Origin of the sequence: Roseovarius salinarum (assembly GCF_002834145.1) — a bacterium.
Taxonomy (GTDB): domain Bacteria; phylum Pseudomonadota; class Alphaproteobacteria; order Rhodobacterales; family Rhodobacteraceae; genus Roseovarius; species Roseovarius salinarum.
In genome coordinates this window covers 1-54,337 of the sequence record NZ_PHNT01000014.1, presented here as the reverse complement: position 1 = coordinate 54,337, position 54,337 = coordinate 1, and the positions used below count along the sequence as shown (strand labels likewise).

General features: G+C 68.7%; 58 protein-coding genes and 1 tRNA gene. 22 read left to right on the top strand and 37 right to left on the bottom strand.

The window, feature by feature from the left end; genetic code table 11:
- The first annotated feature begins 54 nt into the window (after positions 1–54).
- Both CEF10_RS12760 and CEF10_RS12755 read left to right on the top strand, forming a co-directional pair.
- Entirely contained in the window at positions 55–345 is a 291-nt protein-coding gene (locus CEF10_RS12760; protein ID WP_101068553.1) for an SCP2 sterol-binding domain-containing protein, read from the top strand.
- A gap of 3 nt (positions 346–348) precedes the next feature.
- Positions 349–1,332, top strand: coding sequence for an alpha/beta fold hydrolase (locus tag CEF10_RS12755; protein ID WP_101068552.1), 984 nt, complete (start codon positions 349–351; stop codon positions 1,330–1,332).
- A gap of 98 nt (positions 1,333–1,430) precedes the next feature.
- On the opposite strand, the gene CEF10_RS12750 is transcribed toward CEF10_RS12755, so the two are convergent.
- On the bottom strand, positions 1,431–2,261 hold the full coding sequence (locus CEF10_RS12750; protein ID WP_101068551.1) for a fumarylacetoacetate hydrolase family protein: 831 nt from the start codon (positions 2,259–2,261) through the stop codon (positions 1,431–1,433).
- Positions 2,262–2,363: 102 nt separating this feature from the next.
- On the opposite strand from CEF10_RS12750, the gene CEF10_RS12745 reads away from it, so the two are divergent.
- From CEF10_RS12745 to CEF10_RS12720, 6 genes are all read left to right on the top strand, one after another.
- Complete coding sequence (locus tag CEF10_RS12745) at positions 2,364–3,383, top strand: ligase-associated DNA damage response exonuclease (RefSeq protein ID WP_101068550.1); 1,020 nt, start codon at positions 2,364–2,366, stop codon at positions 3,381–3,383.
- A gap of 70 nt (positions 3,384–3,453) precedes the next feature.
- Entirely contained in the window at positions 3,454–4,458 is a 1,005-nt protein-coding gene (locus CEF10_RS12740) for a hypothetical protein (protein WP_101068549.1), read from the top strand.
- 64 nt (positions 4,459–4,522) lie between these two features.
- Positions 4,523–6,118: an ATP-dependent DNA ligase gene (locus CEF10_RS12735; RefSeq protein WP_101068548.1), complete on the top strand. Its 1,596-nt coding sequence runs from the start codon at positions 4,523–4,525 to the stop codon at positions 6,116–6,118.
- 42 nt (positions 6,119–6,160) lie between these two features.
- Positions 6,161–7,063 (top strand): DMT family transporter, encoded by a 903-nt coding sequence (locus tag CEF10_RS12730; RefSeq protein ID WP_101068547.1) that lies wholly within the window; start codon positions 6,161–6,163, stop codon positions 7,061–7,063.
- Positions 7,064–7,216: 153 nt separating this feature from the next.
- Complete coding sequence (locus CEF10_RS12725; protein ID WP_101068546.1) at positions 7,217–9,037, top strand: M3 family oligoendopeptidase; 1,821 nt, start codon at positions 7,217–7,219, stop codon at positions 9,035–9,037.
- A 150-nt stretch (positions 9,038–9,187) separates the two neighbouring features.
- Positions 9,188–9,463 carry an amphi-Trp domain-containing protein gene (locus CEF10_RS12720; RefSeq protein WP_101068609.1) on the top strand — a complete coding sequence of 92 codons (276 nt, stop codon included), beginning with the start codon at positions 9,188–9,190 and terminating at the stop codon, positions 9,461–9,463.
- A 6-nt stretch (positions 9,464–9,469) separates the two neighbouring features.
- On the opposite strand, the gene CEF10_RS12715 is transcribed toward CEF10_RS12720, so the two are convergent.
- The 4 genes from CEF10_RS12715 to CEF10_RS12700 all read right to left on the bottom strand — a co-directional run bounded on the left by CEF10_RS12715 (position 9,470) and on the right by CEF10_RS12700 (position 13,195).
- A complete protein-coding gene (locus tag CEF10_RS12715; RefSeq protein WP_101068545.1) occupies positions 9,470–9,739 on the bottom strand; it encodes a DksA/TraR family C4-type zinc finger protein in 270 nt (89 codons plus the stop codon).
- A 59-nt stretch (positions 9,740–9,798) separates the two neighbouring features.
- Entirely contained in the window at positions 9,799–10,815 is a 1,017-nt protein-coding gene (locus tag CEF10_RS12710; RefSeq protein WP_232796502.1) for an alpha/beta hydrolase, read from the bottom strand.
- A 165-nt stretch (positions 10,816–10,980) separates the two neighbouring features.
- On the bottom strand, positions 10,981–11,877 hold the full coding sequence (gene rpoH / locus CEF10_RS12705) for an RNA polymerase sigma factor RpoH (protein ID WP_101068544.1): 897 nt from the start codon (positions 11,875–11,877) through the stop codon (positions 10,981–10,983).
- Between the two features lie 292 nt (positions 11,878–12,169).
- Positions 12,170–13,195, bottom strand: a complete 1,026-nt coding sequence (locus tag CEF10_RS12700) for an RluA family pseudouridine synthase (RefSeq protein ID WP_101068543.1) — start codon at positions 13,193–13,195, stop codon at positions 12,170–12,172.
- Here CEF10_RS12700 and CEF10_RS12695 point away from each other — a divergent pair.
- Both CEF10_RS12695 and CEF10_RS12690 read left to right on the top strand, forming a co-directional pair.
- Complete coding sequence (locus tag CEF10_RS12695; RefSeq protein WP_101068542.1) at positions 13,194–13,487, top strand: DUF6476 family protein; 294 nt, start codon at positions 13,194–13,196, stop codon at positions 13,485–13,487. The two genes, CEF10_RS12700 and CEF10_RS12695, sit on opposite strands and share 2 nt — an antisense overlap.
- Before the next feature lie 288 nt (positions 13,488–13,775).
- Positions 13,776–14,588: a Crp/Fnr family transcriptional regulator gene (locus tag CEF10_RS12690; protein ID WP_198586197.1), complete on the top strand. Its 813-nt coding sequence runs from the start codon at positions 13,776–13,778 to the stop codon at positions 14,586–14,588.
- Between the two features lie 17 nt (positions 14,589–14,605).
- Here the strand turns inward: CEF10_RS12690 and CEF10_RS12685 are convergent, their stop codons facing one another.
- Complete coding sequence (locus CEF10_RS12685) at positions 14,606–15,022, bottom strand: CBS domain-containing protein (protein WP_157933026.1); 417 nt, start codon at positions 15,020–15,022, stop codon at positions 14,606–14,608.
- A gap of 225 nt (positions 15,023–15,247) precedes the next feature.
- Here CEF10_RS12685 and CEF10_RS12680 point away from each other — a divergent pair, with 225 nt between their 5' ends.
- Complete coding sequence (locus CEF10_RS12680; protein ID WP_101068539.1) at positions 15,248–15,469, top strand: hypothetical protein; 222 nt, start codon at positions 15,248–15,250, stop codon at positions 15,467–15,469.
- A 42-nt stretch (positions 15,470–15,511) separates the two neighbouring features.
- Here the strand turns inward: CEF10_RS12680 and CEF10_RS12675 are convergent.
- Positions 15,512–15,588 (bottom strand) — tRNA-His (locus CEF10_RS12675).
- Positions 15,589–15,632: 44 nt separating this feature from the next.
- Positions 15,633–16,115, bottom strand: coding sequence for a GNAT family N-acetyltransferase (locus CEF10_RS12670; protein ID WP_101068538.1), 483 nt, complete (start codon positions 16,113–16,115; stop codon positions 15,633–15,635).
- Between the two features lie 78 nt (positions 16,116–16,193).
- Here CEF10_RS12670 and CEF10_RS12665 point away from each other — a divergent pair, with 78 nt between their 5' ends.
- The gene (locus CEF10_RS12665; RefSeq protein ID WP_101068537.1) at positions 16,194–16,382 is read left to right on the top strand and encodes a DUF6324 family protein; all 189 of its coding nucleotides are present in this window, start codon (positions 16,194–16,196) and stop codon (positions 16,380–16,382) included.
- Here CEF10_RS12665 and CEF10_RS12660 read toward each other — a convergent pair.
- The 10 genes from CEF10_RS12660 to CEF10_RS12615 form a co-directional block, all read right to left on the bottom strand.
- The gene (locus tag CEF10_RS12660; RefSeq protein WP_232796501.1) at positions 16,377–16,820 is read right to left on the bottom strand and encodes an MmcB family DNA repair protein; all 444 of its coding nucleotides are present in this window, start codon (positions 16,818–16,820) and stop codon (positions 16,377–16,379) included. The genes CEF10_RS12665 and CEF10_RS12660 overlap by 6 nt on opposite strands.
- Before the next feature lie 494 nt (positions 16,821–17,314).
- Entirely contained in the window at positions 17,315–18,013 is a 699-nt protein-coding gene (locus CEF10_RS12655) for an RES family NAD+ phosphorylase (RefSeq protein WP_101068536.1), read from the bottom strand.
- The gene (locus CEF10_RS12650; protein ID WP_198586196.1) at positions 18,007–18,420 is read right to left on the bottom strand and encodes an MbcA/ParS/Xre antitoxin family protein; all 414 of its coding nucleotides are present in this window, start codon (positions 18,418–18,420) and stop codon (positions 18,007–18,009) included. Before CEF10_RS12650 ends, CEF10_RS12655 begins: the two co-directional genes overlap by 7 nt.
- Positions 18,421–18,716: 296 nt before the next feature.
- Positions 18,717–19,052, bottom strand: coding sequence for a hypothetical protein (locus CEF10_RS12645; RefSeq protein ID WP_101068535.1), 336 nt, complete (start codon positions 19,050–19,052; stop codon positions 18,717–18,719).
- Between the two features lie 132 nt (positions 19,053–19,184).
- Positions 19,185–19,670: a transcription antitermination factor NusB gene (gene nusB, locus CEF10_RS12640; RefSeq protein ID WP_101068534.1), complete on the bottom strand. Its 486-nt coding sequence runs from the start codon at positions 19,668–19,670 to the stop codon at positions 19,185–19,187.
- The gene (locus tag CEF10_RS12635) at positions 19,667–20,212 is read right to left on the bottom strand and encodes a 6,7-dimethyl-8-ribityllumazine synthase (RefSeq protein ID WP_101068533.1); all 546 of its coding nucleotides are present in this window, start codon (positions 20,210–20,212) and stop codon (positions 19,667–19,669) included. Before CEF10_RS12635 ends, nusB begins: the two co-directional genes overlap by 4 nt.
- Before the next feature lie 3 nt (positions 20,213–20,215).
- Positions 20,216–21,355 (bottom strand): 3,4-dihydroxy-2-butanone-4-phosphate synthase, encoded by a 1,140-nt coding sequence (ribB, locus tag CEF10_RS12630; RefSeq protein ID WP_101068532.1) that lies wholly within the window; start codon positions 21,353–21,355, stop codon positions 20,216–20,218.
- A gap of 88 nt (positions 21,356–21,443) precedes the next feature.
- Positions 21,444–22,487: a fatty acid desaturase gene (locus CEF10_RS12625; protein WP_101068531.1), complete on the bottom strand. Its 1,044-nt coding sequence runs from the start codon at positions 22,485–22,487 to the stop codon at positions 21,444–21,446.
- Positions 22,488–22,682: 195 nt separating this feature from the next.
- Positions 22,683–22,904, bottom strand: coding sequence for a hypothetical protein (locus CEF10_RS12620; protein ID WP_101068530.1), 222 nt, complete (start codon positions 22,902–22,904; stop codon positions 22,683–22,685).
- Positions 22,905–23,098: 194 nt separating this feature from the next.
- Positions 23,099–24,070, bottom strand: coding sequence for an MBL fold metallo-hydrolase (locus CEF10_RS12615; protein ID WP_101068529.1), 972 nt, complete (start codon positions 24,068–24,070; stop codon positions 23,099–23,101).
- 183 nt (positions 24,071–24,253) lie between these two features.
- On the opposite strand from CEF10_RS12615, the gene CEF10_RS12610 reads away from it, so the two are divergent.
- Positions 24,254–25,333 (top strand): phosphatase PAP2 family protein, encoded by a 1,080-nt coding sequence (locus tag CEF10_RS12610; protein WP_232796500.1) that lies wholly within the window; start codon positions 24,254–24,256, stop codon positions 25,331–25,333.
- A 16-nt stretch (positions 25,334–25,349) separates the two neighbouring features.
- On the opposite strand, the gene CEF10_RS12605 is transcribed toward CEF10_RS12610, so the two are convergent.
- Positions 25,350–25,937, bottom strand: coding sequence for a riboflavin synthase (locus CEF10_RS12605; RefSeq protein WP_101068528.1), 588 nt, complete (start codon positions 25,935–25,937; stop codon positions 25,350–25,352).
- 149 nt (positions 25,938–26,086) lie between these two features.
- Between CEF10_RS12605 and CEF10_RS12600 the strand changes: the two genes are divergently transcribed.
- From CEF10_RS12600 to CEF10_RS12590, 3 genes are all read left to right on the top strand, one after another.
- On the top strand, positions 26,087–27,382 hold the full coding sequence (locus CEF10_RS12600) for a capsule biosynthesis protein (protein ID WP_101068527.1): 1,296 nt from the start codon (positions 26,087–26,089) through the stop codon (positions 27,380–27,382).
- A gap of 101 nt (positions 27,383–27,483) precedes the next feature.
- Positions 27,484–28,620: a polysaccharide biosynthesis/export family protein gene (locus CEF10_RS12595; RefSeq protein ID WP_101068526.1), complete on the top strand. Its 1,137-nt coding sequence runs from the start codon at positions 27,484–27,486 to the stop codon at positions 28,618–28,620.
- Positions 28,620–30,644: a capsular polysaccharide biosynthesis protein gene (locus tag CEF10_RS12590; protein WP_232796499.1), complete on the top strand. Its 2,025-nt coding sequence runs from the start codon at positions 28,620–28,622 to the stop codon at positions 30,642–30,644. The genes CEF10_RS12595 and CEF10_RS12590 overlap by 1 nt, the downstream gene beginning before the upstream one ends.
- Positions 30,645–30,657: 13 nt before the next feature.
- Here the strand turns inward: CEF10_RS12590 and ribD are convergent, their stop codons facing one another.
- The 3 genes from ribD to CEF10_RS12575 all read right to left on the bottom strand — a co-directional run bounded on the left by ribD (position 30,658) and on the right by CEF10_RS12575 (position 32,868).
- A complete protein-coding gene (ribD, locus tag CEF10_RS12585; protein WP_101068525.1) occupies positions 30,658–31,749 on the bottom strand; it encodes a bifunctional diaminohydroxyphosphoribosylaminopyrimidine deaminase/5-amino-6-(5-phosphoribosylamino)uracil reductase RibD in 1,092 nt (363 codons plus the stop codon).
- Positions 31,746–32,246, bottom strand: coding sequence for a transcriptional regulator NrdR (gene nrdR / locus CEF10_RS12580; protein ID WP_101068524.1), 501 nt, complete (start codon positions 32,244–32,246; stop codon positions 31,746–31,748). Before nrdR ends, ribD begins: the two co-directional genes overlap by 4 nt.
- A gap of 208 nt (positions 32,247–32,454) precedes the next feature.
- Positions 32,455–32,868: a secondary thiamine-phosphate synthase enzyme YjbQ gene (locus tag CEF10_RS12575; protein WP_101068523.1), complete on the bottom strand. Its 414-nt coding sequence runs from the start codon at positions 32,866–32,868 to the stop codon at positions 32,455–32,457.
- A gap of 157 nt (positions 32,869–33,025) precedes the next feature.
- Between CEF10_RS12575 and CEF10_RS12570 the strand changes: the two genes are divergently transcribed.
- Complete coding sequence (locus CEF10_RS12570) at positions 33,026–33,235, top strand: dodecin family protein (RefSeq protein WP_101068522.1); 210 nt, start codon at positions 33,026–33,028, stop codon at positions 33,233–33,235.
- Between the two features lie 19 nt (positions 33,236–33,254).
- Here the strand turns inward: CEF10_RS12570 and ubiV are convergent, their stop codons facing one another.
- The 12 genes from ubiV to CEF10_RS12510 form a co-directional block, all read right to left on the bottom strand.
- Positions 33,255–34,163: a ubiquinone anaerobic biosynthesis protein UbiV gene (ubiV, locus tag CEF10_RS12565; protein ID WP_232796498.1), complete on the bottom strand. Its 909-nt coding sequence runs from the start codon at positions 34,161–34,163 to the stop codon at positions 33,255–33,257.
- Positions 34,164–34,168: 5 nt separating this feature from the next.
- A complete protein-coding gene (locus CEF10_RS12560; protein WP_101068520.1) occupies positions 34,169–35,167 on the bottom strand; it encodes a peptidase U32 family protein in 999 nt (332 codons plus the stop codon).
- On the bottom strand, positions 35,164–35,691 hold the full coding sequence (gene ubiT / locus CEF10_RS12555) for a ubiquinone anaerobic biosynthesis accessory factor UbiT (RefSeq protein ID WP_101068519.1): 528 nt from the start codon (positions 35,689–35,691) through the stop codon (positions 35,164–35,166). The genes CEF10_RS12560 and ubiT overlap by 4 nt, the downstream gene beginning before the upstream one ends.
- A gap of 69 nt (positions 35,692–35,760) precedes the next feature.
- A complete protein-coding gene (gene rpoD / locus CEF10_RS12550) occupies positions 35,761–37,761 on the bottom strand; it encodes an RNA polymerase sigma factor RpoD (RefSeq protein ID WP_101068518.1) in 2,001 nt (666 codons plus the stop codon).
- 118 nt (positions 37,762–37,879) lie between these two features.
- Positions 37,880–39,832, bottom strand: coding sequence for a DNA primase (gene dnaG / locus CEF10_RS12545; RefSeq protein WP_101068603.1), 1,953 nt, complete (start codon positions 39,830–39,832; stop codon positions 37,880–37,882).
- A gap of 105 nt (positions 39,833–39,937) precedes the next feature.
- The gene (locus CEF10_RS12540; RefSeq protein WP_232796497.1) at positions 39,938–40,246 is read right to left on the bottom strand and encodes a hypothetical protein; all 309 of its coding nucleotides are present in this window, start codon (positions 40,244–40,246) and stop codon (positions 39,938–39,940) included.
- A gap of 61 nt (positions 40,247–40,307) precedes the next feature.
- Positions 40,308–40,859, bottom strand: coding sequence for a sarcosine oxidase subunit gamma (locus CEF10_RS12535; protein WP_101068602.1), 552 nt, complete (start codon positions 40,857–40,859; stop codon positions 40,308–40,310).
- Complete coding sequence (locus CEF10_RS12530) at positions 40,852–43,782, bottom strand: sarcosine oxidase subunit alpha family protein (protein ID WP_101068516.1); 2,931 nt, start codon at positions 43,780–43,782, stop codon at positions 40,852–40,854. The genes CEF10_RS12535 and CEF10_RS12530 overlap by 8 nt, the downstream gene beginning before the upstream one ends.
- Positions 43,779–44,051: a sarcosine oxidase subunit delta gene (locus CEF10_RS12525; protein ID WP_101068515.1), complete on the bottom strand. Its 273-nt coding sequence runs from the start codon at positions 44,049–44,051 to the stop codon at positions 43,779–43,781. Before CEF10_RS12525 ends, CEF10_RS12530 begins: the two co-directional genes overlap by 4 nt.
- A gap of 75 nt (positions 44,052–44,126) precedes the next feature.
- Positions 44,127–45,380, bottom strand: a complete 1,254-nt coding sequence (locus CEF10_RS12520) for a sarcosine oxidase subunit beta family protein (protein WP_101068514.1) — start codon at positions 45,378–45,380, stop codon at positions 44,127–44,129.
- 121 nt (positions 45,381–45,501) lie between these two features.
- Positions 45,502–46,122 carry a DUF6151 family protein gene (locus CEF10_RS12515; RefSeq protein WP_101068513.1) on the bottom strand — a complete coding sequence of 207 codons (621 nt, stop codon included), beginning with the start codon at positions 46,120–46,122 and terminating at the stop codon, positions 45,502–45,504.
- 5 nt (positions 46,123–46,127) lie between these two features.
- Positions 46,128–47,558, bottom strand: a complete 1,431-nt coding sequence (locus tag CEF10_RS12510) for a Glu/Leu/Phe/Val family dehydrogenase (RefSeq protein ID WP_101068601.1) — start codon at positions 47,556–47,558, stop codon at positions 46,128–46,130.
- A gap of 333 nt (positions 47,559–47,891) precedes the next feature.
- On the opposite strand from CEF10_RS12510, the gene CEF10_RS12505 reads away from it, so the two are divergent.
- The 3 genes from CEF10_RS12505 to CEF10_RS12495 are packed head-to-tail and all read left to right on the top strand — an operon-like array spanning position 47,892 to position 50,747.
- A complete protein-coding gene (locus CEF10_RS12505) occupies positions 47,892–49,652 on the top strand; it encodes a pilus assembly protein TadG-related protein (RefSeq protein ID WP_101068512.1) in 1,761 nt (586 codons plus the stop codon).
- Complete coding sequence (locus CEF10_RS12500; RefSeq protein ID WP_101068511.1) at positions 49,652–50,185, top strand: TadE/TadG family type IV pilus assembly protein; 534 nt, start codon at positions 49,652–49,654, stop codon at positions 50,183–50,185. The genes CEF10_RS12505 and CEF10_RS12500 overlap by 1 nt, the downstream gene beginning before the upstream one ends.
- Position 50,186: 1 nt before the next feature.
- Entirely contained in the window at positions 50,187–50,747 is a 561-nt protein-coding gene (locus CEF10_RS12495) for a TadE/TadG family type IV pilus assembly protein (RefSeq protein WP_101068510.1), read from the top strand.
- A 24-nt stretch (positions 50,748–50,771) separates the two neighbouring features.
- Here CEF10_RS12495 and CEF10_RS12490 read toward each other — a convergent pair whose 3' ends face one another.
- Complete coding sequence (locus CEF10_RS12490; RefSeq protein ID WP_101068509.1) at positions 50,772–51,242, bottom strand: hypothetical protein; 471 nt, start codon at positions 51,240–51,242, stop codon at positions 50,772–50,774.
- Positions 51,243–51,301: 59 nt separating this feature from the next.
- The gene (locus tag CEF10_RS12485; RefSeq protein ID WP_101068508.1) at positions 51,302–52,246 is read right to left on the bottom strand and encodes an NAD(P)-dependent oxidoreductase; all 945 of its coding nucleotides are present in this window, start codon (positions 52,244–52,246) and stop codon (positions 51,302–51,304) included.
- 168 nt (positions 52,247–52,414) lie between these two features.
- Here CEF10_RS12485 and CEF10_RS12480 point away from each other — a divergent pair, with 168 nt between their 5' ends.
- Complete coding sequence (locus CEF10_RS12480; RefSeq protein WP_101068507.1) at positions 52,415–53,326, top strand: pirin family protein; 912 nt, start codon at positions 52,415–52,417, stop codon at positions 53,324–53,326.
- A gap of 74 nt (positions 53,327–53,400) precedes the next feature.
- On the opposite strand, the gene CEF10_RS12475 is transcribed toward CEF10_RS12480, so the two are convergent.
- The gene (locus CEF10_RS12475; RefSeq protein WP_101068506.1) at positions 53,401–53,988 is read right to left on the bottom strand and encodes a TetR/AcrR family transcriptional regulator; all 588 of its coding nucleotides are present in this window, start codon (positions 53,986–53,988) and stop codon (positions 53,401–53,403) included.
- Between the two features lie 113 nt (positions 53,989–54,101).
- Here CEF10_RS12475 and CEF10_RS17215 point away from each other — a divergent pair.
- On the top strand, positions 54,102–54,337 hold a 236-nt coding region (locus CEF10_RS17215), incomplete at its 3' end, for a hypothetical protein (RefSeq protein ID WP_232796496.1).

Below are 54,337 nucleotides of genomic sequence, written 5' to 3'. Positions count from 1 at the left end.
GGAATGAAAGCCCCCGGCGCGGCCGATTCGAACACGAACGCAAAGGAGTGACAGATGAGCGATGTAGTGACGGCCGCGGTCAAGGCCCTCAACGAGAAGATGGGCGAAGAGGGTTTCGACGGCTCCGCCAAGTTCGTGATCGAGGGCGAGGGCGCGATCATGCTCGACGGCGACGGCGCGCGGGCGGAGGACGGCGAGGCCGACGTCACGCTGACCGCCGACGCCGAAACCTTCGAGGCGATCCTCGGCGGCGACATGGACCCCACCGCGGCCTTCATGTCCGGCAAGCTGGTCGTGGACGGCGACATGGGCCTTGCCATGAAACTCGGCAACGTGCTGGCCTGACCGGTGACCGAGGCGCTCGATCCCGCCCCGCTGTTCGACGAGGTGGCTTGCGCGCCCGCGGGCGGGCGCGCCTGGTGGGTGCGCGCCGCCGACGGCGTGCGCCTGCGCGTCGGCGCATGGGTGCCCGAACGGCCGCGCGGCACTGTCCTGCTGTTTCCCGGCAGGACCGAATACATCGAGAAATACGGGCCCACCGCGGGCGACCTCGGCGCCCGGGGCTACGCGGTGATGGCGATCGATTGGCGCGGCCAGGGCCTCGCCGACCGTCTGGTCGAGGACGCGATGTCGGGGCACGTGCATCGCTTCGCCGACTACCAGAAAGACGTCGCCGAGATGGTCGCCGCGGCCGGGGCGGCCGGCATGCCGAGGCCGTGGCACCTGCTGGCCCATTCGATGGGCGGCGCGATCGGGCTGCGCGCGGCGATGTCCGGGCTCGACGTGGCCTCGGCTTCCTTCACCGGGCCGATGTGGGGCATCCGCATGGCCCAGGCCCTCCGCCCGGTGGCGTGGTCGCTGGCCTGGGGCACGCGCCAGCTGGGCGTCGATCACCTTTACGCCCCCGGCACCGATTCGGAAAGCTACGTGCTGTCGGAACCCTTCGAGACCAACAAGCTGACGACCGACCGCGGGATGTACGACTTCATGATCGACCAGCTCCGCGCGCACCCCGAGCTGGCACTGGGCGGCCCAAGCCTGCGATGGCTGCACGAGGCGCTGATCGAAACCCGCGACCTCGCCCGCCGCCCGTCGCCCGCCCTGCCCTGCCTGACGCTCGCCGGCGACGGCGAGGAGATCGTCGACCTGGACCGCATCCGCGCACGCATGGACGCATGGCCTGGCGGCCGGCTGGAGATCCTCGACGGCGCGCTGCACGAGGTCCTGATGGAAGGCCCGGATACCCGGGCGGCCGCCGCCGAGATGCTGGCGGCGCATTACGGCGACGCCGCGCAGCCGCAAACCGGCACCCCGGCCGCAGAGGGCGCCTGACACGTTTCATCTTGCCCGAAATACTCCGGGGGGGGTTCGGGGGGCCGGCCCCCCCGTTCGACGGATCGTGCGCGCCGCCAGGCGCTCCGCACGGCCGCTCAGGGTTCGCGGCCGACCCTCTGGCACTGCTCGCCCAGACCCGAGATGCTCAGCCGCATCTCGTCACCCTCCTTCAGGAAACGCCGTGGCCTGCGGCCCATGCCCACGCCAGGCGGCGTGCCGGTCGCGATCACGTCGCCGGGGTGCAGGCTCATCATCCTGCTCAGGTAGGCAACGATCCGCGCCACGGAAAAGATCATCGCGGCGCTGTTGCCGGTCTGCATCCGTTCGCCGTTGAGATCGAGCGCGAGGTCCAGCGCCTGCGGGTCGCCGACCTGATCGGGCGTGACCAGCCACGGCCCCGTCGGCCCGAATGTGTCGCAGCTCTTGCCCTTGGTCCACTGCCCGGTGCCCTCGCCCTGCAGCGCGCGCTCGGAGACGTCGTTGACGATGCAGTACCCCGCCACGTGATCCAGCGCACGCTCTTGCGGCACGTGCTTGGCGTGGCGGCCGATCACCACGCCAAGCTCGACCTCCCAGTCGGATTTCTCCGACCCGCGCGGCAGCAGCACGTCGTCGTCCGGCCCCACGATCGACGAGGTCGCCTTCATGAAGACGATCGGCTCGGCGGGCGGTTCCAGCCCCGCTTCGGCCGCGTGGTCGGAATAGTTCAACCCGATGCCGATGAACTTGCCCACGCCGGCCACCGGCGGGCCGAGGCGCGGCGTGCCGGCCACCTCGGGCAGCGTTTCGGGGTCGATGCGCGGCAGGTCGCCCAGCACCGGGCCGGCAAGGTCGTCCACAACGCCCGACAGGTCGCGCAGCCGGCCTGCCGTGTCCAGCACCGCCGGCGTCTCCTGCCCCGGCATCCCGTATCTCGCAAATCTCATCGCCCGTCCCCTTTGTCCTGACCTGCGGCTGCGCAGCATAGCCGCGCGGGGCCGGCCCGCAAGGGGCTGGCGGGCGGGCCGCGGCGGGCTATCGTGGCACGCATGGTACTGGAGTTCACGCAGCGCGGCATCTACTGCCCGGCGGGCGACTTCTTCGTCGACCCCTGGCAGCCGGTGGACCGCGCCGTCATCACTCACGGGCATGCCGACCACGCCCGCCCGGGGCACGCGCGTTACCTGGCGACCGATGATGCCGCGCCGGTGATGCGCCACCGGCTGGGCGAGATAACGCTCGACACTGTGGCCTACGGCGAGGTCCGCCGGATCGGCGGGGCGCGCGTGTCGCTGCACCCCGCCGGGCACGTGCCCGGCTCGGCGCAGGTGCGGGTTGAGGTCGGTGGCGAGGTCTGGGTCGTCTCCGGCGACTACAAGCTCGAGGCCGACGCGCTGTCTGCGCCGTTCGAGCCGCTGCGCTGCCACCACTTCGTGAGCGAATGCACCTTCGGCCTGCCCGTCTTCGACTGGCCGCCGCAGGCCGGGGTCGCGGCCGAGATCAACGCGTGGTGGGCCGCCAACGCCGCCGCGGGCCGGTTCAGCCTTCTGGGTGCCTACGCGCTGGGCAAGGCGCAGCGGGTGTTGTCGCTGCTGGACACGTCGATCGGCCCCGTCCTGACCCACGGCGCGGTCGAGAATACCAACGCCGTGCTTCGCGCGCAGGGCCTGGCCCTGCCCGACACCGTGCCCGTCACCCCCGGCACGCGGCGCCAGGACCATCCCGGCGCGCTGGTCCTGGCGCCGCCCGGCGCCTTCTCGACCGGCTGGGCGCGCCGGTTCCGCCCCGCCTCGACCGGGGTCGCCAGCGGCTGGATGTGCCTGCGCGGGGTCCGGCGCCGCCGCGGGGTCGACCGAGGATTCGTGATCTCGGACCATGCCGACTGGGCCGGCCTGAACCGCGCCATCGCCGAAACCGGCGCGCAATCGGTGCATGTCACGCACGGCTATACCGAGATCTTCGCGCGCTGGCTGACGAGCCGGGGATACGACGCCCGCATCGTGCCCACCGAGTTCACCGGCGAGACGCTCGATGAAGGCGCGCCGCCGGCCGGGTCAGCCCCCCCTTGATCCGACGCCCCTTTCCGGCGAGGCTCCGCGGCGACGGGCCGCAGGGGCCGACAGGAAGAAAGGGACAGCGATGACACGTTTCCGCAAGCCGGGCCTGAGCGAGCGATTCTCGCAGATGGGCTATCTGCTCAAGCACACGGTCACCATCGTGGGCCGCGATTTCGACATCGTCGCCCCCGTGATCCGCACGGTCGTCTTCTCGGTGATCCTGGTGACGCTCTTCTTCGCCATGATCGCGGCCTACGTCGTCGAGGCGAACGGCACCGGCACCATCCTGCTGCTGCTCTGGGCGGGCGTGGGCATCTACCACTTCTTCTATTTCAACAGGCAGGAACTGGCGCTGAGCTGGCTGGTGTTCGAGACCGCCTCGGGCCGCGACCGCAGCTTTCCCGAGGCAACCGCGCGCGCCGGTGAGCTGGGCGGGCAGATCCGCATCCTGGCGCTTCTGGACATGGCGGCGGCCTGGATCGCCTGGCGGCGCAGCAACTCGGAAAACAACGGGTTCCTGACCAACCTGATCCTCGGCGCGATGACCGAGGGCTGGGACCTGGTCAACCATTTCCTGCTGCCCGCCTTCGCGGTGGACGGCGTGGGGTTCCGCGACGGCATGGGCAAGCTGCGCGCCGCGCGCGAGAACGTGCCCGAGACGCTGGTGGGCGTCTTCGGCATCGACGTCATGGGCCGCGTGGTGGCCACAATCATGGCGCCGCTCTATTTCCTGCTGATCCTCGCCGGCGTGGCGCTGGGCACATGGGCCAGCGGGATCATGCCCGCCGCCTTCGAAGGCGGCGAACTGGGCGAGCTGCTGCCGCCGGAGGCCTTCGGCTACCTGCCCTGGTCGGCGGACACGGTGTTCAACTGGCTGCCGATCTTCGTGTGCATCTTCCTCGGCAAGCTGGTGTCGTCGGCGTTCAAGCGCGTCGTCACGGCGGTCAAGGTGATCTATTTCACGCTGTTCTACGCACGCGTCCTGCATTCCGACGAACTCGCCCCCGAGATCCGGCAGGAGCTGCAAGCCTACCTGACCTTCGGCAGCGACGACGCGGCCGGCGAACCGGGCCCCGCGCCCGCTTGACCGCGCGGCGCGGCGCGCCATCCTTTGCCGCGTCGCCGCGCAGGGCGGCGCAGCGGGTGGCGCGATGCGGCAACTGGCACGGCTCTTCACCGCGGTCGACCAGACGACGCGGACAAACGCCAAGGTCGAGGCGCTGGCGGAATACTTCCGCGCGGCCCCGCCCGAGGACCGGGTCTGGACCGTCGCGCTGTTCTCGGGCCGCCGGCCGCGCCGGGCGATCACCACCTCCCGCCTGCGCGAATGGGCGGCCGAGCGGGCGGGCATTCCACTATGGCTGTTCGAGGAAAGCTATCCGATCGTGGGCGACCTGGCCGAGACCATCGCGCTGGTGCTGCCCGCGCCGACACGGTCGCACGACGACGGGCTGAGCACCTGGATCGGGCGGCTGCGCGCGCTCGACGACGCCGACGAGGCCGCGCGCAAGGCGGCGGTACTCGATGCCTGGGACCGGATGCCGCCCGTGGAGCGGCTGGTGTTCAACAAGCTGATCACGGGCGGCTTCCGCGTGGGCGTCAGCCGCAAGCTGATGACCCGCGCGCTGGCGCAGGCCACCGGCCGCGAAGAGGCGGAGCTGGCCCACCGCCTGATGGGCGACTGGACACCGGACAGCACGACCTGGCACACGCTGATCGAGGCCGACGACCCTGTCGCCGACACCGCGCGCCCCTACCCGTTCTGCCTGGCCCACGGGCTGGACGAGACGGGCCCGGAGGCCCTCGGCGCCCCGCACGACTGGCGCGCGGAGTGGAAGTGGGACGGCATCCGCGGCCAACTCATCGCCCGCGCCGGCGCGCACCACCTGTGGTCGCGCGGCGAGGAGCTGATGACCGACCGCTTCCCCGAGTTCGCCGGCGCCGCGGACTGGCTGCCCGATGGCACGGTCATCGACGGCGAGGTGCTGGCGTGGTCCGGCGACGGGCCGCTGCCGTTCGCCGCGTTGCAAAAGCGCATCGGGCGCAAGCATGTGCCCCGTTCGCTGCTGGCCGAGGCGCCGGCGGTCCTGCTGGCCTACGACCTGCTGGAACTCGGGGGGCGCGACATCCGCGCGCGGCCCCTAGCCGAACGCCGGGCCGCGCTGGACGAGGTGCTGGCGCGGGTGCCTGAAAACGCGGCCCTGCGGCCCTCGCCGTTGGTACCCTTCGACAGCTGGGCGGATCTGGCCGCGCTGCGCGGCACGGCCCGCGCGCGCCGGGCCGAGGGGCTGATGCTCAAGCGCGCCGACAGCCCCTACCACGCCGGGCGCAGGAAAGGCGACTGGTGGAAATGGAAGCTCGACCCGCTGACGATCGACGCGGTGCTGATCTATGCCCAGCAGGGCCACGGGCGCCGCGCCAACCTGTTCACCGATTTCACCTTCGCGGTGCGCGCGGGCGATGACCTCGTGCCCTTCACCAAGGCCTATTCCGGGCTGACCGACGCCGAGTTCCGCGAGATCACGCAGTGGGTGCGGCGCAACACCGTGCAGCGCTTCGGCCCCGTGCGACAGGTGCGCCCCGCGCATGTCTTCGAGATCGCCTTCGAGGGTATCCAGGAAAGCCGCCGCCACAAGTCGGGCGTGGCCCTGCGCTTTCCCCGGATGAGCCGCTGGCGCCACGACAAGGGCGCGGCCGAGGCCGACACGCTGGAGCACCTGCACGAGATGCTGGCCGCCTACGGCTGAGCGGGCTTTGCCAAGCCGCACGAAGGCGGGTATCCGGGCCCCATGCAGACGAACCGCACGAGCCTTGCCGCCTCGCTCGTCGTGCTGGGCACCGGCGCGCTCTGGGGGCTCTACTGGATCCCGGTGCGCCGGCTGGCGGAAACCGCGCTGCCGGGCGCCTGGGGCACGCTGGCCATCGTCGCCGCCGCGGCGTTGCTGCTGGCGCCCGTGGCCGCGGCGCGGCGCCGGCAACTTGCCGCGGCCGACCGGATGGCCGTGGCCGCGGTCGCCCTCGGCGGGGCGGCCTTCGTGCTTTACTCGGTCGCCTTCGTCCACGGGCGGGTGGCGATCGTGATCCTGCTGTTCTTTCTCACGCCCGTCTGGAGCACGCTGATCGGCCGGGTCGTGATGGGCTGGCCGGCCGCACCGCTGCGGCTGGCGGCGATCGCGGTGGGGATGGCCGGACTGGCGGTGATGCTGGGTGCGGATGGTGGCGTGCCGTTGCCCCGCGGCGCCGGCGAATGGCTGGCGCTGCTGTCGGGGTTGCTGTGGTCGGTCGCCACGACGGGCATCCGCACCAAGGCCCCGCTGGGGCCGGGCGAAGCCGCCTTCGTCTTCGCGGCAGGCGCCTGCGTGGGCGCGGCCGCGCTGGTGCCGCTGTTCGCGCCGCTGCCGGCCGGGCCGGACCCGGCCGGGCTGTGGGCTGGCGCCGGATGGGCGCTGGCCGCCGGCGGGCTGTGGTGGGGGCTGTCGATGGCCGGGTTGATGTGGGCCACCGCGCGGCTGGAACCCGCGCGCGTGGGCATCCTGCTGATGACCGAGGTTCTCGTCGGCGCGGCCTCGGCGGCATGGCTGGCGGACGAGCAGATGGGGCGGGCCGAGATCGCCGGCGGCGCGCTGGTGCTGGTGGCCGCGCTTCTCGAGGTCTGGCCGCTGCCCCGGCGCCGCCGCGGAACGCCACGCTAGCGCGGCGGCCGGCCCGCCGGCGTCGACACCTGTCCGGCTGTCCGCCCGTGCCGGCCCGTGTCCGCGAATCCCGGGCGGTCGACACGTTCCGGGCTTGATCCCGCACCCGCGCCGGACCTATCTGTGGCAGACCCGAATGCGAGAGAGGACCCCATGTTGCACACGCCCCGCCCCGTCCATGACGCCAACGCCACCGCCGGCCAAGAGGAGCTGGGCAACCTGCCCGAATGGGACCTGAGCGATCTTTACAAGGGCGAGGACGCGCCGGAGCTTCAGCGCGACCTCGACTGGCTCAAACAGGCCTGCGCGGATTTCGCCGCCGATTACGAGGGCAAGCTGGACGACCTCGGCGCCGACGGCCTGCTGGAATGCATCCGCCGCGACGAGAGGATCAGCACCGTCGCGGGGCGGATCATGTCGTTCGCCGGGCTGCGCTATCACCAGTGCACCACCGATGGCGGCCGCGCCAAGTTCCTGTCCGACTGCCAGGAGAAGATCACCGAATACACCACGCCGCTGGTGTTCTTCACGCTCGAGCTCAACCGCCTCGACGAGGCGCGGCTGAAGGCCATGTACGACGAGAACGCGGAACTGGCCCGCTACGCGCCGGTCATCCGCCGCATCCGCGCGATGAAGCCCTATCAGCTGTCCGACGAGCTGGAGAAGTTCCTGCACGACATGGGCGTCGTCGGTGACGCCTGGGAGCGGCTGTTCGACGAAACGATCGCCGGGCTGACCTTCACCATCGACGGCGAGGAGATGGGCATTGAATCCACCCTCAACCTGCTGACCGACCCGGACCGCGGCCGGCGCGAGGCCGCGGCGCGCGAACTGGCGCGGGTCTTCGGCGCCAACATCCGCACCTTCTCGCGCGTGCACAACACCTCTGCCAAGGAAAAGGAGGTGATCGACCGCTGGCGCGGCATGCCCACCCCGCAGACCGGGCGGCACCTGGCAAACGATGTCGAGCCCGAGGTCGTCGAGGCGCTGCGCGACGCGGTCGTCTCCGCCTACCCGCGGCTGAGCCACCGTTATTACGAGCTCAAGCGCAAGTGGCTGGGCGTCGACAAGATGCAGGTCTGGGACCGCAACGCGCCCCTGCCCATCGAGGATCCAAAGACCGTCGACTGGGACACGGCCCGCGAAACCGTGAGCGCGGCCTATCGCGCCTTCGATCCGCGCATGGCCGACCTGGCCGAGCCCTTCTTCGACAAGGGCTGGATCGACGCGGGTGTGAAACCGGGCAAGTCGCCCGGCGCCTTCGCGCATCCCACCGTGACCGACGTGCACCCCTACGTGATGCTCAACTACCTCGGCAAGCCGCGCGACGTGATGACGCTCGCCCACGAGCTGGGCCACGGGGTGCACCAGCGGCTGGCGGCCGATCAGGGCGAACTCCTGGCGAGCACGCCGCTGACGCTGGCCGAGACCGCCAGCGTCTTCGGCGAGATGCTGACCTTCCGCCGCATGCTCGACAATGCCGAGACGGCAACCGAACGCAAGGTGCTGCTGGCCGGCAAGGTCGAGGACATGATCAACACGGTCGTCCGCCAGATCGCCTTCTACGATTTCGAGTGCAAGCTTCACGCCGCCCGCCGCGAGGGCGAGCTGACGCCCGACGACATCAACGCGCTGTGGATGTCGGTGCAGGCCGAAAGCCTCGGGCCGGCGTTCGAGTTCATGGACGGCTACGAAACCTTCTGGGCCTACATCCCGCATTTCGTCCACTCGCCGTTCTACGTCTATGCCTACGCCTTCGGTGACGGGCTGGTGAACGCGCTCTACGCTGTCTACGAGGAAGGCACGGACGGGTTCGAGGACAAGTATTTCGAGATGCTCAAGGCCGGCGGCTCCAAGCACCACACCGAGCTGCTCGCGCCCTTCGGCCTCGATGCGACGGACCCGGCCTTCTGGGACAAGGGGCTGTCGATGATCTCGCGGATGATCGACGAGCTGGAGGCGATGGAAGGCTGACACGTGCCGCATCTTGCCGCATGACCTTGAACGCGGCGCCCGCCTTCCCACGTCCAGATCGGAAGACGAGCGCACTGCCGGGCGGGTTGCGACATCGCCGCCCGGTTTCCTGCACCGTCTTTCGGGGCGTTCGTGGAAGAGGAGGGCAAGATGGGCCGCGAGACCGTTCTGTTCAGCAGCAAGGAAACCAGATCCCGGCAGGAGGTCGGCGCGTTCCTGCGCGATCTCGCGGACAGGCTGGACTCCGGCCGGGTCACCCTTCGCCGGGGCGAAGAGGAAATGGCGCTGGATCTGCCCGGGCAGATGGTGCTCGAGATCAAGGTCGAGGATGAGGAAAAGCGCCGGCGGGGCACTCAGCACAGCCTCGAGGTCGAAATGAAATGGTTTGACGGCACGACGCCTGCCAGCTCGTTGGAACTGGGATAGGCGCGCCTATTTCAGCTGGCTGTCCTTGGACCCGCGCCGGTTGATGCCGCCGCGCGCGCCGCGGGCGCCGTCGCGCTCCTGCTGGCACTCGATGCACAGTTTCACGCCGGGCAGCGCCTGCCGCCGCGCCTCGGGGATCGGCTCCTCGCACTCGGCGCAATGCGTCAGGCTTTCGCCCCGTGGCCCGGACCGCGCCTTCAGGCGCTTGAGCTCGTCCTCCACCGACGCCTCGATCTGCTCGTGCACGGCACCGTCTCGTGCCCATCCGCCGGCCATGGTCGTCTCCTTTCGCGGGTCAGACTATCGCGCCGCGCAGCTTGGCGTCAAAGGGCGCGTCAGGGCTGGGCGGGCAGCAGCATGTACTCCTCGAAGCCCGTGGCGTTTCGCGCGGCCTGCTCGATCATGCCCCGCAGCACCGAGATCGCCGCGGGCGATGTCACGGGCACCGCGTGGTTGGCCGCGTTATCCTCCGACAGCGCGGTGAAATCGACCACCTGCACATCCAGCCCCGCGACCTCCGCCGGGTCGGTGATGCCGCCAAGCCGAGGTTTGCGGCCGGTGATCAGCGCGGCAAGGTTGAGAACCCGGTCGCGCTCGGAAATGAAGATCAGGAACGGCTGGGGCAGGTCACCGATCGCTTCGGCCTGCCGGCGGAACAGGTCGGGATCGATGTCGGGCGACATCAGCACCACGCCCGAGATCCGGTTCAGCAGCCGACGGTCACCGGCGATCGCAGCCTGGCGCAAGACCTCCATCACCAGGTGCGCCCCCATGGAGTGGGCCAGCAGGAACACCTTTTCCCCCTGCCCCGCCGTCAGGTCGCCCAGCAGCGCCTTGAGGTCGTCACGCGCGAACAGCACGCTGTCACGATCATAGATATAGCCGCGCGGATCGCCCGCCGATGGCCAGGAGAACAGGACGGAGGGCATCGGCGGCTCGAAATCCGCGCGGATCTGGGCCAGCCGGTACATCGCCTCAGACAGGGTGTTGTTGTAGCCGTGGACATAGACCATCGTCTCGGTCCCGTCGCGGCGGGCGCGCAAGGCCTGCCGGAACGAGCCGACCCGGTCGTGCACGACGTAGTCGGTCACGGCGAAATGGCGCGCAGGATCAGCGGGTTGGCCGCGATCGGGCCATTCGATCCGGCCCGGTTCGTGCACGGGCGGCACCGAGACGTCCACGCGCGCGTAATGCATTTCCGTTGAGCGGTCCTGCCCGAATATGCGCCCCACCTGGTCGAGCCGCCGCTCGGTGGCCACGAACAGGCTCTGCACCTGCGCCGCGGGGTCGGGCGTCGCCAGCTTGGCGATACGGGGCGGGGCACAGGCCGCCACAAGAAACGCCAGCGCCACGAGCAAAGCCGTGGCACCCCTGCCAGTTCCCCGCCGGATCTGCACGCCGATGAAGTCCTTTGCCTCGCGTTCGCCTGCCCCGGTCGCGTCCCCGAGGGGCCGGCCCGGACGAATGTCTGCACACTCGCGCGCAGGTTACAGGCAATCCGCCGGCGGACCAAGACGTCAGGCGGGCGCCATCAGACCTTTTTCATCGGCCAGTTCGCGCATGCGGTCCTGGAGTTTCTCGAAGGCGCGGACCTCGATCTGGCGAATGCGTTCGCGGCTGACGTCGTACTGAGCGCTGAGATCTTCGAGCGTGACGGGCTTGTCCTTCAGCCGTCGCTGGGTGAGGATATCGCTCTCGCGCTCGTTGAGAACGTCCATCGCCTCGGCCAGAAGCTCGCGCCGGGCGTCCAGCTCGTCGCGCGCCTCGTACTCCGCGGCCTGGTCGGCATGCTCGTCCTCCAGCCAGTCCTGCCACTGCATCGAACCGTCCTCTTCACCGCCGACGGGGGCGTTGAGCGAGGCGTCGCTGCCCGACAGGCGGCGGTTCATGCTGATGACCTCGTCCTCGGTCACGCCCAGGTCATGGGCGATCTGCTTGACGTTGTCGGGGCGCAGGTCGCCCTCCTCGAGCGCGCCGATCTTGGCCTTGGCCTTGCGCAGGTTGAAGAACAGCTTTTTCTGCGCGCTCGTCGTGCCGAGCTTCACGAGGCTCCAGCTGCGCAGGATGTATTCCTGGATGCTGGCACGGATCCACCACATGGCGTAGGTCGCCAGCCGGAATCCCTTCTCCGGGTCGAAGCGTTTGACGGCCTGCATCAGCCCGACGTTGGCCTCCGAGATCACCTCGGCCTGCGGCAGGCCGTAACCACGGTATCCCATGGCGATCTTGGCCGCCAGGCGCAGGTGACTGGTGACCATCCTGTGCGCGGCCTCCGGATCCTTTTCCTCGGCCCAGCGCTTGGCCAGCATGTATTCCTCTTCCGGTTCGAGCAGAGGAAACTTGCGGATCTCCTGCAAATACCGGTTGAGACCGCCCTCGGGCGACGGTGCCGGAAGATTTGCATAGTTGCTCATGGTTTCCCTGTCCCTTTCGATGTTACGCAGTTTAACTTGAACGTAATGACGCAAATTCTGTTTTCAAGAACCTGAACAGTTCAGTTCACCCGATGCGGCACCCGTTTCACCCAGCTTGACGGGAAACCGGCGCTGGCGAAACCCGCCTCACGCAACTGTGCACGCCGCGGGCTGACGGCGGCCGACCTGACAATGACGACCCTCTCCGCATCTTGCAACGAACGAGAACACACATTCTTTGGCGTATTGTCCGATCATTTGCATAAAAGCGGGTCGACCGGGCACGGACCGCTCAAGCCCGCAACGCCCGGAGCAGCGCCAACATGTCCTCGGGCAGCGGCGCCTCGAAGCGCAGCCGCGCGCCCGTCACCGGGTGGTCGAAGGCGAGGACTGCCGCATGCAACGCCTGCCGCGGAAACGCGCCGACGGCGGCGCTGGCGGCCTCGCCCAGCGCCCGGGCCGAGGGTTTGCGCCGGCCGCCATAGATCGGATCCCCCACCAGCCCGTGCCCCGCGTGCGTCATGTGCACACGGATCTGGTGGGTGCGTCCCGTCTCCAGCCAGCATTCCATAAGGGCGCAGGCCGGCGGCACGCCGAAGCGTTCAAGCACGCGTGCCCTGGTCACCGCGGCGCGCCCGCCCTCGAAGACCACCGCCTGGCGCTGCCGGTCGGTGCGGTGACGCGCCAGGCCGGTGGCAATGCGAAGCACGCCGCCCGTTTCGAACGACACGCCGCGCAGCCCGCGCAGGCGCGGATCATTGGGTTCGGGCACGCCGTGCACCACGGCGCGATAGACCCGGTCGACGCTGTGGCGCGCGAACTGCGCCGCCAGGCCGTGGTGCGCGCGGTCGGTCTTGGCAGCCACCAGAAGGCCCGAGGTGTCCTTGTCGATCCGATGCACGATGCCCGGCCGCCGCGTGCCGCCCACCCCCGACAGGCTGTCGCCGCAGTGGTGCAGCAACGCGTTGACCAAGGTGCCGCCCGGCGTGCCGGGCGCGGGATGCACCACCATCCCCGCGGGCTTGTTCACGACGATCAAATCGGCGTCCTCGTGAACGACTCCGAGCGTGATATCCTCTCCCGCGATCGGGCTTTCGGCAGCCTCGGGCACCACCAGCGTGACGTGATCGCCTTCGGTGACGCGGGCCTTGGGATCGGTGATCACCTGCCCGTTCACCTGCACGGCCCCCTCGGCAACGAGACGCGCCAGACGCGTGCGCGACAGCGCCGCCGCCTCTGGCACATCCCGGGCGAGCGCCTTATCAAGGCGGGGTGGCGGATCGGCCTGGATCCGCAGGGACAGGGGGGATGAACCCATGGACGACAACCCTCGGCCGGTCGACCCGGCCACGGTGAAATTCCTGCGGGTGCTGGTCACGGTGCTGACCGGCACGATGATCCTAGGGCTTCTAGTGCTGATCGGGTTGTTTGTCATCCGCTTCTCCGGGGGCGCGCCGCCCCTGCCCGAGGCCATCGAGCTTCCCGAGGGCGTCGCGGCCACGGCCGTGACCGTGGGCGATGACTGGTATGCCGTCGTCACGCGCGACGACCGGATTCTTGTTTTCGACCGTGACACCGGACGCTTGCGCCAGAGCGTGCAAATCGATTAGTGGCACAACCCAGCCGCGAATCAGCGAAAACGTGCCGACGCGGCCTGCGCCCCGTTGCGCACTCAAAGGCCTGCGCTGTCCCGGTATTTCACGCCGCAGGAAATCGGGGGAGCATGCGGCACAGACTGCATCCAAACGCCTTGATCTGGATCAAATCTCCCGCCGGCACGGCAGCAATATCATCATGATACACTGTCGATGATGCCCGTGCCGGGATATAGGAGCCCGGACGGACTGCAGGTATTCACGCCAAGACATTTCGGACGCCCATTCTTCAAGGGGGGGGAAATGGCACCGACAAGGACCCAACCGGAGAAAGGGCCGGGGATATTGCGTTTCACCGCGCGCTTTCTCGGGCAAGAGGATATCAGCGCGCATGATCCGCTCGTCAGCGCGATCGCCGGCCATGCCCGGCATTTCGAGGCGGGCGCGGAGATCGTTCGCGAAGGCGATTCCGCCTGCCCCGTGCTGTGCGTGCTCGATGGCTGGATCGCCCAGTCCAAGACGCTGGAGAACGGGGAAACGCAGATCATCGACATCTGCCTGCCCGGCGACATCGCGTTCACGGCTTCCGCCGACGGCAGCATCGCCCTTGTCGAGGTCGAGACGCTGAGTGATGCGACCGTTGCCGTTTTCGACAGGCGCGCGTTGCGCAGGCTGCGCAGCGTATCGGAGGACTTCATCGCGTTGCAGGCCCGGCGCGCGGACAGGGCACACGCAAGGTTCAGCGAGAGGCTGCTGCGACTGGGGCGTGGCAGCGCGGCGGTGCGCATCGCCTACGCGCTGCTGGAATTCGGCTTGCGTCTGGGCATGCTGCCCTCGGACCGGGACAGCGAATTCCACTTGCCGCTCACCCAACAGCGACTTGGCGAATTCACCGGGCTGTCGTCCGTGCACGTGTGCCGCACGCTGCGCCGGTTCGAACGCGACGGGCTGATCGCGACCCGGGATCACATGGATATTCGTTTGCGCAACCCGCAGGGCCTGGCTCGGATCTCGCAGGTCGATCTCGCGCAGTTGTCGCGCACGATCACCGGCGCGACGGCCGAACCGACCACGCCCACCACGCCCGAACAGCGGCGCCGGGCCGCCTGCGGCTGATCCCGCTCGAACATCGTCTAACGCCGTTCGACGATCTCGCCCAAGGCTTCGCCGGCAAGCCTTTCGCTGGCATGCTCGGCGATATCGCCCAGAGACACCATGCCGACAAAGCACCCCGCCCGATCAAGCACCGGCAGCCGCCGAAGCTGGTTGTCGCCCATGATCGCCGCGGCCGCCTCGACCGTCTGGTCGACGATGCAATGCCGCATGCCCACGGTCATCACCGTTTCGACGGGAACGCGTGCCGCCGATGGTGCCTCGGGCACCCACCGCACCGTGACATCCCGGTCCGTGACCATGCCCACCAGGCGCCCGCCGTCGATCACCGGCAAGGCCCCCACGCCCCCGTCGCGCATGGCACCCGCAACCACGCTGACCGGGGTGGCAAGCGATACGCTCAACGGTTCGGGCGTCATGATCTGCGAAACACGCACCGAAAAAACCCCTTGTCCTTGCGCCTGTCGATGTCCCGACCCGGCTGGCACGACATGGTTCATGTTACCCTTTTATCGCGCGGGGCGCGTTGATCTGCGATAATGGACCGGTGTCATGGTCGGCGCGCTTGACCGCGATCAATGCACGGCGCGGGATAGCAGGCCATGGTGGAATCGCGCACACGGGTCATCCGCGCGCTCTGTCACAGCCAAGGGAGGAGGGTCGTGACGGACCGACTTCAGCAAACGCTGAACCTGCCGCTGGTGCCCGGGGGCGCGCAGCGCCGCCGGCGGCTGGCTGAAAAGCTTGGCCCGGCGCCGGCGGCCACCCTGCGGGCAATGACCGACTACGGGCTCACCGACCGCGAAATCGCGCGGTATTTCGGGCTCACCCCGTCGACGGCGGCGCGGCTGCGGCGCGCACTGGTCGACCGGCGGCACGGCTGACGCGGGCAAGCCTCGCGCGGGACGCAACCGGTGATCGGGAGATGGTACCGCCTCCCCGGCTCGAACGGGGGACCTCTTGATCCACAATCAAGCGCTCTAACCTACTGAGCTAAGGCGGCACTGACCGGCGATTTATCCCCCGCGGCGCGCGAATGCAAGTCTGTTACAGGTCGATTTCCCAGCTTTGCTCGACCAGATCGATGCCGAAAGCGCGCACGGGGACAGACGTCATCAGCCGCCAGCCGGTGCGGCGGTAGAGCCGGCAGGCCGCCCGGTGGCTTTCATGCGTCCAAAGCCGCATCCTGTCATAGCCGGCCGCGCGCGCGAACCCCGTGCAGGTCTGCAGCAGCCGGCGACCAAGGCCGGTATTGCGTGCCCGAGGCACCACGAGGAACAGCCGCAGCCTGGCCATCCCCGGCGCGTCCCGCACGCAGAAGATGCAGCCCAGCCGACGGGCGTCGCGCACGGCCACCCAACCACGTTCGCAGTCAGGGTCGTGGTTGGACTCGAAATCGCGAAGAATGCCCGCCACCATTGGCGCGAAACTTCCGTCGAAGCCTTCCTCGCGGGCATAGAGATGCCCGTGCTGGCGCGTGATCCAGCCCGCGTCGCCGGGGCGGTAAGGTCGCAGCGAAACACCCTCCATGCGTCCAGCAAACAGCGCGGGTGCTTGCCAAGCAAGGGGGAACCGGATACCCGACCGTCTGCATTAGGGAGACCGCCGATGGGCATAGACAAGCAAAGCGATTCCGAGGCCAACCTGCAGATCGGGCCGACCGACCGCGGCATGGTGCGTCTCTACGTCGAATCAGGCGGCGTCGAGATCCCGATGGATTTCACGCCCGAAGAGGCCGAGGAAATCGCCGGCGAGATCACCGCCGCCGCGCAAACCGCGAGAAAACGCTCGTCATGATCCCGGGTCGCGCAACCCCTGCAGCCGCCGCGCCGCATGCCGCGCGAACCGGCGCGTGAGCGCGCCGCGCCGGGCGCCCGCCAGTCTTGATTCGGGCGCCATGCGCAGGATTTCCGCGCCGAAACCGTCGGCGACGATAAGACCTGTTTCCGCCGGCAGAAGCTCGGCGGGAAAATCGGCATCCACGGCCCAGAAGAACCGGTCGCACCAGTCGAGGTAACCCTGCCATTTGGCGTCGGCGCGGAAATCGGCCCGGCCGGACTTGCACTCGATGACCCACAACTCGCCGCGCGGCCCCAGCGCCATGACATCCACGCGCTTGCCGCGCTCGGGCGCGAATTCCTCGATGCAGGCGAAATCGAGCTCGGCAAGATGCCGGCAGACCCCCCGGGCCAGACGCTGGCCGGGCATCAGGTTTGCTCCGTTGGGCTCGCTCATGGCCCGAATATGAACGAAAGGCGAACGTGTGCAACCCCCTTGCCGCCCGTCCGCGCGGGGACTAGGTAGGGCAGTGGCGGGTTCTGCCCTTCCCGTGCAAGGTTGCATTCCGCTGGCCTTAGACAAAACCGAGGGAGCTGGCTCTGTCCAGGCCGTGGTCTGGTTATACCGGCGCCCACCTGTGCATGCAGGTCCTCGGGAATGAGCGAACCGGACGGTTGCGTGCGGGCCCGCCACACCCTTCCTTCATGCGACAAACGAAAAAGGGGCGCCCGCGGCGCCCAGCCGTTCTCTTTAGAGTGGCTATATTAGGAACGATACAGGAACGCTTCGGAAAAATGTCATACTGGGCAATGTGTTAGCACGTTGCCCAGAGCTTGTCTCCGCGCGAAGATTTTTTCGCGAGCGCATTACGGGTCTAAAATCGAAGACCACGAGATTTGGAGGTTCTTGCGAGAACCTTCGACGGTCACCGGTACATAGCGACGTCCATCTCAAACGATATTGAAGAGTTCGCGGGTGTCGTGCTTCCAGATCCGATCCACGCGCGTCCCGTCCCAGTGGTACATGTAATGCGCGCCCTGTACCGGAATGGTGACGACATCCGGCCAGAACACGCCGATGCAGCGGCCGCCCGGGTGACGAACGCTTTCCCAGGTGACGCCGTCGCTCCCGGCGGCGCGGAGCGCGGCACCCTCGATCTGCGAGGGCCCGTAATTCACCGGGTCCCGGACGCCCGGAACGGCATCGACATCGTCGAGATCACGGTCGATAGATCCGACGAGAACGCGGAAATCCGAGGTCCAGCCGGGCGCCTCCGCGGTGGCCGCCATCATAACCTGGTGATGATGGATGGTCTCAGCCAAGGCCACCGTCTCGCTGTCACCGGCGTAGTAGATGCCGTAGCTACCGTCGGTGAACCGGCCCGGCCGCAGGGTCGAGCAGTGGACGAAGGGCGCCATGACCCAGCTCGCGCCGGCCCCGGCGACGCGGCGGGCCACGGGCACCTTCGACAGATCGCCAACGGCAGCGCTCATCGCCCCGTTCACCTTGGCGTCGGCGACCGTGATCGCCTCCCAGTCCGCGGGATCGGCGATGTCCTCGAAAAGGTCGATCGGCGGGTAGATCGCGCGGATGATCCGGTAGGTCTGCGGCCAGTCGACCCGGACAGGGGTCGCGGCACCGCTCACCATGCGCCGCGTTCAGCGTTCAGCCAGTCGCGCAGGGCGATCAGGTCCGTCATTTCGCCGCGGAGCATGACATCAAGCGCCGAGCGGCCCTCGAAGGCGGCGTTGGGCTTGCGGATCCATGCATAGCCGCGCTCGGGATCGCGGAAAAGGTAGCGAAGCCCCTTGTGGATGCCCATGAGCAGGGCCATCCGCATCCTCAGGTCGCGGTCGATCCGGCCGATCTGCCCGTCCTTCCAGCGCGCCCAGGTCCGCTTGGCCATGCCGCCGAGGAGCGTGCAGGCCTCGGCATCGGTGAGCTGCCAAGCCCGGAACAGGTTGACGGTTGTTCGCGCCAGTGCAGCCGCCTCGTCGTCGGTGATCGCAGGCGTGTCGGGCGTTGCGCGGGTCGGGGTGACGAGTTGCATGTCCATAGGCGCCTCCTTTGGCAATAATATATTTGTTTTTTGCCAAACGGCAAGTCGAGCCTAAAGAAATGTCTCCCGCTGGACCGTATGGAGAGGCTGGTCCAGAAAAAGAATCAGAAAGTCAGCCACATATCGGAATCGCCACCAGTTTTTTAGAGCATCACTCAATAGTTTGACGGAGCAACCTTATTCTAATCCAAATATGGGCATCATAACCACATAACGCCCACTCTAAAGTGAAGGGCTTGCCCGCGGCGCCCCCGTGGAATGTCTGCATGTTGCCGGCTTACGTCCGGCGACGCTCAGCGCTTGAGCCAGCTCGCGCGCTGGTCGCCCTCGTCGGCGCGAACGGGGATGGTGGCGTGCTGGCGCACCATCTCGCCCATGCGCTTGCCGCCGTCGTCGTCGTTGTCGTCATCGTCCTTCAGGCGCATGACGGCAATGCCGAACTGAACGCCGGCGAACACGATGCCGTTGGCGAACCACAGGATCGCGACGGCCAGGATCCCCTGCTCGGTGTGCGTCACCAGATGCCACAGGTTGGCCACGTTCAGGTAAAGCAACATGCCCACGAAGGCCGCCGCGATCGCGAACCCGATCGCGACATGGGTGATGTAAAGGCGTATGAGCTTGGGCATGGCGACGACTCCCTATCGTTTGGACGAAAGATATCTCAGGGACAGGATATCTCAAGAGCATCGGCGGCACACCGCCGCCGCCCCCGACAATTCGACGCGGGCGCCGAACGACCCGTGCTGCAAGGTGGCGGCTCAGAACGCTTCCGGTTTCGCCTCGCGCGCCATGTGGTCAAGCACCGCGTTCACCAGCTTCACCTCCTGTCCCTCGGGGTAGAAGCTCTTGGCGATGTCGATGTACTCCATGATGACGACCCGCGGCGGCGTTTCGGTTTCCACCAGTTCGGCGCCGGCGGCGCGGAACAGGGCGCGCAGCGTCGGATCGATCCGGTCGATCCGCCAGCGGGCCACCAGCGCGCGATCGGTCATCTGGTCGATCATCGCCTGCCGGTTCACGGCGTCGTCAAGCAGCCGGCCGAAAAGGTCGACGTCGCCATCGGCCATCTCGGTGTCATCGTCCAACTCGGCACCGAACCGGTGATGCAGGAATTCGCGGCGCACCGCGTCCACGCTCTGGCCGGAATGCTCCATCTGGAAAAGCGCCTGCACCGCGTAGAGGCGCGCGGCCGAGCGCATCCGCCGCCGCGCGTTGCCCGATATCTGGGGGTCGGGGGTCGTCATGCCTTGGGCGTGTCCTTGAGTTCGCCGGCGATGCGGTATTCCTCGGCCGCGGGCTTGAAGCCCACGCCCTCGCGCCGGCCGCCCCACTTACGGGCAAGCGCGATCAGATGCAAGGCCGCCGCCGCCGCACCCGCGCCCTTGTTCATCCGCTCAGGATCGGCACGCGCCTCGGCCTGGGCGCGGTTTTCGACCGTGAGGATGCCGTTGCCGATGCACAGCCCCTGCAACCCCAGCAGCATCAGCCCGCGCGAACTGTCGTTGCACACTGTCTCGTAATGGGTGGTTTCGCCCCGGATCACGCAGCCCAGCGCCACGTAGCCATCGAAATTCGAGAGCCGCTCGGCCATTCCGATCGCCGCCGGAAGTTCCAGCGCGCCGGGCACCTCCACCGTCTCGTGGGTGGCGCCCGTGGCCTCGATCTCGGCCGCGGCGCCGGAAATCAGGTTGTCGGCGATATCGCGGTAGAACGGTGCGACCGCCACGAGCAGCTTCACCGGCGAATCGAAGGCGGGGCGCGGCAGGCTGTATTCGGTCTCGGCCATGTCTCAGTCCTCGTCGCTGATGGGGCGGGTTCCGGTGATCGAGATGCCGTAGGCGTCCAGACCAAGGTAGCGCGTGTCGGGGCTGTCGGTCAGCAGGATCAGCTCGTGCAACCCCATGGTCGCCATGATCTGTGCGCCCAGCCCGGTCTGCTTGACGGTGCGCGGCCCCTCGTCCTCCTCCATCTCGCTCGAGAGTTTGGGGCGCGGCTGGCGGAACAGGAAGACCGCGCCGCGCCCCTCGCGCGCGATGATCTCCATCGCGCGGGGCAGCTTGTTGGGGGGCATCCCCCCTATGCCGAGCACGTCCTCGAGCGCGTTGAGCGCATGCGCGCGGGCCAGCACCGGCTTGCCGTCGGTGATGTCACCCTTGGTCAGGACGACGTGTTCGGTGCCGCTGATCTGGTCGGCGAAGATCCGCATCTGCCATTCGCCGCCATGTTCGGAATGGACGGTGGTGCGCCGCATCTCGCGCACCAGGTTGTCGTGCTTGTGGCGATAGGCGATGAGGTCGGAGATCGCGCCGATCTTCATGCCGTGGGCCTGCGCGAACGCGACGAGGTCGGGCAGCCGCGCCATGCTGCCGTCATCGCGCATGATCTCGCAGATCACGCCCGAGGGGTGCAGCCCCGCCAGTCGCGAGATATCCACCGCCGCCTCGGTGTGGCCTGCACGCACCAGCACCCCGCCCTGGCGCGCACGCAACGGGAAGACGTGCCCGGGCGTGGCGAGGTCGGCCATGGTGTTCTGGTCGTTGATCGCGGTGGCGATGGTGTGGGCGCGGTCGCCGGCCGAGATGCCGGTGGTCACCCCTTCGCGCGCCTCGATCGAGACGGTGAAGGCGGTTTCGTGGCGCGACGAATTGCGCTGCGCCATCATCGGCAGCCCGAGGTTGTCGACCCGCTCGGCCGTCATCGGCAGGCAGACCAGCCCGCGCCCGTGGGTGGCCATGAAGTTGATCGCCCTCGCGTCCGCGAATTCCGCGGGAATGACGAGATCGCCCTCGTTCTCGCGGTCCTCGTGATCGACAAGGATGAACATGCGCCCGGCGCGCGCCTCGGCGATGATTTCCTCGGTCGGGGCGATCACGCCACCGAACTCGGATTCGACCGGGCCCGGCTTCTCGAACGGCAGTCTGTCGGACATCTTGCCCTCTCGGCTGGTGCAGCCTGCCAGATAGCGCAGCCGCCCCCGGAACGCCAGAGGCGAACCGCGAGCGGCTGTGCACCGGCGTTCAGGCCGCGGGCGCGACGTGCCGGGCCTCGGCAAACGACAGCAGACGCTGGCGCCCCTCGTCCCAAAGGTGCAGACGCGCGCAATGCAGGCTTTCGCGCAACGTCACGCGTTGCGCCTCGGCCAGCGGCGGATGATCCCGCAGCACCTCGGTGAGACGATAGAACGGGATCCGCGCATAAAGGTGATGGACGTGGTGGATGCCGATGTTGGCGGTGAACCAGCGCAAAACGGCCGGCAGGTCGTAGTGCGATGCGCCGTGCAGCGCGGATTCGTGCAGTTGCCAGTCCTCGCCGCGGTCCCAGTGCGTATGCTCGAACTGGTGCTGGATGTAGAACAGCCATATCCCGATGGAGGCCGCGACAAGCAGCGTGGGCACGAAGACCAGCCAAAGCGCGGCCCAGCCGCCCAGCCACACGATGCCCGTCACCGCGACCGCCAGCGCGGCGTTCGTCGCCATTGCGCTGACCCAGACGCGCCAGCCGTCGCGCATCACCCCGAACGGCAGCCGGTTCTGGAACACGAAGACGTAGGTGGGCGCGAGCCCGAAGACCACCAGCGGATTGCGGTACAGGCGGTAGGCCAGCCGCATCGGCCAGCGCATCGCGCGGTATTCCTCGACCGTCAGCGTGGGGATGTCACCGGTGCCGCGCGCGTCGAGGTTGCCGGCCGTGGCGTGGTGTATCGCGTGCTTGCGCCGCCAAACGTCGTAGGGCGTGCAAGTCAGCACCCCGAGCGCACGCCCCACCCAGTCGTTCACCGCGCGCGGGCGGAAGAACGCGCCGTGACCGCAATCGTGCTGGATCATGAACACCCGCACGAGGAACAGGGCGTTGACCACCGACAGGCCCAGCGCCAGCCAGCCGCTGACCGGTAGCACCGCCAGGGCCGCGGCCCAGAGGGCCAGCAGCGGCCCGACGCTCACGGCCAGTTCGAACAGGCTGCGGCCGTGATGCGGATCGCGGTAGCGGGCCAGAACGCGCACCCAGTCGCGCGGATGCTCGGGCGTGGTCGGCGTGTGGCGTCCTGTGGTGTCAGTTGTCATGAAGAAATCGCGCGCTCCTTTGCCTGGGGCGCGGCGCCCCGCGCGGCCAGAGCATCGCCGCGGGCAGGCACCGGTCCTGCGGAAGAACCCGCGCCATCACGCGCGCGCCCCGTCTCGCCTTGTCGGGCCGACCGCGTAACAGTCGGGTCCGGCACTGTCCAACAAAGCTTTTGCGACAGGGCGACGGCGTGCCGTTCAGTCCAGCACGCTGCCGTCGACCTGGCGATCGCGCCGCAGGAAGGCGACGGCATCCTCGGCATTGTCGAAACTGCCGATTCTGCGCCCGCCGGCGTCGTGCATCTCCGCCGCGCCGCTGGCATCCACGCGCACCGTCGCAAGCACGCTGCCCTGCTGCGTCAGCTTCAGCGTGTCGGTTGGCCCCGCGATACGGGTCACCGTGATTTCGGCCTCGTCCATCTGCACCACTCCCTGTCGCCTGCCGGAGGGCGCGCCCCAACCGGTCGCTTCACCCTGTGCGCCGTAGAACACGGACGGGCCGTCATGACCACCCCCGATATCGGTGCGTGCACGATGGCCGGCCCCTCGGCGCCAATGCCTTGCGAAAGCCCCGGACAAGGGATTTCAGGACCCCGTGCCGCAGAAGGCACGCATCAGCCCTGGAATTGCCAGAGCGCGGGGACGAAGCGGTAGGCGTCGCCGTCGCGCTGGACGTGCCCGACGCCCGGGAAGGGGAAGTGGTAGCCCAGGATCGGCGTGCGGTCGGCCGCGGCCATGTCCAGCAGCTTGCGGCGTGTGGCGACGGTCTGTTCGCCGTCATGGTCGAAGTTGTTGTACCAGCCCGGCCGCGCGAAGTTGGTGTAGGCGTGGGTCAGCGCGTCGCCGGTGGCGATCAGCGAGGCGTCGCCGCTGTCCACCCGCACGCTCATGTGCCCCGGCGTGTGGCCCGGCGTGTCGAACAGCGTGACACCCGGCACGACCTCGTGACCGTCCTGCGCGAAAGTCCAGTCGGCGCCGGTCACCTCGATCGAGTTCACGGCCCCGAGGACGAACTGCTGGTCCTCGGCCGGCACGCGATCGACCAGCCCGTCCTGCATCCAGTAATCGTGCTCGGCCTGGCCGATGATGTAGTTCGCGCCGGGAATGACCGCCTCGTCGAAACCGTCGCGGATGCCCCAGATGTGGTCAGGGTGGGCATGTGTGATGACGACATGCGTGATCTCGAACGGATCGATGCCCGCGGCCTCGAGGTTCTGCATCAGTCGCCCCGTGGTGGGCATGAACCGGTTGCCCGAGCCCACGTCGACCAGAACGCGCGCGTCGCCCGTGTCGATGTAGAGGTGGTTGGTATGCGAATAGCCGTCCTCGGGCGACAGGAAATGCCGCTTGAGGAACGCCTTGACCTCCTCGCGGTCAGCGTTCACCGCAAGCCCGTCGGTGGGCAGCGAGAAGTAGCCGTCCGAGACGACCGTGACCCGCGCGTCACCGACGGAAAAGCGGAAATGCGCCGGGTTCGGCCCGTGCGGCTTGCCCAGCTCGGCCCGCGCCGCGGCCGGCATGGCCAGCGCCGGCGCGGCGGCGGCGAGTTTGAGAAGTTCGCGGCGCGTGGGCTTCATCAAGGTCATTGTCGGTCCTCCCCTCGTTTGCCCGCAGGATAGGGAAGCGACGCAACAACGCAATATGTTTCGTGAATATGTCGTCGGGCATCTGGCGCGGCCGCCTCTAAATCGGCCCATTGCTGCCGACGAGCGGCCCAGAAGGCACGCTAGGCCGGGCCCCGGCGGATCAAAAGCAACGGGACCAGGTCAATGAGCATGCGCATCGACGCCCCACGCATCGCGGCACCCGGCGGCAACCGGGCGAGCGAACTCGCCACGGCGGTGGCGCGGGCCTTGCGGCGCGACCGCATCCTGATCGCCGCCGTGGCGGTGCACATGGCGGCGGCCGCGGCACTGGCCGCCATGCTCGGCGTGCCATTCGAGTCGGGCACGGTTCCGATGCTGATCACGGCACTGACAAAGCTGCTGCCTTGTTTCCTTGCCATCCTCGTGGGCTGGCGCTTCGCGGTCATGGCCGTGGCCGTACGCCCGGCCCACCCGGTCCGGTGGCTGATCGACGACCTGCGCCGGCTGGCCGGCGAACCCGGCCGGCTGCTCGGCGGGCTGGCCGGGCTGGCCTGCATCTCTGTGCTGGCCGGCACTTCGGCGTTCGTCAAGGATCTGATCCCGATCATCAACCCCTTCGACTGGGACCCGGCCTTCGCCGCGCTGGACCGCGCGCTGCACGGCGGCCACGACCCCTACGCGCTGCTCATGCCGGTGCTGGGCAACCCGGTGGCGACCCGCATCCTCGACGCCGCATACTACCTGTGGTTCTTCCTGATCTACTTCGTCGTCATCGCGACCTGCTTCGACACCCGCAATCCCGTCCGCCGCGCCACGCTGTTGCTGGCCTTCGTGCTGACCTGGGTGGTGGGGGGCAACGCGCTGGCGATCGCGTTCTCGTCCGTCGGCCCGGTCTACTACGCGCCGCTGGGCTTCGGCGACGCCTTCGCCCCGTTGATGGAGCGGCTGCACGCGATCAACGCCGAAACCCCGATCTGGGCCGTGAAAGTGCATGCCATGCTCCTCGACGGTTACCTGAACGACGGCCCCGTGAAGGGCATTTCGGCGATGCCCAGCATGCACGTCGCCTGTGCCGCGCTGCTGGCCTTCCACGGGTTCACGGTGCGGCGCTGGATCGGCTGGGCGCTGGCGGGTTTCCTGGTCGTGATCCAGGTCGGCTCGGTCCACCTGGCGTGGCACTACGCAATCGACGGCTATTTCGGCATCGTCATCGCCGGTGCCTGCTGGCTGGCCGCGCGCGCCGTCGCCCGGCGGGTCGCCTGACCGCCCGCGGCGGGCCTCAGCCCCACTCGCGCAGGCGCGCGACGTAGCGCGCCAGCGTGTCGATCTCCAGGTTCACGGGATCCCCGACGGCGACCTCGCCCCATGTCGTCACCTTCTTGGTGTGGGGGATGAAGTTGATGCCGAAATCGGCGCCGGAGACCTCGTTGACGGTCAGGGAGGTGCCGTTGAGCGCGACCGACCCCTTGGGCGCGATGAACTTCGCGAGGTCATCGGGCGCGCGCAGGGTCACGCGGGTGCTGTCGCCTTCGTCCGCGACCGCCACGACTTCGGCGATGCCGTCGACATGGCCCGACACGATGTGCCCGCCCAGTTCGTCGCCCACCCTGAGCGCACGTTCGAGGTTCACGCGGCTGCCCTCGCGCCAGCGGTCGAGGTTGGTCTTCGACAGCGTCTCGGCCGAAGTCTCGACCTCGAACCAGTCCGGCCCGGTGGCCACCACCGTCAGGCATACGCCGTCGCAGGCGACCGACGCACCGATGTCGAGCCCCGCGGTGTCGTACCGTGTGCCCATGCGCACGCGCAGGTCGCCGCGCTGCTCGAGCGCGAGAACCTCGCCGATATCAGTGATGATGCCCGTGAACATGGCGCCGCTCCTGCGTGGTCTGATCCGGACCTAGCCGCCCGGCGTGGCGCTGGCAAGGCGGCGCCGGCACAAACGGGCCTTACTCAAGCCCGAATTTTCCGGTAGAACCCCGCGGATCAGAGGCAGAGCAGCCCGCCCGAGGACCACAGATGACCCGGCGCCAGGCCACCGAAGCGCGCAGTTTCCTTTTCCTGCAGGGGCCGCACGGCCCTTTCTTCGACCGGTTGGCCGGCGTGCTGCGCGACGCCGGGGCATGTGTCTGGCGCGTGGGCTTCAACGCCGGCGACCGCGCGTTCTGGCGCGACCGGGCCAGCTACATTCCCTACCGCGGCCGTCCCGAAGACTGGCCGGAGACCTTCGAACGGCTGGTGGCCGAGAAACAGGTCACCGACATCGTGCTCTACGGTGATACGCGGCCCGTCCATGCCGCCGCCGTGGAACGGGCGCGTGCCGCCGGCCTGCGCGTGCACGTGTTCGAGGAAGGCTACCTGCGGCCCTACTGGGTCACCTACGAACGCGGCGGCAGCAACGGCAACTCGCGCCTGATGGAAACCGATGTCGCGCAGATGCGCGCTGTGCTGGAAGAATCGGAAACCGACACCCTGCCGCCCCCGGCAAGCTGGGGCGACATGCGCCAGCACATCTTCTACGGCGCCGCCTACCACGGGTTCGTTCTGCTGGCCAACCACGGCTACCGCGAGTTCCGGCCCCACAGGGCACTGAACGTGTCGGCCGAGTTCCGTCTCTACCTGCGCCGCCTGCTCCTGATGCCATTTCAGGCGATCGACCGGTGGCTGGCCACGCGCCGCGTGCGGCGCGGCGGATTTCCCTATCACCTTGCCCTTCTACAGCTGGAACACGACGCGGCCTTCCAGGCGCATTCGCCCTTCGCGACAATGTGCGATTTCCTCGAGACGGTGATCACCGGCTTCGCCCGCGGCGCGCCGGCGCACCATCACCTCGTGGTCAAGGCCCACCCGCTGGAGGATGGCCGCGCCCCCGTGCGACGCTGCCTGCGCCGGCTGGCACGGGACAACGGCGTGGCCGATCGCGTGCATTACGTGCGCGGCGGCAAGCTGGCGCGCCTGCTGGACGAGGCGCGCACCGCCGTGACGGTCAATTCCACCGCCGGCCAACAGGTGCTGTGGCGCGGCATCCCGCTGCGCACGTTCGGCGCGGCGGTCTATGCAAAGCCCGAGTTCGTCTCGACGAGGCCGCTGGCCGATTTCTTCGCCGGCCCCGAACGTCCGGACCGGCGTGCCTACCGCGTGTTCCGACGCTACCTGCTGGAAACCAGCCAGATCCCCGGCGGCTTCTACTCGGCGCGCGGCCGGCGGCAGTTGCTGCGGTTGGCCGTGGACATGATGCTGGCCCACGAGGACCCATACGACGCGTTGGAATCCGGCACGGCGGCGCCGCGGCAACACTTGCGTCTCGTGCGCTGAGCGGCACAATTTCTAGCGCTGGATTTTACTGCCGGATTCCTGTAATTTAGCGGTAAAAGATAATCTGAGGCAGAACGAGAACAGGTCGAGGAGACCGAGCAGTGACATCCCAAACAACCCGGTGGGCGCGTGGCGTCGCCCTTATTGCTGCCGTGGCGCTCGTGGCGTCCTGTGGCGTGCTGCCCCGCACGGGCCCCAACAAGCGCGAAATCTATGCCGGCTCCGTCCAGAAGCAGGGCGATGCCTTCGTCGTGTCGGTCAACGACCGCGTGACGCGGGCGACCGCCGTGCGACCCGCACTCGGGTTTTCCGAGGAATTCAAGCGCGCCGGCAAGCTGGGGTCGGACACGATCCGACCCGGCGACACGCTGGGGCTGACGGTCTGGGAAAACGTCGACGACGGGCTGCTGTCCGGCGAGATGGGCAACCAGACCGTGCTGGAAGAGGTGCAGGTCGACGGCTCGGGGTTCATCTTCGTGCCCTACGCCGGACGCATCCGCGCCGCCGGCAACACGCCCGAGGCGGTGCGCCGCATCATCACCAGCAAGCTCGACGAGCAGACCCCCGACCCGCAGGTCGAGGTGCGCCGCCTGGCCGGCGACGGCGCGACCGTCTCGGTCGTGGGCGCGGTGGGCGCACAGGGCGTCTACCCGATCGAGCGGCCCACGCGCACGCTGTCGTCCATGCTGGCCGCCGCGGGCGGCGTGGCGATCGAACCCGAGGTCGCGCAGATCACGGTGATCCGCAACGGCCAGCGCGACAGGGTCTGGTTCCAGGATCTCTACAAGGACCCGTCGTTCGACATCGCGCTGCGCGCCGACGACCGCATCCTCGTGGAGCAGGACACCCGCGCCTTCACGGCGCTGGGCGCCACCGGCGCGCAGGCCCGCGTGCCCTTCGAGACCCAGACGCTCAGTGCGCTCGAGGCCATCGCCCAGGTCGGCGGGCTTCTGTCCAACGCCGCCGACCCCACGGGCGTCTTCGTTATGCGCAACGAACCGGCCGAGATCGCCAACCAGGTGCTCGGCCGCAGCGACCTGCAGGGCGCGCAACGGCTGATCTACGTGCTGGACCTGACCAAGCCCAACGGCATGTTCATGGCGCGCGATTTCTCGATCCGCGACGACGACACGCTCTATGTCACCGAGGCGCCGTTCACCCAGGCGAACAAGGCGATCTCGGCGCTCACCGGCACGCTGACGACGGTCGACACGCTCTCGGGGATCGGCGAAGACTAGTGCCGAAGACCGGCCACGGCCCCACCACGCCCGCCGGGGATGCCCCCCGGCGGGTTTTCTTCTACAACGCCGGGTTCGTGCGGCAACGACGGCTGCGGCGCATCCTCGCGCTGGCCGGCCACCCGCTGCGCCTTGGCTGGCCGCGGCCCGGCGACGGCGTGGCCGTGTGGGGCCGCAGCCCCCATGCCTGGCGCGGCGAGGCCGTCGCCGCCCGCACCGGCGCTGCGCTGCTGCGCGTGGAGGACGCCTTCCTGCGATCGATCCACCCCGGGCGCGCCGGAACGCCGCCGCTGGGTCTGCTGATCGACGGCCGCGGCGTGCATTTCGATGCCGAATCGCCGTCGGATCTCGAGGACCTGCTGGCCCACCACCCGCTGGACGACACGGGGCTGATGAACCGCGCCCGCGGCGCCATCGCGCGGCTGCAAGAGGCGCACCTGAGCAAGTACAATGCCCACGATCCGGGCCTGCGCTGCCCCGATCCCGGTTACGTGCTGGTCATCGACCAAACGCGCGGCGATGCCAGCGTCACCCACGGCGGGGCCTGCGCCGCGACCTTCCGCGACATGCTGGCCCGCGCCCGCGACGAGAACCCCGGCGCGCGAATCCTGATAAAGACCCACCCGGAAACGCGCGCAGGTCATCGGCCCGGCCACTTCGGCACGACCGACGCCGGCGGCCCCGTGCAGCTGCTGGATGCCCCGGTCAGCCCCTGGGCGCTTCTGGACGGGGCGATCGCCGTCTACACCGTCAGTTCCCAGCTGGGGTTCGAGGCCATATTCGCGGGCCACCGGCCGCAGGTTTTCGGCCGCCCGTTCTACGCCGGCTGGGGCCTGACCGTCGACCGCCACCCCGCGCCATTGCCGCGGCGCGGGCGCAACCTGAGCCGGGCACAGCTTTTCGCGGCGGCAATGATCCTTTATCCGGCATGGTACGACCCCTGCCGCGACAGGCTTTGCACGCTGGAAGACGCCATCGCCGCGCTCGAGGCCGAGGTCCGCGCGTGGCGCGAGGACCGTCACGGCTGGGTGGGCCACGGCATGCGGCTGTGGAAACGGCGCCCGTTGCAAGCCGTCTTCGGCCGCCACCGCGCCATGCGGTTCGAGCGTGCCGACACCACGCGGCGCCACATGGTCTGGGCGTCGGCCGGGGCGCCGGCAGCCCCCGAGAGCGCCGTCAGGGCCGAGGACGGGTTCCTGCGCTCGCGCGGGCTGGGCGCGGAACTGGTGCCGCCGGTATCGCTGGTGCTCGATGATCGCGGCATCTACTACGACCCGACGCGCCCCTCGCGACTGGACGCGCTGATCGACGCGCGGGCGCGGCTGCGCCAAGACCAGCGCGCGCGCGCCGAGGCGCTGATCGCGCGGATCACCCGGCTCGGCGTGTCGAAATACAACCTCGGCAGCGTGCCGCCGGCCCTGCCCGGGGGGCACCGCATCCTGGTGCCGGGACAGGTCGAGGACGATGCCTCGATCCGCCTCGGCGCCGGGGAGATCGCGACCAACCGCGCGCTGCTGGAACAGGTCCGGGCCGCGAACCCGGCCGCGCTGATCCTGTACAAGCCGCACCCGGACGTCGAGGCCGGCCTGCGACCGGGCCATGTGCCGGACGGGGTGCTGAAGGGGCTTGCCGATGTCGTCATCCGTGGCGCCGACCCGGCGACACTTCTGCCAGAGGTCGACGAGGTCTGGACCATGACCTCGCTTCTGGGGTTCGAGGCATTGCTGCGCGGCCTGCCCGTCACGACCACCGGCGCGCCCTTCTATGCCGGGTGGGGGCTGACGCGCGACCTCGGGCGAACGCCCGCGCGCCGCGCCGCGCGGCCCGGGCTGGCCGGCCTCGTGCACGCGGCGCTGATCGATTATCCACGGTATTTCGACCCGGTCACCCACCGCCCCTGCCCCGTGGAAGTGGCCGTGGACCGACTGGCAACCGGGCAGATCCCGCACCCCGGCCCGCTGAACCGCGCGCTCGCCAAGGTGCAGGGGGCCTTCGCCTCGCAGGCCCATCTCTGGCGGCGCTGAGCGCCCGCGCGGCTCAGGCGCGCAGCCAGCGGTGCATCACGTCGCCGCCGACGGCGCGTGTCTCGGCCAGCCGGAACCGCCCGGCCTCATCCAGCGCCGTCAGCCCCAGCGCACCGATCGCCGGGCGCCCCTCGGCACCCAGCGCGAGACCCGCGGTGAAACCGACAAGCTCGTCCACCAGCCCCGCGCCCAGAAGCGCGGCCGCCAGGGTGCCGCCGCCCTCGCAAAACACGCTGGTCAGCCCCAGCGCCCCGAGCTCCGCCAGCACGGAGGCCGGATCGACCTGTCCGCCGGACAGAGCGCACGGGACCGTGCGCGCGCCAAGCGCCTGCCATGCATCGACGCGGTCGGCAGCCACGTCAGGCCCGTGACACAACCACACCGCCGGCGCGGCGGCGCTGCGGGCGAGCTTCGAGTCGCGCGGCAGGTCGAGCCGGCGAGAGATCACCACGCGCACCGGCTGGGCCGCGATGCCCAGCCCCCGCACCGTCAGCGAGGGGTCGTCGGCGCGGGCCGTGCCGCCGCCGACCATCACCGCATCGTGGCACGCGCGCAATGCGTGCACCTGCCGGCGCGCCCGGGCGCCGGTGATCCACTGGCTGTCGCCGCTGGCCGTCGCGATGCGCCCGTCGAAGGAGGTGGCAAGTTTCAGCGTCACGCGCGGGCGCCCCTCGGCCACGCGCATCAGGAAACCGGACAGATCCGCGCGCGCCGCGTCCTCCAGGCATCCGGTCTCGACCGTGATGCCCGCGCCGCGCAGCATCTCTAGGCCGCGACCGGCGACGCGGGGATCGGGATCGGCAACGGGAACGACCACGCGCGCCACACCCGCGTCGGCCAGCGCCACCGCGCAGGGCGGCGTCTGGCCATGATGCGCGCAGGGTTCCAGGCTGACGTAGGCGGTGGCGCCCCGTGCCGCCGCCCCGGCCTGTGCCAAGGCGCGGGTCTCGGCGTGCGGCCGACCGCCGGGCGCGGTCCAGCCGCGGCCGACGATGCGCCCGTCCGCGACGATCACGCAGCCCACGGCCGGATTGGGCCAGACGTTGCCCTGCCCGCGCCGGCCCAGCGCCAGCGCCAGCGCCATGAAGCGGGCGTCGTCGTTCACTCTTCGGTCTTTTCGCCAGCCTGTGCCTGCGCCTCCGCGGCCTCGGCCTCGGGGCGCAACTCGCTGACGAACTTGTCGAAATCGTCGGCGGCCTGGAAGTTCTTGTAGACACTCGCGAACCGCACGTAGGCCACCGTGTCGATGCGCGCCAACGCCTCCATCACGATCTCGCCGATCAGCTTGGAGTTGATATCGGTGTCACCCATGCTTTCCAGCCGGCGCACGATGCCCGAGATCATCTGATCCACCCGCTCCGGGTCGATCTGGCGTTTCTGCAACGCGATCCGGATGGAACGTTCCAGCTTGTCGCGGTCGAAATCCTCGCGGCGGCCGTTCGACTTGACGACGACCAGGTCCCGAAGCTGCACCCGCTCGTAGGTCGTGAACCGCCCGCTGCAGGCCGGGCAGAACCGACGCCGCCGGATCGAGACGTGGTCCTCGGCCGGCCGCGAGTCCTTGACCTGGGTGTCGATGTTTCCGCAAAACGGGCAGCGCATCGGCCTGTCCCCTTTTCTTCTCTGCCTCTCGCCGTGGGTCTTTCGCCCAGTTTTTCCACAGCCACTATAGGGCAGCCGCAAGTTTTTGGGTAGCCCAAATTCGCGGCCACCAAATACGGTCTTTCAGCGGAAACTGCCGCCCGGGCGGTTGGCAAATACCCTTGCGATCACGACATTTGCCGCAGGACCCTTCAGCAGGAATGTGGTCTCATGTTCCAAGATGCGCCGCCACCTGCCGGGTGTGCGGCGCATTCCTGTGTTCGAACAGATAGATCCCCTGCCAGGTGCCCAGCGCCGGGCGGCCATCCGCCACCGGCACGCAAAGCGATACCGGCATCATCGCGGCCTTTATGTGGGCGGGCATGTCGTCGGGGCCTTCGGTGGTGTGGCGCAGGAACGCCATGTCCGGGGCATCGGCGGGCGGCACCAGCCGCTCGAAAAAGGCGCGCAGGTCGCGCTGCACGTCCGGGTCGGCATTTTCCTGGATCAGCAGCGAGGCCGAGGTGTGCCGCACGAACAGGGTGAGCAGCCCGTCCCCCTGCCCGGCCACCCAGCGCGTCACTTCACGCGTGAATTCGTAAAGCCCGGGGCCGCGCGTGGCGATGCTGAAATGCGTCTGCATGACGCGCAGCCTAATGCCCGCCGGGCCGAGGATGTCAACCGCGCGGGGGCGGCGGCACGCCTCCGCTGGCGTTCGGGCGGATTAACGCAGGTTGTTTCGTGCCCGCCCCGCGGCGTGTCACCATGTCCGGATCCAATCGGAAGAAAGGAAGGCTGAAATGTCCGTTGCACGTGTCACCGAGATCTCCTCGACCTCGACCCAGGGCTTCGAGGACGCCATCAACAAGGGTATCACCCGCGCGACCGAGACGCTGCGCAACGTGCAGAGCGCCTGGGTCAAGGAACAGAGCGTGGGCGTCGAGAACGGGTCCATCACCAGCTACCGTGTGAACATGCTGGTCACCTTCGTGCTCGAGGATCCGAGCTGAGGAGGCCGGGGATTGCGGTTCAGCGCGCCGTCCTGACGTGGTGCGCGCCCGGGCGCGCGTGCCAGAAGCCGTTGGAGAACGGCGCGGCGATGTCCAGCGCGTCCATGCGCGCGGCGCCCTCGGCGCCGGTGGCCCGGCCGTCGAGGACGTCGCGGAAAACCCCCACCACGGCAAGCATGTCCGTGTCCTGGGGGACAAGGCGGTAGTGCGTGACGCCGCTGGCCGCGACATCGTCCAGATCCCCCAGCAGGTTGACGCAGGACTGTGACAGCGTCTGGATGCCGTTGATCCGCAGGAACGGTTCGCCCGCGAGCGTGGTCAGCGGCATGCCGTCGGGGTCGTCCTCGCAGACGAACTGGCAGTTGTCCTTCGTCCGACCGTGGGCGCGCGCGTGGTAACAGCGCGCCGAGACGGCCAGCGACGCGCGACCGAAGACCTGCACCTCCAGACCCGCGCCGGCCGCGGCGGCTGCTTGGCCGATGCGCGCGACCGCGTGGCCCGGCATCTCGACCGGCAGGGCGAAATGCGTTGCGCCACGGACGTGCAGCACGGCAAGCGTGCGTTCGTTGTAGACGTTCATCATCGGGCCGATGCGGTGCGTCCGCCCCGACACGTGCAACAACCCCGAATTGTTGTTGATCTCGATCTCGCGGTCGTCGACCTCGCACAGTCCCGCCATCATCTGGCGTTCACGTTTCGTCATAACCTCGCTGAGCGAGGACAGGATCACGCGCTTGCCGCCGCGTTCCAGACGATCGGCGACAGCGGCGTACGCCCTCTCGAAGAACGGCGCGCGCTTGGAGCAGATCACCTCGCCCAGGTAAACCTCGTCGACCGGCGCCTCGTCGGCGATGCGGGCATAGAAATCTCGCTTGGTCTCGGCCGGCCAGTGGAAGGGAATTGGGCCGAGCGTCAGTTTCCGGCTCATGGATTTCACCGCCATTTCTTCGTCTTGAAGGCGCCTTCGGTCTGCTTCCGCCCTTCGGTCAGCGCCACGAGGTCGTCCAGCGCGGGAGTCTCGCCGGCCATCACGTCGTCCACGGCCCGGCGGAACGCGCCCACCACCTTGCGCACGTAGGCACGCGAGCGTTGCCGTCCCTCGATCTTGAAGGCGTGCACGCCGGCGCCCATCAGGCTCGGCAGCAGCTTGGCGAGGTTCAGGCTCACGGGTTCCTCGAAGGCGTAATAGCCGTCCTCGCGGTGCGGCGCGTGGTAGCGGCCCTTGCAGATCGTGGGGTAGCCGGCCGTCTCTGCGCAGCCGAAGCGGTCGATGGTCACGTCGCGCAGCCGTGTGGTCATGGTGCCCTCGGTATCGCGGTCGTAGTGCACGTCCGCCGCCGGCGAACACACCCCGTCCATGTTCGTGGACAGCCCCGTGACGTAGTTCGTCAGGCTGCAACGTCCCTCGACCATCAGGCCGTGGTTGCCGAAGATGAAGGTCTCGATCTCGCACGGGATCTCGGCCGCCAGCGCCTCGATCTCGGGCACCGTCAGGATACGCGGCAGCACGACACGCTTCACCCCGAATTCACGGCAGTAGTACCGGATCGCCTCGGGGCTTGAGGCCGCGGCCTGCACGGACAGGTGCAACCGCGCGCCGGGGTGTTCGCGCGCGATGTGATCGGCCACGCCGATGTCGGCCACGATGAAGGCGTCCACCCCCATTTCCGCGCCCAGTGCGGCCGCGTCGCGCCACAGGTCGAACTTGCCCGCCGGCGGGAAGGTGTTGAGCGCCAGCAGCACCTTGGTGCCGCGGTCGTGGGCGTGACCCACGGCGCGTTCCATCTCCTGCGGCGTGAAGTTCAGCCCGGGGAAATTGCGCGCGTTGGTGGCGTTCTGGAACCCGCAATAGACCGTGTCCGCCCCCGCCTCCACGGCGGTGCGCAGGCCCGCTGGCGTGCCGGCGGGGCAGACAAGCTCGGGGCGGATCATGGCTGCGCCTCCGGGGTGCCACGCCGGGCGGCGCGGCGCAGGGCCGCAAGCGCGGCACGCCCCGGGGGGCCGAACATCCCGGCCACCGTCGCCGCGACCGAACCTTCCACGTTGTCGAGCGCGTTGCGCAGGGTGACCACGGCCTCGGTGTCGCCGGTGATGGTCAGCTCGCGCGAGAAGAACAGCGCGTCGCCGTCCTCGGCCGCGTCCACCAGTTCCAGCAGATCCAGGAACCGTCCCGCGATCAGCGCATCATGCGCGGGCGGCCGCCCCCGCGGGCAGGCCCGCAGCAGCAGGGCGTCCGGGTCGGGCTTCAGCAGCAGGGTAAACGGCAGGCCGCGCGGATCGATCAGGAAGCGCGCGCCCCGGACCGGGCCAAGACGTTCGAGAAGCTCGGGGTATCGGCTGGCCACCCGCCTGACCACGCGGGCCAATACGGGCTGCAGCAGGAACAGCGGCAGGGGCGGCGCCCAGCCCGTCGCCGCGTGCGCCCCGCCGCTGTCGTGAGTGGGGACATCTGTCATGCCCCCCCGCCTAGCAAGCGGGGCGCAGCCGGCGATTGACGAAAGTCAAGCCGCCTGCCGTTTCCCCCTTTACTGGTCGAGGAAGCTACGCAGCTTGCGCGAGCGGCTGGGGTGCTTGAGCTTGCGCAGCGCCTTGGCCTCGATCTGGCGGATGCGCTCGCGCGTGACCGAGAACTGCTGGCCCACTTCCTCGAGCGTGTGGTCGGTGTTCATGCCGATCCCGAAGCGCATGCGCAGCACGCGTTCCTCGCGCGGGGTCAGCGAGGACAGGACCCGCGTGGTTGTGTCCTTCAGGTTGTCCTGGATCGCCGAGTCGAGCGGCAGGACGGCGTTCTTGTCCTCGATGAAATCGCCGAGCTGGCTGTCCTCCTCGTCGCCGATGGGCGTCTCGAGGCTGATCGGCTCCTTGGCGATCTTCATCACCTTGCGCACCTTCTCCAGCGGCATCTGGAGCTTCTCGGCCAGTTCCTCGGGCGTGGGTTCGCGGCCGATCTCGTGCAACATCTGGCGGCCTGTGCGCACCAGCTTGTTGATCGTCTCTATCATGTGCACGGGGATGCGGATGGTGCGCGCCTGGTCCGCGATCGACCGGGTTATGGCCTGCCGGATCCACCAGGTGGCATAGGTCGAGAACTTGTAGCCGCGGCGATACTCGAACTTGTCCACCGCTTTCATCAGGCCGATGTTGCCCTCTTGGATGAGGTCGAGGAACTGCAACCCGCGGTTGGTGTATTTCTTGGCGATCGAGATCACCAGCCGCAGGTTGGCCTCCACCATTTCCTTCTTGGCGACGCGGGCCTCCTTTTCGCCCTTCTGGACCTGGGCGACGATGCGGCGGAACTCGGGGATGTCGAGCCCGACGTACTGGCCCACCTGCGCCATGTCGGCGCGCAACTCGGCCACCTTGTCGGACGAGCGTTCCATCAGCATCTGCCAGCCGCGCCCCTGCTTGGCGGCGATCTCCTCCATCCAGGTCGGATCGAGCTCGCGACCACGGTAGCTGTCGATGAACTCGCGGCGGTTGATGCGCGCCTGGTCGGCCAGCTTCACCATTGCGCTGTCGATGGTCATGATGCGCCGGTTGATGCCGTAAAGCTGGTCGATCAGCGCCTCGATGCGGTTGTTGTGCAGATGCAGCGAGTTGACCAGCTCGACGATCTCCGAGCGCAACTTCTGGTAGGTCGCTTCCTGCTCCTTGGAAAACGAGCCGTCCTCGTTCAGCGTGGCCGACAGGCGGCTGTCCTGCATCTCGGACAGTTTCTCGTAGTCCTGCGCGATGCGGTCCAGCGTCTCGAGCACCTTCGGCTTGAGCGCGGCCTCCATCGCCGCGAGCGACATGTTGGCCTGCTCTTCCTCCTCGTCGGGTTCGTCCTCCTTGACGATGGGGTTGCCGTCGGCGTCGTACTCGGGCTCTTCCTCGGCCTTCTCGCGATTGTCCTCGGGCGGCGTGGTGACGTTGGCGGGTTCGACCACCGGCTCGGCGCCCTCCTCCTCGCCCATCTGGGTGCCGAAGGTGGCTTCGAGGTCGATCACGTCGCGCAGCAGGATTTCCTCGCTGAGAAGCTCGTCGCGCCAGATGGTGATCGCCTGGAAGGTCAGCGGGCTTTCGCACAGCCCGGCGATCATGGTGTTGCGGCCCGCCTCGATCCGCTTGGCGATCGCGATTTCGCCCTCGCGCGACAGCAGCTCGACGCTGCCCATCTCGCGCAGGTACATGCGCACCGGGTCGTCCGTGCGGTCGAGCTTCTCGTCCTTGCCGCCCGACAGCGCGACGTCGCCCTTCTGGCCGATCTCGGCGATGGCGGTCGACTTGCTGTCCTCCTCGGCCTCCTCGGCGTCCTCGGCCTCGATGATGTTGATGCCCATCTCCGAGAGCATCGACATCACGTCCTCGATCTGTTCCGACGACACCTGGTCAGGCGGGAGCACCTTGTTGAGCTGATCGTAGGTGATGAAGCCCTTCTCGCGGGCCTCGGCGATCATCTTCTTGACCGCGGCCTGGCTCATGTCCAGCGAGATCTCGGGGTCTCCCGACTCGGGCTTTTGCTCCTCGGTGTCCTTGGCGGCCATGAAGGTCTCCTCAACTCTGGGCGGTCGGGCGAATCGATTAAACCGACTCACTAGCGTGATTCGCTGATTCGTTCACCCGTTTACCCTGTTTTCCCTAGACATTCCTCACCGTTGTTGCCTAGCGGCCCGGTTTGGAAAATGTAATGCTGTCCAGCAGCGCGTCGAATTCCTCGCGTTCGTCGCGCCTGATTCGCGCGCCATTGTCGCCGGTGTCATACTCCGTGCCGTCCTGCGTCTCGCTGCGCAGGGCGCGGTTGCGTGCCTCGGCCGCCTGCCCCAGCCGCCAGGTCACGGCCTCGTCGGCGAGGCCGGACAGATCCTCGGCGGCCTCCGACACCTCGGCGGCAAGGCCCCGTTCGGCGGTCAGCTTGGCCAGCTCCTCGGCCATGGTCAGTCGGGCGGTTTCCATGTCGCCCGGGTGGCGCACCGCGGGCGTTATCGCGACATGGGGCAGGCTCAGAAGCTTTTCAAGGGCGTCCTCGCCCATCTGCCGGACAATGCGCCCCCGCAAACCTTCCGCGCCCTCGGGCCAGTGCCGCAGGATCAGGTCGCGCAACCGCGCTTGCTCGGGATCGGGGCAGTCCAGCCCTTCCAGCGCCGTCTCGAACTCCTCGGTCACATCCGGGGTCATTACCAGCGTGGCAAGGATCACGGCGCGGCGCAGGCCGTCGTGCGCCCGGTCGCCCGCCGCCACCAGCAACGAGGATTTCGTGGTGGGCCGCGCCACGCCAACCGGGCGCCACCGGGCGCCCCCCTTGCCGGTCCCCTCCTGCCGGGCGGCGCGGCGCGGGTTGAACAGCTGCCAGCGCAGTTCCTTGATGACCTGCCCGTAGTGCGCGCGGATCGACGCATCGCGAATGCGGCCCAGGTGCTCGCGCAGGGCCTTGTCCAGTGCGGCGCGGCGCTCGGGGCTGTCGAACGCGCGCCCTTCGGTCTCGCGCCGCCACAGCAGCTGGACCATCGGCAGCGCCGCGTCGATCTGCCCTTGCATGGCCGCCGGGCCGCCCTCTCGGATCAGGTCGTCGGGGTCCTTGCCCGGGGGCATCAGCGCGAAGCGCAACGACTTGCCGGCCTCCAGCAGCGGCAGGGCAAGGTCGATCACCCGGTGGGCCGCGCGCAGCCCGGCCGTGTCGCCGTCGAGCGCGATCACCGGCTCGTCGGCCATGCGCCACAGAAGCTGGAGCTGGTGCTCGGTCACCGCGGTGCCCAGCGGCGCGACCGCCGCGTCGAACCCGGCCGCCGCCAGCGCGATCACGTCCATGTAGCCTTCGGCCACGATCAGGGTCTGCCCCTTGCCCGCCGCCTGCCGCGCAGGCCCGTGATTGTATAGCGTGCGGGACTTGTCGAAGAGGTCCGTGTCGGGGCTGTTGAGGTATTTCGCGTCCGCCTCCGGGGCCATCGCCCGCCCGCCGAAGGCGATGCACCGCCCCCGCGCGTCGCGGATGGGAAACATGACGCGGCCGCGGAACGTGTCGTAGGGCGGTCCGCCGTTGCGCCCCGTCCGGGCCAGTCCCGCGGCCAGGATGGTGTCGTCGTCGATCCCCTTGCCGCGCAGGTGGTCGAGCAGCCCGCGCCATGCGTCCGGGGCAAAACCGATCTCGAAGCGGTCCAGCGTCGGGTCGTCCAGCCCGCGCCCGGCCAGGTAATCCCGTGCCGCCGCCCCGGCGGCCGTGGACAACTGCATCCGGAAATGGCGGACGGCGTCCTCCATCACCTCGGCCAGCCGCGTGCGCCGGTCCGCCTTCGCTTGCGCCTGCGGGTCGCGGTCGGGCATTTCCATGCCCGCCTGCGCGGCGAGAATACGCACCGCTTCCATGAAATCGACGTTCTCGGTCTCGCGCACGAAGGTGATGACATCCCCCTTCGCGTGGCAGCCGAAGCAATAGTAGAATCCCTTGCGGTCGTCGACGTGGAAGCTGGCCGTCTTTTCCTGGTGGAAGGGGCACGGCGCCCACATGTCGCCGCGGGCCTGGTTGGACTTGCGCCTGTCCCAGATCACCTTGCGCCCGGCAACATCGGCAAGGCTCGCGCGGCTGCGCAATTCGTCAAGGAACCCGGGCGGCAGACTCATGATCCCCGCAATATGGGCCATCGGCGCCCCGGCGCCAACCCGGTTGCGCGGCGATCCCGCGCGCCGCGCGCGATTTGCCCGGGCGGGTGCGGGCAGTGCCAGGGCCTATTGCTCGAAGGCCACGCAGGATTTCTCGAAGGCGCTCGCGGCGTCCGCGGTCAACTGGTCATCGGGCAGGGTGTAGACCCAGCCCACCAGCACCGAGACGGTCGACGGATAGCGCTCCGCGGCCGCGTTGTCGCCGGCCTTGATCCGCTCGACGGCCCGCGTCTTGTCTGCCCCGTCGCTGCGCAGGACCACCGCTTCGGACACCAGATCGGCCTGCGCGGCACAGCGGGCGGCCCGTTCCTCGGCCGTCTCGGCCACCGCGGCAAGCGGCGCAAGCATCAGCAGGCCGGCAAGGGTGCTCAACATCGGTTGCGTCATCTCGGGCCCCCGTCTCATGGTGACGTCGCTGCATTCGGGCGACACCCTGTCAGCGGGTCCGCCGGGCCGCAACCCCGTCCATGGCCGTGCGCATCTCGTGCGCAAGCGTTTGCGCGAACGCGCGGAAGACCATCACGCGGAACGCCTGTTCGCCCGTGCGGGTGACACTGGCCGCCATGTGGGCAAGCTCGGAGCGCGCGGTCGCCCCGACGGGAAACCGGCTGGCGCGCAGGTCGAGCGGCGTCAACCGCGCCAGGACGGCGGCCGCGTCATCGCCGGCCAGTTCCGCCACCGCCCAGGCATCCGACTGGTCGGTGAGCGCGGCATGCGCGGCCAGCGACGCGTCGGGCGCCGGCCCCGCCAGCAGCACCAGCGCGCGGCCGAACCAGATCGCCTCGGCGTCGTCGCTTTCGGTGGTCTGCCCCGGCCCCGGCACCGCCAGACCGTGGGCGGCATGCAGCGCGTCGGACAGCGCCGCGGCCTGCCCACGGTAGGGGGCAAGGCTGGTCAGTTGCCCGAGATCGACCTCGGTCAGCGTCGTGGTGCCGGCGCGCAGCGGCAGCAGGCCGGCACAGGGGGTCTTCGCCAGAAGCTCAGTCACGGACACGATCTCCTTTCGGGTCGAAGACGACCGGATCCTGCACCTCGCAATAGGCGGTCACGCCCCGCAGGTGATCGACCATGCGCACCACCTCACCGTGCCGCGCGCGCCCGTTCTTCAGGAACCCCAGCGCGAGGAAATGCCCGAAGGTGGGCGAGAACCCGGTCGAGGTGATGTACCCCTGATCGTGGTCGCGGTCGGCCGGGTCGGTCTCGTTGAACAGATGCGCGCCGGCGGTCAGCATCTTGACCGCGCCCACCGGCTTGAGGCCCACCAGCTGCTCGCGGCCGTCCTCGCGCAGGCCGGGCCGCTCGGCGGCGGCCTGCCCGATGCAGTCCTTCTTGCGGCTGACCATGCGGTCCATGCCGATGTCGAAGGCGGTGGTGCGGCCGTGGATCTCGGCATGGGTGATGAACCCCTTCTCGATCCGCAGGACGTTGAGCGCCTCCATGCCGTAGGGGCCGCCGCCCAGCGCCTCGGCGCGCCGGGCCAGTTCGCGGAACAGGCTGTCGCCGTAACGCGCGGGCACCGCCAGTTCGTAGGCGTGTTCGCCGGAAAACGAGATGCGGAACAGCCGCGCCTGCACCCCGCCAAGGCCGACCGGCCCGCAGGCCATGAACGGCCAGGCCGCGTCATCGAGGGGCGTGTCGAGCAGATCGTCGAGCAGATCGCGCGATTTCGGGCCGGCCACGGCGAACTGCGCCCATTGCTCGGTCACCGAGATGAAGCGAACGTCCCAGTCCGGGCACAGGCACTGGTGCACGAACTCGAAATGCCGCATCACTTCGCCCGCCGCGGCGGTGGTGGTCGTCGTCAGGAAGTGGGTCTCGCCCAGCCGGGCGGTGGTGCCATCGTCCATCACGTGCCCGTCCTCGCGCAGCATGATGCCGTAACGCACGCGCCCCACCTTCAGCGTCGAAAAGGTGTTGGCATAGACGAAATCGAGGAACCGCGCGGCGTCCGGCCCCTGCACGTCGATCTTGCCCAGCGTCGAGACATCGGCGATGCCCACCGCCTCGCGCACCATGGTTACCTCGCGATCGGTGGACTGGCGCCAGTGCGTTTCCCCGCGGGCGGGGAAATGGCTGGGCCGGTACCAAAGCCCGACCTCGAGCATCTCGGCGCCGCGGTCCACCGAAGCCGCGTGCGAGGTCGTCAGACGCCGCGGCGCAAAGCCCATGCCCTGCGCACCCGCGCCGAGCGCACCGATGGCCACGGGGTTGTAGGGCGGGCGGAACGTCGTGGTGCCGGTCTCGGGGATCGCGCGGCCCGTCGCGTCGGCCAGCACGGCCAGCGCACCGGTGTTGGAGTTCTTGCCCTGGTCGGTGGCCATCCCCTGCGTGGTGTAGCGCTTCATGTGCTCGACCGAACGGAAGTTCTCGCGCGCGGCCTGCTTGACGTCCTTGACCGTCACGTCGTTCTGGAAATCCAGCCAGGCGCGCGCCTTGCCCGGCACGGTCCAGAGCGGGGTTATGGCATAGGCGCCGTCCTCGGCCCGCGGCGCGGATGTTCCGGGCGCGGTGCGGCCCATTTCCTCCAGCGCCTCGCGCGCCGCCGCGATGCCGTCCTCCAGGCAGGCCCGGGTGGAAAACGTGCCGGCACAGGCCCCCGCCGCGCGCAGGCCCGGCACGGCGCCGTCGCGGGGCACGAAGGCGGCGATGTCCTCGCGCCACGCGGGCCGGCCGTTCATGTGGCACGTCAGGTGCACCGCCGGGTTCCAGCCGCCCGAAACCGCCAGGCATTCGGCCTGCAGCTTGTCGATGCCGCTCGTGGTGGCCACCGAGATCGCCTCGAGCCCCTTGCGCCCGTGGGCATCCGTGACCGTGGCGCCGGGGAAGAACGGCAGGTCAAGGTCCGTGGTCGCGCCGGGGCGGGAATCGATCAGGGCGCTGACGTGTACGCCGGCGGCCATCAGGTCGGCCGCCGTGCGGTGGGCGCCGTCGTTGTTGCCGAAGACCGCCACGTTGCGCCCCGGGGCCACGCGCCAGCGGTTGACATAGGCGCGCACGGCGCCGGCCAGCATCACGCCGGGCCGGTCGTTGTTCTGGAAGGCCACCGGGCGCTCCAGCGCACCGGCCGCGAGCACCGCGCGCCGCGCGGCGATGCGCCAGAAGCATTCGCGCGGCGCACCGCGGCGGGCGGCGATGTCGGGCGCGAGCCGTTCGAGCGCGCCGAAGGTGCCCTGGTCGTAGGCGCCCACGACGGCGGTGCGCGTCATGAGGCGCACGTTGTCCATTTCCGACAGTTCGGCGGCCACCGCTGCGGCCCAGTCCCGGCCGGGCCGGCCGTCAACCTCCAGCGTCTCGGCGTTCAGCCGCCCGCCGGGGTGCGTGTCCTCGTCCGCCAGGATCACCTCGGCGCCCGCCCGTGCGGCCGTGAGCGCCGCCATCAACCCGGCGGGCCCCGCCCCGATCACCAGAAGATCGCAATGCGCGAAGGCCTTCTCGTAGCGGTCGGGGTCGTGCACGCGCGAGATCGCGCCCAGGCCGGCGGCGCGGCGGATCGCCGGCTCGTAGACCTTTTCCCAGAAGGCGCGCGGCCACATGAAGGTCTTGTAGTAGAACCCCGCCCCCAGGAACGGCGCCAGCGCGTCGTTGACCGACAGCAGGTCGAAATCCAGACCGGGCCACCGGTTCTGGCTGCGCGCCTCGAGGCCGTCGTGAAGCTCGACGGTGGTGGCCCGCGCGTTGGGATCCTGCCCGGGGCCGCGGCCCAGCGTGACCAGCGCGTTGGGCTCGGCGCTGTCGGCCGTGAGCGGCCCGCGCGGGCGGTGATACTTGAACGACCGGCCCATCAGCCGGATGCCGTTGGCCAGAAGCGCCGAGGCGAGCGTATCGCCCTTCACGCCCTGGTACCCGTGCCCGTCGAACGTGAAATCCAGGCGCGCCCCGCGGTCGATCAGGCCCTCGCCACCGATCCTCATGATCCCGCCTCCGTGTCGCCGTCGGCCAGCCGGGTCTCGAACACCTCGTGCGTGACCGTGTCGCGCACGACCACGATCCAGGCCGCGCAGCCCGTTTCGTGATACCACAGCTCCGCGCTGCGTCCGGCGGGGTTGTCGCGGTTGTGCAGGTAGTCGTCCCAGGCCACATCGCCCGCGTCGCGCGCGGGCCGCTCCAGCGCCAGGGCGGCGCCCTTCACGGTGAATTCGCGCCGGTCGCGCGCGCCGCAGATCGGGCAGGTGATCCTCATGCCGTCCTCCCTGCGCGCCACTGATGCTTCATCTTGCCGAAAATACTCACGATCCGAACCTCTCCGCCGGGTGCCTCAGTGCAGGCTGTGCTGGCTGCCGGTGCCTTCCTCGTCCATCAGGCCGCGGCCGGTGCGGAACCGGTCGAGGCGGAACCGGGCCGCCGCATCGTGCGGCCGGTCGGTGGCCACGAGGTGCGCCATGCAGTGGCCCGAGCCGGGCACCGCCTTGAACCCCCCGTAGCACCAGCCGCAATTCAGGTAGAGCCCCTCGATGCCCGAGCGGTCGATGATCGGCGAGCCGTCGGGCGTCATGTCCATGATGCCGCCCCAGCTGCGCAGCAGCCGGGCCTTGCCGATCATCGGCATCAGCGTCATCCCGGCCTCCATCACGTGTTCCGCCGTGGGCAGGTTGCCGCGGGACGCGTATGAGGGATAGAAATCCAGGTCGCCACCGAACACCAGCCCCCCCTTGTCGGACTGGCTGATGTAGAAATGCCCCATGCCGAAGGTCACGACGTGGTCGATGCAGGGCTTGAGCCCCTCGGTGACGAAGGCCTGAAGGACGTGGCTTTCGATCGGCAGGCGCATGCCCGCCATGGTGGCCACCTGGCTCGACCGGCCGGCAACCACCACCGCCACCTTCCTGGCGCGGATCGCGCCGCGGGTGGTCTGCACCCCGGTGACGCGGCCGCGATCCACGTCGATGCCCGTGACCTCGCAGTTCTGCACCAGGTCGACACCCCTGTCGGAGGCCCCGCGCGCGAACCCCCACGCCACCGCATCGTGCCGCGCGGTGCCGCCGCGCGGGTGGAACAGGCCGCCCTGCACGGGAAAGCGCGCGTTGTCGAAATCGAGGTAGGGCACCTTGCGGCGCAACGCGGCGCGGTCCAGCAGGATCGCGTCGTCGCCCTGGTTGACCATCGCGTTGCCGCGGCGGACGATGGCATCGCGCTGGCCATCGTTGTGGAACAGGTTGATCAGCCCGCGCTGGCTGTGCATCACGTTGTAGTTGAGCTCCTCCTCCAGCCCTTCCCACAGCTTGAGGGAATGGCTGTAGAACTCCGAGTTGCCGGGCAGGAAGTAGTTGGCACGCACGATGGTGGTGTTCCGACCGATGTTGCCCCCGCCGAGGTACCCCTTCTCGAGCACCGCGACATCGGTGATCCCGTGTTCGCGCGCGAGGTAATAGGCGGTGGCCAGCCCGTGCCCGCCGCCGCCGATCACGACCACGTCGTATTCCGGCTTGGGGTCTGCGTCGCGCCAGTGCGGCGACCAGCCCTTGTTGCCGGTCAGACCCTCCTTGAGAACGCGCAGCCCGGAAAAGCGCATGGTGTCGGTATCCCCTGCTGAATGGCCGCGAGTGAAGCAGCCCCCCTTTCGCTTAGCAATGGGGAATACCGGGCGCCCCCAAGTTTTTCGACAGATTCCGGTCAGGCCGCGACGCCGCCGGTCATTGTGCGGGCGGCGCCGCCTCGGGGCGCGCGGCCGCCCGCGCGGCGGGGTCCAGCACATGCACCGGCGCGACGGGGCCACCCCCGGGGCCGCGGAGCGGGGTCAACCGCGCACGGCCCGAGATCCAGGCGGCCAGCATGCGGCGCACGACCGCCAGCCCGGCACGCGCGAAGTGGCGGTCGCGGGCGGGTGCACCTGCGCCCGGCGGCGCGCTCGCCGTGAATGCGTGGGCGAATACCGGGCCGAGCACGGGATCGGCCGTTGCGGCCTGACCCGGACGCATCACGACACCGGCGAAGGGCAGCGAAAGGCGCGGCAACGTGTTGATCACGGGCGTGTCGCAACAGCTGGCGCACCAGCGGAACAGCCCCCCGGGCGTCAACCTCAGGATCGCCAGCCGCTCCGCGCCCGCCGCGATCGCGATCCGGTCGGGTGTGGTCTGCCAGATGTCGGTGCCGCTGGCGGGGCCGAGAAGCGCGCCGGGCGCTCCGAAATGGCGCGCGGCGGTCTGGCAATCCCGGCAGTAGCAGGCCACCCGCGTGCCGGCGGCGGGACCGGGGACCGAGACCTCCAGCCGAAACGCGCCGCAGCGGCATTCCAGCGGCAGCCGCCCGCTCAAGACGGTCAGAGCCCCAGCGCGCGGTAGCTCGACGCGACCTTGTCGATGGCGACCAGATAGGCCGCGGTGCGCAGGTCGCGCACGTCCTCGCGGCCGTGCCAGACCTCGCGCATGCCCTGGTAGGCGATGCGCATGGTGTCGTCGAGGCCCGAACGCACCAGTTCAAGCTCGCCCGCGCCGCGCAGGTATTTCTCCTTGAAGTCCGGCGTGATGACCCAGGCATCGCCAAGCTGGTTGTCCAGCCGCTCCAGCTCGTTGACCAGAAGCTGGTGGCGCGCCTCCTCCTGCCGGCGGCCCATGCGGCCGAAGCGGATGTGGCTGAGGTTCTTGACCCATTCGAAATAGGACACGGTGACGCCACCGGCGTTGGCGTACATGTCGGGGATGATGACCGTGCCCTTCTGGCTGAGGATCTCGTCGGCGCCGGCGGTGACGGGGCCGTTGGCGGCCTCGATGATGAGCGGCGCCTTGATCCGCTTGGCGTTCTCCATGTTGATCACGCCTTCCAGCGCGGCGGGGATCAGGATGTCGCACTCGGCCTCGAGCACCGCGGCACCCTCCGCGGAGTGCGAGGCATCCGGGAAACCGGTGATGCCCCCGTGCTTGGTGATCCAGGCGCGCACCGCCTCCACGTCGATGCCGTCCTCGTTGTAAAGCGCGCCGTCACGCTCGATGATCCCGATGATCCGGCAGCCGTCCTCTTCCTGAAGGAACTTGGCGGCATGGTAGCCCACGTTGCCCAGCCCCTGGACGACGACCCGCTTGCCGTCCAGCGTGCCGGTCAGGCCGCTGGCCGTGATGTCCTCGGAGTGACGGAAGAATTCCTGGAGGGCGTACTGCACGCCGCGGCCCGTCGCCTCGGTCCGGCCGGCGATGCCGCCGGCGTTGATCGGCTTGCCGGTCACGCAGGCGCGGCCGTTGATGTCGGTGGTGTTCATGCGCCGGTACTGGTCGGCGATCCACGCCATTTCCCGCTCGCCCGTGCCCATGTCCGGCGCCGGCACGTTCTGGGAGGGATGGATCAGGTCGCGCTTGGCCAGCTCGTAGGCGAAGCGGCGGGTGATCTGCTCCATCTCGTGCTCGTCCCATTCCCGCGGGTCGACGCACAGCCCGCCCTTGGACCCGCCGAAGGGCGCCTCGACCAACGCGCACTTGTAGGTCATCAGCGCGGCCAGCGCCTCGACCTCGTCCTGGTGCACCGCCAGCGAATAGCGGATGCCGCCCTTGACCGGCTCCATGTGCTCCGAATGGACGCTGCGGTAGCCCACGAAGGTATGGATCTGGCCGCGCAGCCGAACGCCGAAACGCACCGTGTAGGTGGCGTTGCAGACGCGGATCTTCTCCTCCAGCCCCGGCGGCAGATCCATCAGCGCCACAGCGCGGTTGAACATCAGGTCCACTGACTCGCGGAACGTCGGCTCATTCTTCGCGGACATCATCATCCTCCCTGGTCCGTGCCCCGGGATGCCGCTTGTGGCCGCGGCCGTGCTGTCACCGGGATCGCGCCCATCGTTAAGGCATGCGACATTTTTGTCCACCCGTTCCTTGGACCGCCAAGGCGCGTGTGCCTGCGATGCCTTCCCGCCCCTCCCGACCGGATCGCAGCGGGCAACAATCCCGCCAAAGCGAAACGTCTGTTCGCAAGACCCGGCAAATGGGCCGTATTTCGTCGGAAAACCGCCATTTTTTCGCCACGGGCTTCGTTAAACTGAGTCACCGGGAAAAACCGTCAGAGGCGCGGGACAACACGCCCGAGGAAAGGCATCGACATGACACGCCAGCGTATCTCGGCACGCAACGACCGGCACACGGACCGGCGGCGGCGACACCGCGCGTCGGCCGCCTTCGTGCACGACGAATCCGGGGCCGTCACGGTGTTTTCGCTCTTCGTCTTCATGATGATCCTGATCGCCGGCGGGATCGGCATCGACATCATGCGGTTCGAGATGCGGCGGGCCGACCTTCAGAACACGCTGGACAGCGCCGTGCTTGCGGGGGCCGGCACCCGCGGGCTGGAACCCAAGGCGATCGTCGAGGACTATTTCGACAAGAGCGGGCTGAGCAACTACCTCAACCCGATCAAGGACGAGGACGTCTACACCACCCTCAACGCGACCCGCGTCGAGGCCACCGCCGACATGACGATGCCCACGCACCTGCTGAAATTCAGCGGCGTCAAGTCAATGACCGCCGTGGCGGCATCCACGGCCGAGAAACGGATTCCGAAACTGGAAATCTCGCTCGTGCTGGACGTCTCGGGCTCGATGGGCAGCAACTCCAAGCTAAACAACCTCAAAAGTGCGGCGAAGGATTTCGTCACCACCATCCTCGACAACTCGACGCCCGGCGACACGGTGATCTCGATCATCCCCTTCAGCTGGTCGGTGACGCCCTCGCAGGGGATGTACGACGCGCTCGCCGTGGACGAAAAGCACACCTACTCCACCTGCCTGCGCTTCAAGGACAAGGATTTCAATCACGCTTCGCTGTCCAGCGGCGCGTCGGCGACCAGCAACGGCATCCCCGTCGACCAGATGATCTATACCGCAGTCTATGGCGGCTGGCAGAACCTCAACAGCACATGGCGGTCGTGCTACACCGACGATTACATGCGCATCCTGCCTTACTCGAACAACGAGACCGCGCTGCACACCGCCATCGACGCGCTGCAGGCCCGCGGCAACACGTCGGGAAGCCAGGGCATGAAATGGGGCGCCGCCCTTCTCGATCCGACATTTCGGACCAAGGGCGTGACCGGCAACCTGATCGACTCCGGTGAAATGGACGCGTCGCTCACGACGGTGCCGGCGGACTACGACCAGAGCGAGACGCTGAAGGTCGTGGTGATGATGGGCGACGGCCAGAACACCACCTCGTATTTCTTCGACGTGAGCGATCCGGAATACCGCGGCAAGCACTCGGACCTCTACAACGTGACCTACCAGGAACAGCAGTTCGATTACGGCTTCACGAAGTACAACAAGGGATACCATTATACAGACCCCTATTACGAGCAGTACTGCAAGTACGGTTGGTTCAAGTGCTTCTACAAGGCGACCGGCGACGTGGAGTCGGTCTACTACCTGCGTGATCCGGACGACGGCGATTACTACAACATTGACCAGGACGAATGGATCTCCGGGCAGGAGTTCAAGGACCTGGACCAGATCCTGCCGGGCTACATCGGCACCGAACAACTGGATTGGGAAGAGGCCTGGGGGATGATGTCACCCGACTATTACCGCGACATCACCGGCAATTCGGGCCCCTGGAACGATTACGTCGGGTCCGAACGGGTCGACGGGTCGGAAAAGAACACGCGGATGAAGAACGTGTGCGCCGCCACCAAGAACGAAGGCGTCGTCGTCTACACCATCGGCTTCGAGATCAGCCAGGGCGGCACGGCCGAGCGCACGCTCAAGGATTGCGCCTCGACCGGGGCGCATTACTACCGCGCCGACGGCATCAACATCAACGACGCCTTCGGCTCGATCGCCGGCAACGTCGTGCAGCTGAGGCTCACGCAGTAATGACCCGGATGAAGAAATTCCTGACCCGCTTCTGGCGCGCCGAAACCGGCGCGGCCGCGGTCGAGTTCATCCTGATCCTGCCGGCCTACATGATCATGATCTTCGCGGCGCTCGAGGTCAGCTTCGTCACGGCGCGGCACGCGATGCTGGAACGCGGGCTGGACGTCGCCGTGCGCGAATTGCGGCTGGGCACCGGCACCGCGCCACAGCACGACGAGATCAAGGACATCATCTGCGAAAACGCCATCATCATCCCCAACTGCAGCGAGGTCGTGCGGCTCGAGATGAAACCGACCAGCCTGCGCAACCTGTCGCTGTTCGACCAGGCGTTCGACTGCGTCGACCGTGCCGCGGAATCCGACCCGGTGCGCCAGTTCACGCCGGGACAGCAGAACCAGTTGATGCTGCTGCGCGCCTGCGCGGTCTACGACCCGCTGTTTCCGACGACCCGCTTCTCGTCGGCGCTGACGGCACGCACCGACGGCGAGATGCAGCTGACGACGATGACAGCCTTCGTGCAGGAGCCGAACTGACATGTGGCGCACGCGTATCAGCACCTTCCTGCGGCGGTTCCGCGACGACACCCGGGGCACGGCCACGATGGAGGCCGCGATCACCATGCCCTTCCTGGCATGGGTGATGGTGCTGATGTTCGTGTTCTTCGACGTCTATCGCTTCAACAGCATCCGCGACAAGGCGACCTACACCACCGCCGACATGATCACGCGCGAGATGCAGACCATAGACGAGAGCTATCTTACCAACGCCAAGACGGTCTTCGACGCGATCGCCGGCGACGGCGAGCGCAACCAGCTGCGTTTCACCGTCATCAAATACGACGCGGACAACGATGAATACACCGTCAAGTGGTCGCGCGTTCGCGGCACCGGCGATCTCACGCCCTGGACGGACGCCGACGCCGAGGCGCGGCGCGACCGGCTGCCCATTCTCACCGACGGCGAGGAGGTGCTTCTCGTCGACTCGGTCTCGCGCTACTTCACGCCGTTCGAGATGCCCGGGGACGAGATCCTCGATGTCGAGACCCGGGTTTTCGCCAGCCCCCGCTTCGTGCCCCAGATCGTCCTGGACGGCTGACCGCCGCCACGCGCCGGCCGCGGTTCAGCGGGTGGCAAGCATCGTCTCGATCACTTCCGCCATCATCTTCGCCTGCGCGCCCGGCGTGACCCCGCCCACGCCGACGCGCCGGCCCAGCCGCCACCACAACCCCGGACGCCATGCCCGCGGCGCCCGCCGCGCAAGCCGCAGCAGGAAGCCGTTCGACGGCTTGAAGGCGAAGATGCCGCGGTCAAGCCCGACGATCTCCTCGATCAGGGCGATGCGCGTGCCGTCACTGTCGCGCAGCTCCGTCTCGGTGAGCTCGACCGCCCCGGCGGTGGCGCGCGCCATCGCCCGTGTCAGCCACAGCGCCGCCACGCCCAGAACCACCATGACCACCCGCCAGACCGGGTTCGCCGGGGGCATCGCCAGCGCCATGTAAAGCAGCAACAGCCCCAGCCCCGCCAGCGTGCCCAGCCCGAAGGCACGGCGCGGGGCGGAGGCGCGGACGGTGGCCAGAACCTTGTCGGACATGCGCGTTCTCCCTTCACGCGACGGCCATACCGCGAACCGCAGCGGGATGCGAGGCCGGATCACGTACGCGGGTGAACCTCGCCGCCCGGTGCCTCGGGCTCGTCGTCGGTCATCTCGGCGGGAAAGCCTGGCGCGGTAACGTCAAGGCCCGTCGCCTCCTCGAGCCGCCGGATGATGTTGGGCGAGAATTCGCGCGGCCCGTAGCGGGCGATGCCGTCCTCGAGGATACCGATCAGAAGCGGGTTGAGTTCCAGCGGCACGCCGGCCCCCTCCGCGGTCCGCTGGAACAGCCCGATGTCCTTGGCCACCAGATCCATCGTGAAAGAGATGTCGCGGCTGCCGTTCAGGATCACCTGGCTTTCGGTTTCGTGCACGAAGGAATTGCCGGACGAGATCCGGATCGCCTCGAAGGCGGTGGCCAGGTCCATGCCCGCGCCCTTGGCCACCGTAAGCGCCTCCGCGCAGGCAACCAGATTCGCCGTGGCCAGGTAGTTCGTCAGCACCTTGAGCACGCTCGCACTGCCCAGTGCGCCGGTGTGCAGCACCCGCCGGCCCATGACCGTCAGCAGCGGCAGCACGCGCTCGAATGTGGCACGGTCGCAGCCGGCGAAGATGCTGATGTTGCCGGTGTCCGCCCGGTGGCAGCCGCCGGACACCGGGCAGTCCACCGACGCGCCGCCGGCCGCGATCACCTGTTGGCCCAGCCGTTTCACTTCCTCGGCATCGGTGGTGGACATCTCCATCCAGATCTTGCCCGGCCCCACCTCGGGCAGCATCGCGGCCAGCGCCGCCGCGCTCGCCTCGGGGCTGGGCAGGCAGGTGATGACCGCGTCGCAAGCACGCATCATCTGCGCCGGGTCGCCCCCCGCCGCGGCACCATGCGCCGTGAAGGCGGCCACGCGCCCCTCGTCGAGGTCATGCACCACAAGATCCATGCCGTTGCGCAAAAGGCTGCCGGCCAGCTTGCCGCCGACATTTCCCAGCCCGATGAACCCGATTTTCATGACGTTCCTCCCTGTTTCGGCCAACCTTGCGGGCTTTGTGCGGCATGTCGATCCCCTCCGCGACGCTCGGTATGGGCATTTTTGCACAATTTCAGTTTGCATCACCACAAATACCCGTATTGGCGCACACTTGCCATTATCCTATTTTCCAACCAAGGAGGCTCGCCCATGTCCATCAGACCCGTCACCGACACCCGCCAGGCCCAGCCCACGCTCGAGGGCGCTGGCGTTCACCTGCACCGCGCCTTCGGTTTCGACGACCCGGAGGCCGCCGATCCGTTCCTGCTGTTCGACGATTTCCGCAACGACGACCCCGAAAGGTTCCGGCGGGGGTTTCCCTGGCATCCGCATCGCGGCATCGAGACAATCACCTACGTGCTGTCCGGTTCGGTGGCGCACGGCGACTCGCTGGGCAACAGCGGCACGCTGGGCGCGGGCGACGTGCAGTGGATGACCGCCGGGTCGGGCATCCTCCACCAGGAGATGCCGCAGGGCAACACCGCCGGGCAGATGCACGGCTTCCAGCTCTGGGCGAACCTGCCGTCGTCGCTGAAGATGACCGCGCCGCGCTACCAGGACGTGCCGGCCACCGAGATCCCGGTGGTGATCGACGACGACGGCACCGCCGTGCGCGTCATCACCGGCAGCTTCTGGGGCCGACGCGGCCCGGTGGACGGGATCGCCGCCGACCCGCTCTACCTTGACGTCTCCGTGCCGCCGGGCGTGCACAAGCGGCTGCCGGTGGACACCCGCCGCCGGGCCTTCGCCTACGTGTTCGAGGGCGACGGACGTTTTGCCGACGCCGCCGCCCCGTCCGGCGTGCTGCTGGAAAAACAGGTGGCCGGCCACGAAATGCACCTGCGCGACCTGTCGGGCGACAGGACGCTGGTGCGCTTCGGCGCGGGCGACGAGGTGACAGTCCGGGCCGGCGAGCGCGGCGTCCGCTTCCTTCTGGTCGCCGGCGCACCGATCCGCGAACCGGTGGCCTGGCACGGCCCCATCGTGATGAACACGCAAGAGGAGATCCGTCAGGCGATGCGCGACCTGAACAACGGCACCTTCATCCGCGAGTCCGGCTGACGGGCCGCCCCGACCGGCCTTTTGCCCGCAAAGCCCGGGGCGCCGCCCGGCGCGTGACGGGCGGCGCCCCGCGTTCAGGCGGCCACGGCCCGGCGCACCATGTCCCAGTAGATGTCCTCGACCTGCGCCAGGCTAAGTCGGCCGCCCTCGCGGAACCAGGTGTTCACGCCCGTCAACATCGCGATCAGTGCCATTGCGGCGATCTTCGGTTCGGCGACGGCGAACACGCCCTGCTGCACACCCGTGTCCAGGATCGCCTCCAGATCGTCCTCGTAGGCCCGCCGCAGCCGCTCGATCACGGCGAAGTTGTCCGCCTCGAGGTTGCGCAGTTCCATGTAGGCGACGAAAACGGCGTCCGGGCGCCGGGCGTGAAAACGGATATGGAAGCGGGTGAACTGTTCGAGGGCCGCAAGCGCGTCAGCCGGCACGGGTTCGGCCCGGCGGGCCGCCAGGAGCGTCTCGAGGTGTTCCTTCATCAGCTCGAACAGCAGGCTCTGCTTGTCGGGGGTGTAGTTGTACAGGGCCCCTGCCTGCACGCCGACCTCTGCCGCGATCTGCCGCATCGGGACCGCGGCATAGCCGTGCCGCGCGAACAGCCGCAGGGCGGCCTCGCGCACCCTGGGGCCGGTGATCCCGGCGTGGGAGCCCTGCGTCCGTGCCATGGGATCCGTTTATCTGAACGCGCGTTCAGATCAAAGCCCCGCTTGCACCGGGGGCAACAACGGTGGCAATCTGCCCGCGAGTTTCCGTTTTCGACACCGAGGACAATGCCGGCATGCGCGCCAAGGCCTCTCTGCTGCTCCTTCTGACATCCGCGCTGGCCGCGGCATGCAGCCCGCCGGCCGCCTTCGAGACGGACGCGAGCACGTCTGACGCCGACTATCCCGCGCTCCTGCCGGCCGAGACGCTCAGGGCCCGCGCACAGGCGCCGCGGCCCGAAGGCACGCGCCGGTCCGCCTCCGCCGGCGATGCGCCCGAACCCCGGGCCGCCGCGCCCGCTGGCCGCGCGGC

Excerpts from the sequence above, each read along its gene's own strand:
- CEF10_RS12760 (WP_101068553.1), top strand. The coding sequence starts at position 55 with ATGAGCGATGTAGTGACGGCCGCGGTCAAGGCCCTCAACGAGAAGATG.
- CEF10_RS12750 (WP_101068551.1), bottom strand. The coding sequence starts at position 2,261 with ATGAGATTTGCGAGATACGGGATGCCGGGGCAGGAGACGCCGGCGGTG.
- CEF10_RS12745 (WP_101068550.1), top strand. The coding sequence starts at position 2,364 with ATGGTACTGGAGTTCACGCAGCGCGGCATCTACTGCCCGGCGGGCGAC.
- CEF10_RS12740 (WP_101068549.1), top strand. The coding sequence starts at position 3,454 with ATGACACGTTTCCGCAAGCCGGGCCTGAGCGAGCGATTCTCGCAGATG.
- CEF10_RS12735 (WP_101068548.1), top strand. The coding sequence starts at position 4,523 with ATGCGGCAACTGGCACGGCTCTTCACCGCGGTCGACCAGACGACGCGG.
- CEF10_RS12730 (WP_101068547.1), top strand. The coding sequence starts at position 6,161 with ATGCAGACGAACCGCACGAGCCTTGCCGCCTCGCTCGTCGTGCTGGGC.
- CEF10_RS12725 (WP_101068546.1), top strand. The coding sequence starts at position 7,217 with ATGTTGCACACGCCCCGCCCCGTCCATGACGCCAACGCCACCGCCGGC.
- CEF10_RS12720 (WP_101068609.1), top strand. The coding sequence starts at position 9,188 with ATGGGCCGCGAGACCGTTCTGTTCAGCAGCAAGGAAACCAGATCCCGG.
- CEF10_RS12715 (WP_101068545.1), bottom strand. The coding sequence starts at position 9,739 with ATGGCCGGCGGATGGGCACGAGACGGTGCCGTGCACGAGCAGATCGAG.
- rpoH (WP_101068544.1), bottom strand. The coding sequence starts at position 11,877 with ATGAGCAACTATGCAAATCTTCCGGCACCGTCGCCCGAGGGCGGTCTC.
- CEF10_RS12695 (WP_101068542.1), top strand. The coding sequence starts at position 13,194 with ATGGACGACAACCCTCGGCCGGTCGACCCGGCCACGGTGAAATTCCTG.
- CEF10_RS12700 (WP_101068543.1), bottom strand. The coding sequence starts at position 13,195 with ATGGGTTCATCCCCCCTGTCCCTGCGGATCCAGGCCGATCCGCCACCC.
- CEF10_RS12690 (WP_198586197.1), top strand. The coding sequence starts at position 13,776 with ATGGCACCGACAAGGACCCAACCGGAGAAAGGGCCGGGGATATTGCGT.
- CEF10_RS12670 (WP_101068538.1), bottom strand. The coding sequence starts at position 16,115 with ATGGAGGGTGTTTCGCTGCGACCTTACCGCCCCGGCGACGCGGGCTGG.
- CEF10_RS12665 (WP_101068537.1), top strand. The coding sequence starts at position 16,194 with ATGGGCATAGACAAGCAAAGCGATTCCGAGGCCAACCTGCAGATCGGG.
- CEF10_RS12660 (WP_232796501.1), bottom strand. The coding sequence starts at position 16,820 with ATGAGCGAGCCCAACGGAGCAAACCTGATGCCCGGCCAGCGTCTGGCC.
- CEF10_RS12655 (WP_101068536.1), bottom strand. The coding sequence starts at position 18,013 with ATGGTGAGCGGTGCCGCGACCCCTGTCCGGGTCGACTGGCCGCAGACC.
- CEF10_RS12650 (WP_198586196.1), bottom strand. The coding sequence starts at position 18,420 with ATGGACATGCAACTCGTCACCCCGACCCGCGCAACGCCCGACACGCCT.
- CEF10_RS12645 (WP_101068535.1), bottom strand. The coding sequence starts at position 19,052 with ATGCCCAAGCTCATACGCCTTTACATCACCCATGTCGCGATCGGGTTC.
- nusB (WP_101068534.1), bottom strand. The coding sequence starts at position 19,670 with ATGACGACCCCCGACCCCCAGATATCGGGCAACGCGCGGCGGCGGATG.
- CEF10_RS12635 (WP_101068533.1), bottom strand. The coding sequence starts at position 20,212 with ATGGCCGAGACCGAATACAGCCTGCCGCGCCCCGCCTTCGATTCGCCG.
- ribB (WP_101068532.1), bottom strand. The coding sequence starts at position 21,355 with ATGTCCGACAGACTGCCGTTCGAGAAGCCGGGCCCGGTCGAATCCGAG.
- CEF10_RS12625 (WP_101068531.1), bottom strand. The coding sequence starts at position 22,487 with ATGACAACTGACACCACAGGACGCCACACGCCGACCACGCCCGAGCAT.
- CEF10_RS12620 (WP_101068530.1), bottom strand. The coding sequence starts at position 22,904 with ATGGACGAGGCCGAAATCACGGTGACCCGTATCGCGGGGCCAACCGAC.
- CEF10_RS12615 (WP_101068529.1), bottom strand. The coding sequence starts at position 24,070 with ATGACCTTGATGAAGCCCACGCGCCGCGAACTTCTCAAACTCGCCGCC.
- CEF10_RS12610 (WP_232796500.1), top strand. The coding sequence starts at position 24,254 with ATGAGCATGCGCATCGACGCCCCACGCATCGCGGCACCCGGCGGCAAC.
- CEF10_RS12605 (WP_101068528.1), bottom strand. The coding sequence starts at position 25,937 with ATGTTCACGGGCATCATCACTGATATCGGCGAGGTTCTCGCGCTCGAG.
- CEF10_RS12600 (WP_101068527.1), top strand. The coding sequence starts at position 26,087 with ATGACCCGGCGCCAGGCCACCGAAGCGCGCAGTTTCCTTTTCCTGCAG.
- nrdR (WP_101068524.1), bottom strand. The coding sequence starts at position 32,246 with ATGCGCTGCCCGTTTTGCGGAAACATCGACACCCAGGTCAAGGACTCG.
- CEF10_RS12575 (WP_101068523.1), bottom strand. The coding sequence starts at position 32,868 with ATGCAGACGCATTTCAGCATCGCCACGCGCGGCCCCGGGCTTTACGAA.
- CEF10_RS12570 (WP_101068522.1), top strand. The coding sequence starts at position 33,026 with ATGTCCGTTGCACGTGTCACCGAGATCTCCTCGACCTCGACCCAGGGC.
- ubiV (WP_232796498.1), bottom strand. The coding sequence starts at position 34,163 with ATGAGCCGGAAACTGACGCTCGGCCCAATTCCCTTCCACTGGCCGGCC.
- CEF10_RS12560 (WP_101068520.1), bottom strand. The coding sequence starts at position 35,167 with ATGATCCGCCCCGAGCTTGTCTGCCCCGCCGGCACGCCAGCGGGCCTG.
- ubiT (WP_101068519.1), bottom strand. The coding sequence starts at position 35,691 with ATGACAGATGTCCCCACTCACGACAGCGGCGGGGCGCACGCGGCGACG.
- rpoD (WP_101068518.1), bottom strand. The coding sequence starts at position 37,761 with ATGGCCGCCAAGGACACCGAGGAGCAAAAGCCCGAGTCGGGAGACCCC.
- dnaG (WP_101068603.1), bottom strand. The coding sequence starts at position 39,832 with ATGAGTCTGCCGCCCGGGTTCCTTGACGAATTGCGCAGCCGCGCGAGC.
- CEF10_RS12540 (WP_232796497.1), bottom strand. The coding sequence starts at position 40,246 with ATGTTGAGCACCCTTGCCGGCCTGCTGATGCTTGCGCCGCTTGCCGCG.
- CEF10_RS12530 (WP_101068516.1), bottom strand. The coding sequence starts at position 43,782 with ATGAGGATCGGTGGCGAGGGCCTGATCGACCGCGGGGCGCGCCTGGAT.
- CEF10_RS12525 (WP_101068515.1), bottom strand. The coding sequence starts at position 44,051 with ATGAGGATCACCTGCCCGATCTGCGGCGCGCGCGACCGGCGCGAATTC.
- CEF10_RS12520 (WP_101068514.1), bottom strand. The coding sequence starts at position 45,380 with ATGCGCTTTTCCGGGCTGCGCGTTCTCAAGGAGGGTCTGACCGGCAAC.
- CEF10_RS12510 (WP_101068601.1), bottom strand. The coding sequence starts at position 47,558 with ATGTCCGCGAAGAATGAGCCGACGTTCCGCGAGTCAGTGGACCTGATG.
- CEF10_RS12505 (WP_101068512.1), top strand. The coding sequence starts at position 47,892 with ATGACACGCCAGCGTATCTCGGCACGCAACGACCGGCACACGGACCGG.
- CEF10_RS12500 (WP_101068511.1), top strand. The coding sequence starts at position 49,652 with ATGACCCGGATGAAGAAATTCCTGACCCGCTTCTGGCGCGCCGAAACC.
- CEF10_RS12495 (WP_101068510.1), top strand. The coding sequence starts at position 50,187 with ATGTGGCGCACGCGTATCAGCACCTTCCTGCGGCGGTTCCGCGACGAC.
- CEF10_RS12490 (WP_101068509.1), bottom strand. The coding sequence starts at position 51,242 with ATGTCCGACAAGGTTCTGGCCACCGTCCGCGCCTCCGCCCCGCGCCGT.
- CEF10_RS12485 (WP_101068508.1), bottom strand. The coding sequence starts at position 52,246 with ATGAAAATCGGGTTCATCGGGCTGGGAAATGTCGGCGGCAAGCTGGCC.
- CEF10_RS12480 (WP_101068507.1), top strand. The coding sequence starts at position 52,415 with ATGTCCATCAGACCCGTCACCGACACCCGCCAGGCCCAGCCCACGCTC.
- CEF10_RS12475 (WP_101068506.1), bottom strand. The coding sequence starts at position 53,988 with ATGGCACGGACGCAGGGCTCCCACGCCGGGATCACCGGCCCCAGGGTG.